Genomic DNA, 56783 nt, shown 5'->3' on the forward strand with positions numbered 1-56783 from the left:
GGGGACATCGAAGACGACGTCGAAGAAGACGGCATCACCATCGCTGTTAGTAACGATAGCGACTCCGATGAGGACTCCAACAAAGACGAGGAAGGATCGGAGACCATCATCTACGGCGGCTTCCAGACCGGGTACGACTTCCGAGGCACGCAGACGCTCTGGGCGCGACCTGTCCTCTTCTTCCCCGACAGCGGGACCGTCCTTCCCGATATGGGCGAACGGTACACACGGCGGCACTACGGGAAAGCCACGAATGCCGATCACGAACGCAGTCAGGGCCGTGTCCCGATTAGCGAGTGGTGGCGCTCTATCTACGACGACATCGACACTCGGATGATCGAGGTCGATACCGCTATTCGTCGGACACGGGCCATCGCGTACGACTTTGAGGACCTCCCTTTCTCCGTCGAAGACTGCTACACCTACTGGGGGATCGCATTCAAATACGCAGAGCGGGCCGCCGACCGAGCGATCTCGATCGCAAAGCCCTCCTCGCGACCAACTGTGTTCAACCTTCAGCTCTCCTTGCTCATCGCGGTACTACAGGAATACGAGGGATCGATGGCCTCGGATACCTATCAGGAGTACCTTGAGGTCGCTGGCGAGTTGTTCAGAAAGCCAGCGATGATGATCCAACTCGCCATGCAAGAGCACGACCGGCGGACGGACGACGACTCCCAGCATGTCCTTCCCGAGAATCAGCAGACGCTCAGTGACTCTCTCGAAGACATCGTCGATATCCCGGGCATCAGCGTCGATACAGAGGCCGACCTCTCGGATCAGCAAGCACACCGAGTGCAGGATCAGCTTCAGCGACGACTCGGTGACATCTCCTGATTCACCGTGAACGAAGTGGTCATTCAACTGTGGATTCGTGAGTTCATAATCATACGCTCAAATATTAGATGGCAGATAATTCTCTCACCGCGTGCAAGATGGAGGGCGCGAGTCTTGCATTTGTGAATACTGCTCTCTCAATCGGCGATGCCCAACAGTTCATCAACAGTAACTGCTGTTTGCCCGATGATAGTGTCCTCGCATGAGCAATGGCGAGTTGATGAGTATACCTACTTTGGTACTATTGGCTCACGTATTACAGTACGTTGTATACTCCGTATCGAATTCTCGTGGCGGCGGTTGCTGGAATTGTGAACCCATATCCTTCGATATATAGGGGTTTTCCAGCACGTTCAATAACCGTTCGAATGTGGAAAGAGTCCCAGTTTCGAGATACTCGTCCAATGCCTGTTCAACCAGGTAGTTGCGGGGAATGTACCGCGGATTGGCCTCCTGCATCAACTCCTCATCTAGGCCGACAGCAGCCAGTTTATCTCTGAGCTGTTCGAATTCTGTAGTTGCAAACGCTGGGTCATCAAACGTACCGGGCGTCTCTAATTCGAGGAACGTATTGGTATAGTCTGCGTTCGACTTGCGGAGCCACTCCAGGAATTCATCGACGAGTGCTTCCTCATCATCCGAGGTGATCCCCAGCTTCTTTCGCGTCATCGTGTAGTATTGTGCATCAAATCGATCGTCAAATTCGTCCAGTTTACTTTCGAGTTCATCATACGTGAGCGCCGTTCGTGTACACAGCGGTTGGAGCGCCTCTGCGAGACGTTCGAGATTCCACCGCAAAATGGGTCGCTGGTTGCCGAACGCATATCGCCCGTGCTTGTCGATCGAGCTGAAGACCGCATCCTCATCATAGTAATTTATGAACGCACAGGGCCCGTAATCAAATGTTTCTCCATCGATACTCATGTTGTCGGTATTCATCACGCCATGAACGAATCCGACACGCAGCCAGTCGACAACCATCTCAATCGACGACTGCATGACTGCATCAAAGAAATCGAGGTATGGACGATCCGCTGCAGTTAGCTGTGGGTAGTGTCTGTCGATAACGTAGTCAGTGAATCGCTGTAGTTCGTCGGCTGCTCGGCTTGCAACATACTGAAAGGTCCCGTATCGAATATGGCTGTTCATCACTCGGACAAGAATGGCTCCAGGTTCCTTCCGCCGTCGTCGGATCGCTTCGTCAGTTTCGAGGACAGCTAGGCTTCTCGATGTTTTGATGTGTAGATTCTGCATCGCATATGAATACAGATACTCTCTGAGCATCGAGCTGACAGTTGCGTTGCCGTCGCCTCTCCCGGAGTACGGCGTTCGACCGGAGCCTTTTAATTGGATATCGTATCTATCACCATCGCGCACATGTTCGCCGAGTATCATCGCTCTCCCATCGCCCAGGACGGTAAAGCTCCCATACTGGTGGCCTGCATATGCTTGGGCGATTGGTTCTTCCAAGAGGTCTTGGCCTGCTAGAATGGTAGTATTGAGTTCCGCTGGATCCAATCCAAGATCAGCACAGAGCCCGTCATTACGAACTACAATTTCTGGATTAGCGATACTTTTTGGCGTTACTCTCGAATAGAGGTTTGGGTCCAAATTTTTATACGTGGTATCAAATGAAAACGTCATTTTGTCTTAAGTAGTATTATTTTGCTTGTTGAATAAACTTACTTTTGAGGATATTAAGATACGGTCAGTAGAGAGATTCAAATCGGCGCGTGCTGCATAATCTTCTATCTCTTACACACGGTTCTATCAAATAATGAGTCTCTTCTCCGGTTTGAGGAATAACAAACCCCCCAATCAACGGTTGGAAGCACCACTTAGCCCACCGATACAACTTTATGTATTCCGCGGAAATTAAAATGCATGGCCAAATCAGCTCTCTCGGGTTCGCACCCGTTGGATACGATGCTGGCAGTTTCTGACGTGATCCAGAACGAACGGTTGGCACGTCTGTACGCTCGGGTACTCGAACTCGACACCCCCACTGTAGAGGAGCTCGCAAGCCGTTCTGCGAGTTCTCAAACCACGGTCTACGAGGATGTCAAGCATCTCGTGGAAATCGGTGTCCTCAAGCGCGTGACGGACTCTCAGCCGCACCGATATAGCGCTCGTCGGGTCGATATGACCATACAGACCGGGGAAGAGACGTTTCAAATCACCCCGACGCTTCTCGTTGCCCTGGCTCAACGCGACTCAAACGACAATATCGAACTTTACGTCGAACGCCACGAAGTCAGCGGTCTGGCGACGGCAATCGAATACGCTCGGGCCTACACGAAATCGGAGATGACTGCCCGGATTATGGCTCGCGAGCAGGAGATTCCCGTCCTCGAAGCCGAAACAATCCTCCAGGAACTCCAGGAAATCCTCCTTGATGTAGAAAACGAGATTTCGACGGAAATCGATATCGAGGCGTTGGACGCAGATGTCGACGAGCGAACCGGCGAGTAGTACCCGTGCCGGAACACCTCTTTCCCGATGTCGAGAGCCACCTCATTGACACGAATCTCTTCATTCGCTTCGAGCGCCACGATACGATTGGCCTGCTCAAGCGGGCAGTGACCGAACACGATATCGTTCTCTTGGTCCCGCAGCGAGTATACGACGAACTCACGCCAGAGTCCTATCCCTACGACCAACCTCCAATTGACGATGCGATAGAATCCGGCTGGGTGCAGGTCTTGGATGAAGTTGATTACTCGAACCCCGTCGTTTCAGCCACGATGGATATGGTTCGACACTATATCTCCGCCGCAACTGAGCGTCCCGAGCATACGATAGAGCAAGCCGATGCAGAAGTAGGTGGGGCGGCTGCTACGCTCTTGGAAGACGGACTCACAAACTCGATAGCGATCTACACGAACGACAGAGCCGCATTCCGTGGGATTGAGCGAGCACTCTCTCAACACAGCTACGAGAATCACGTTCAGTTAGTCAAGGCGTTCGATTTCGCGGATACCGTCGAGAACAGATATCAATTCTCTAGATAACCACTCTTTCAACAATCAGACGAATGGAGTATTGACATCCTCCTCCGCGTGAACGCGGAGGAATCCCACGGCACCGCACCGCTGGATTGGGATATTAGGGTTTGCAGTCCACCACCTCTGTCCGAGGTTGGAATCCTCGGGAGAGGTCATGAAGGTAGACTCCGGGCTGTGCCAACCAGCCGGTACTCCTATCCTCGTCCAAACTGGCCGAAGACTCAGAGTTACTTTCGCTATTGTTGATGTCGTGGCGGATGTTTTCCGCCCCGTTCACGTCAGCGTTGAACGCCGCATCACACTCCTCGCACACGTACAAGCCGCGTTCGACACGCTGACTATCGTCTTCTCTACCGCACACGCAACACGTCTTACTCGTATCGCGCTCTGACACTTCCACGACTTCGATTCCCTCGACCTTCGCCTTGTACGTGAGAATCGACGTGAAGCGGTCGAACGCCCACCCGTGCAAGTCAAGGTTGCCGTGCCGACCCCAATTCTTCGAGTCGCCGTCTTCGTCCTCGCGGACGCCTTCCAAGTCTCCGACATTTATTCGCCCAACACCCTTCTCGACGCACTGTTCAACGATGTGTCTCGCTAAGGAATGGAAGAAGTGGGTGCGGCGTTCCGACCACTTGTGATGCAGTCGAGTGGCCCGTTTGCCACCCGAGTCGTCGCACTTGGCGATTTCTTTCGGGAAGTAGTACCCGTCTTGTTTGAGGCGGTTGCCGGGGTACAGGTCGGCGTCTTCGGTGCTGTAGGCGACGGCAGCGAAGTTGCTGATGCCGAGATCGATACCCGCCGTTTCGTTGCCGGGTGCGGTGGGCGTCTCGACTTCGTCTTTGCAGACGAGATGCAGCTCCCACCGTTCATTCGACTTATCGTAGACCGCGCGAACTTGTTGTAGGTTATCGACGGTGACGCCGGGGCGCGTCTCGTACTCGACAAGGATGTACTCCCACGCTTTCGGGTGTTCCTTATGATTCGCGCCTTTCGAAAGTCGGACACAGTTGTTCTTCGTGTCGTGGCGGATGCCGTTCTGTTTCCACGTCACCGTCGAACGGGGGTGTTCTTCGTGGACGCGGTTGCCGTCGTTGTCGTAGTAGTTTTTCTTGCAGTAGCCGGGCGGATTCGCGCGATCATCGGACTGCCTCTTGCCGTACCACGAGTTAAAGGCTTCAGCGAGTTCCTCCAGAACGCGCTGACTGGACTGACTATGCAGTCCCTTGTATTTTGGATGGGTCTTCAACTCGTCTTTGAGGTCGCCGTGGTCGGGAATCTCGCCCGTTTCCTCCCACACTTCTCGGGAGTGGTAGTTAGCGACGTTCCAGAGCTTGCTGGCCGACCACCCGTGCCGGTTGAGCGGTTCCTCTACCTGCTGGTGGTTGAGGATTTTCGCTTGGTGTGTTCGGTGGACTTCCAGCATCTTGAACGCCTGTATAATCACTTATACTTGTTTCTGTTGTAAAAGTGTGGGTTGAGACTGGTGGAATATCCGGCCCTGCCATAGATGGTGGGTTGTGGAATGGGTTGTCGAATTCATCCCGCGCCTAAAGGCCTGTCTCTTACCCATAAGTTCACGGAGTCCCAAACAGACGTTTCAGACGCTGTCGAACCCAATCTGCAATCGGAAGATCGAGGCGAGGAGTGATCCGGGCGATGATCTCGGCGGTAGGGGGTTACTGAATGTGGTACACGGGATTAGCAAAATCGTTCCATAGGAGTGTTAAATCTGTAGATATCGAGGTTTCGATCGGATTTATTGACCTCGGCAACGACTCGATTTGTGGGTAAGAGACAGGCCTAAAGGCGCGGGTATTCGCCTTGCTCTTTATAATCGAGAGCCGTACCTCGTTTCCCTGTTCGGAATTCGATTCTAGACACCGACCGTTGCACGCTCTCTGACGGTGGAACGCCATTTTTGTCGCCCCCCGACAGGTGAAGGGGCTGGAAAGGCCCAGACAGAACGCCTCGACCACCAGAACTCATGTCCTCAGCATCCACCGCGAGTGGCGACACCACTCCCGAAGGCCAGGTTGTCCTCTCACACCTCGTGAACCGACTCCTCCAACGTGAAGGAGGCAACGTCCCTGTCGAGCGAGTGGCGCTACGAGTGTCCGACTACGTCGACCTCTCCGACCAGGACGCCGCCGACCTCATCGACGAGGGGGACGACGCCGGTATTTACACGCTAGATCGCTCTTCGAGCGGGAACGCCACCATCACCGGCGTTTCACCACAGGGGACGGAACCCGAGGTCATCACCGATGCCTTCGGCGAACTCCAACAAGACACCGACGTTGACTTCCGCATGATCGAAGTCGTGACCGACACGATTAATGACGCCCTCCAAGACGCCGGGTACGACGCCTTCGAGTCGCTCGCGGACGCCAACGTTGACGACATCGCCGGCCTCACCAGCACGCTCACCGAGAGCCGCGCCGAGAACCTCCTCAAAGAGGCCGCCACGCACGTCCCCGTTGGACTCCGCCTCGCGAAGAACGCCGCCACCTACTACGACCAGCGGATGGACCCCGACACCGAACGGGCTGCCGCTCGCGTCACCGACCTCTCGCTCGTCACAGATTCCGTCGGAGAACCTCTGTACCGTTCCGAGGGGTGGGAGCCCGACGACGAGCGAGGAATGTACGTTTCCGACATCGGCCGCAACGCCGGGAGTCCTGTCCCCACAGGCCTGCACATTCTTGACGATCCCGACTACCCGAGCGTCCCGAAGGCCGCGACTCACCCCGACGCAGCCTATGACGCGCTCTCGGTCGACGACAACGGCGAGGTCGTCCCACCAGCCGTCCCCATCGACCCACGCTTCCAGGTCCCCCTCGATGAACTCATCGCGAAGAAACTCGCTCGTGGCCTCGTCCCGATTCGGGTGGTCGGGCCGCGTGGGTCGGGGAAGAATTACCTTCTCAAGTATCTGTGCCACAAGACAAACCGGGGCTACCAGTCAATCGATGTCGACCGAGCGACCGAACCCGAAGACCTCTTCGGCCCGCTCGTCCCGGATGGCGATGTCATCGTTCCTCGCAACGGCGCCGTGAAACAGGGCCTTCTGAACGGCGATACGATTGTCATCAACGAGTTCCCCGTCATGCAGGCCGGCGCTGCCATCGCGTTACACCGACTCTTGAACGAGGGGACGCTCTTGGTGAAGAGTCACGGTGAACTCGTTGAGCCCCACCCGTCGGCCCGCCTCGTCATCACTATGAACCCGCCGACCCGCGAGTACCGGGATTCGGAGCCGATGAACTCGGCGACGAGAGGCCGCTTCCGCTCGTTCGAGCAGCCCTACATCCAGGATGTTGAGGAAGAAGTGGATACGCTCGATAGGCAGGTGAACAGCGGTAAACCCGTCGTGGATCGACCGACGCTCAAGAAAATTGTCCAGTTCGCCCACCAGACCCGAGAGAACGAGTCCTGGCCCACGCTCTCGACGCGGAATCTCACGATCCTCTGTGAACACATCGAAGACGGAGTGTACCCGAAGGCCGCCGTCAAGGGGGTGCTCTGGGGAGTAGCCGAACCAAACCAGTACCCCGAGGACGCCTACGAAACCCTGAATGACTACCTCTAGAGGAACCAGCGGCGCTTGTTTGTGCGCCCCCGTGACGACGAGGGGGCTGCACACTCTGTCCATTACTTGCCCGTCCCAGCCTCCGTCCTGTTCCAAAAATGTCAATTCAACATCACCAGGTCGTCGACGATCTCAAACCCAAGGCCGCTGTGAGATCACGAATTTCTCCGCAGCGGGCCGACCGTCTCCGAGAGTTCATCCTCGGTCACCTGCCAAGGGGTCTGACCGTCGACGTCGTCATTTCCTCCAGCGTCCAGACCGCTGCCGTTCTCCCCGTCGATGTCGATGCTATCGTCTCTTCAGATGCGACCGAAATCGAACGCGCTCAGGCCGAACAGTTGCTCGCCGGCGTCGACACTGATTACCTGGTGATGGTGACTGGGACCGAGGCCGACCTCACCCGCATCCCGCTCAACGACCAGCTCACCGCCGACCACGCCCACCAGTTCGGCCTTGCCTTTCACGAACTGCTCCACATACTCAAGACAGCCATCACAGCGATATCAGAACTCCTCGAGACCGAGGTCGATGTCAAATACCATGCCCAGGTTCACGACCTCATCAACATCGTCGAGGATGGCGCCATCGAGTCCGAAGCCATCCACGGCGAGAATTTCAGCGATAACGCCGGAATTCGACTTGAACTCACTCGACGGCTCCACTCGCAGACGCCCAAGGACATCCCAGACGGTGAGGAAATTCGCTACTCGTTCTGGGACGCTGTGACGAGTTGTCTGTACGACGAAGCCATCTATCCGACGGGAACGACCGATGTTCTTCTCGACGAAAACGATTCTCGCATACAATTCAAGAGTGATGCGGATCGGGATGCGTTCGAGGCGATCCACACAGAACTGTGTACGCTGTCTGACGACGTACACGCGATTCGGAGCGCCGACCGATCAGACATCACTCACAACCACGACAAGACCGCCTCGATCCGTCGAGCGCGACGAGTTATCCAGACATGGACCGACCACATTCAGCCCGTCCTCGAGGCCGACAAAGAGGACGAAGAAGAGCAGGAACAGGACGTCCAGGTCAACCAACAGGTCGGTGGTAAGAACGAAGGTGGGTATCAAGACCAGTCCAGCGGGGATGGGAGTGACGAGGCCGCAGAATTGCTGGAAATGCCATCCAACTCTGATGCAGGCGACGACAGTTCCAGTAGAAACGAAGGGCTACAGGACGCTGAAGAGGGCGCTAGTACAGATGAGGATTCACAGCGGCTGTCACAGACCCAGCCCCCGACGCAACTCCCCGAAGACTTCGATCCGACCGACGTCTCGCTATCGCGGGAAGCAACGAGTGACCCCCATCAAAACGTCTTCGAACAACCGCCGGTCACGGACGATCCCAGCCCCACCGACGTCGGCGAGATCGACAATCATGGGGAAGAGGACGAACAGAACGACGAGCAGGCCCCCAGCATTGGCGAGGGCGCACAGGGGCACCACCGCGATGGTAAAGACGGACGTGACGCAGAAGCCGACGTGGAGAGAACTGACGCCGCTCAGGACACGGGAGGCGACAGTGATGGTGAGGGAGATGTCAAAGACAAGGCGGGTGGAGAGAATGATGGACAGGCCGAGTCAGAATCCGAACCGTTGAGTCGGGCTCAAGCTATCGCGCAGGCCGCTGACCGTGCCCGACAACGCGAGCAGGAACGACAGGGTGGGAATCCAGGCCAGAGGACGAACACCGAGACAGAAGCGCCGTCGAAGTCACCATCTCCTGAGGAGGACATGGGTGACGTCCCGAGATCCGCCGCTTCGAGTTCCATCGACACTCAGCAACAGAACCAAGACCAGCTCACTCTCGGGAAATTCGGCGGCGATTCCCAGGATAATCACGAGGGTACAAATCCCGATACGAGCGAAGGCGAGACCGACGACGAGCACTCCTCGGACGGATTAGATGAGGCATGCCAGTCGGACCAAGCGGATACCCCGACGCTCGAGACGGCGAGCAGCAGCGCGGCGGGAGACATCGACACCGACGCACGTTCGGAATCGGAGTCCGGTTCAGAACCCGAAGCAGAATCAGACTCTGAATCGGGGCAAGACATCCCGGAAGGACCTGCCCATACCGAGAGTTCGACGAGGTCGCCCGACGAAGACGAAGCCACCTACGAGAATGCCCTTGCCGGAGACGAACGCGCTGCCCACCGTGAATCCGAGCGCGAAGGTATCGACGAACAGGCCCTCGAAGAAGAACTCTCCGCGCTAGCTGACCAGCTCGAACGCTCCGCCCGCCAGCAAGCACAGAACGGAAAAGATCAGAACAATGGGGAGGGTGGACAATACGGTGGGCCTGGAAGTCTCGAGGATCTCGAGATTCTCCCCATCAGCGACAATCTCGCCCTCAATCGCGAGTGGGGCGCTATCGAAGAAGGGGCTGATCGGGTCGCAGAAACTCTCGAAATGTACCTTCGACTCGACCGCCGCAAAAACGTGCGACGTGGTCTTTCTTCTGGGGCGTACGATCCGCGGGCCGGTCATCGCCTCGCTATCGGTGACCCCCGCGTGTGTAAATCCCGAACCCTTGGGGACGAAAAGCAGTACGCGCTCGTCCTCATCCTCGATCGATCTGGATCGATGCGGCGGGGGTCACCGCCGAAGATCGAGATCGCAACGCAAGCCCTTGCCCGGTTCGCACTCGCCGCCGAGAACCTCGGGATTCGCGTCGCCATCACTGACTTCTACCGTGGCGAGGCACGTCTCGTGAAGCCATTCAGCATAGAAACGCGCCACGTCCAGGCGAATCTCCTTGATACGACGTGTGGTGGCGGGACGCCCCTCGCGGATGCGGTTATCCTCGCCCGTGAACTCGTCGAAGCACAACGCGACGAGCCGCTGATAATCACTGTGACGGATGACAACCCCTCTTCGACGGACGATGTCATCGACCAGATCCGGCGGTCGCACGCACCCGTGTGTTCGCTCACTATCGCGACCGATTGCCAACCCGGGTCGCTCTCTGACAGCGCCTCCGAACTCTCCCGGTACTACGAACGCCAAGAAGCCGTTTACACACCCGATCGTCTCGACGACAGACTCGATCAGTTCGCGAGTCTGCTAGCGGGGTTGTGATAATTAGCTGAAGATTCCATACATTCTATCTTAATAACTCTGTCACTGATAAATCCAGTTTGCTGAATACACAGCGCATATCCGTCACCACCTGCGTTCCGAGAAACATGTACAATACTGAGCAGTCTACCAGCCACTGGTTAGCGATGAAATGAACCCGAAGACAGCTAGTACGTCAACAACGCCTAGCAACCCACCGATAGCCACCCATCCCATCACGAGACTGCTTGCTGCACCAGAGAACGGGCCGGAAAAGATGTCCATCGGGGCAACGCCGATAACCATCGATAAAATCAGAGTGAACAACAGGTACGCGACATTCCCGGCGATAAGTCCGATAACTAGTCCTACTGGGTCGCCCCCACCTCTACTCATAACTCCACATGAGTTGGGCCGCTGTCACAAAGCTATCGCTCAGCCACATTTGAATAGGGCAGTACTGACTACACGCTCTATATCTGCCAACGTGATTTCATTCAGTTGAGGATCTATTACGTTGAAAAGCACGAGGACTTCCACGAACCGCTATGAGATTGTCCTACGCTACGTAGACACCAGGTTTGTTATGTAGGACATCTTCCGAGCCAATTTTTCACCCCCCGCGTCGGTAGTGGGGCGTCCAGCAGACGACCGACTTCAACATTCCGCCCTTCGTCAATCATGTCCTGTCGAACCATCCACTCAGCCGACGGCAGTGTGCCTCACCTGGCGTTGCCACCAGGCGCACTCGCCCACATGGACCGTGACTACGACTACAAAGTTGATCGCGATCCACCGAACGTCGAACCCATCGAACACCAGATTCGCCTCGACTTCATGGGCGGTGGGCCTGTCCGCCGCGACCAGCTCCTCGGAGACTACAATCCCTGGTCATACAAGGCCGAGACTCCCACAACCCATCCCTGGCGGGGGGTAAAACAGAAGCCGAGGGGCCTCGATTACGCCGAAGCATCGTGTGATGTACGGATTCGCGAAGAGGAGAAGTTCTACGAACACGCCGACGATGACACTGTTCTGGTCGACGCACCTGCCTACCTTGCCGCACGTATCCGCGAAGCTAGTGAGCAATCCGACCCTCACGAAGCCGTCCGTGAGGTGCGTAAGGACCGGGAGAAGTGGTATCAGGAACTCATCCCCGGCGCGAATCTCCGCCAGATCCTCAAGGAGTCGTCCTATGGGTCGCTGATCGAGAAGTGCATCGGACCCACTCCCGACGCCAACCACCTCCTCGAGCACAACGCCTTCGTGGGGATGGTCATCGTTGACGACGACACCAACCCCGACGCAATCGCCCGAGAACATGACATCGACTCGGTGTACGTCCTCCCGGAATCTGTGCTCTCACACGCGAACACTGACGAACCAGTGGCTCTCGCTGACTACGGTATCGAACTCCCCGCACCCGTCCTTGTCGGAGAATACGACAGCGGGAGCCAGTACCCATTCATCCCGTGGGGGGACGCCCTCACCTGTTCGTGCCCGTACAAGCAATCCGCTCCCTTCCGCGTGATGTGTAAACACGAACTTCTCGCGACCATCGTCTGTGGCGACCACGACTCAATATTCATCCCTCTCACCCGGGGTATCCACGTCCCTCACCGCGCTCGTCGATTCGCTAGTCCCGAGATCGCCGTTTCTCACCAGCCGCGAACAGCGGGAGGTCACCCGTCGCCATGACGACACTCTTGGAACCCAAACACCGCGAACTCGTCACTGACTCGCTCGACGACATCAGTCAGCAGACGGGTAAATCCACCTACCGGGTCTTCTCCGATTGGATCAGTATGGCGGTCGCCAGCTTCTCCGGCGACGAAGACGCCTATCAGAAACCGCTCGACCGGTATCGAAATGATGGTCGGGACGAGGAGACGGTTCGAGAGTTCGCGACGCTGCACGCCAACGCCCTCGGGGGTCTCGTCCTTGCGATGGAGGAAACGCAAGAAGATGTCCTCGGCGGCGTCTACGAACACTACGGCCTCACCAGCGAGCACTTCGCCCAGTACTTCACGCCCGGAGCGGTGAGCCGAGCGATGGCCCAGATGAACCTCCCCGACACCGATAGCCTCCGTGAGGCCACGCCGGACGACCCTCTGGTGATCGGTGATGTCTCTGGGTGCGGGAGCGGTCGACTCATCGTCGACAGTGCCCATCGACTCCAGGACCTCGCACCAGAGACTCCAGCCGTCTATCTCGGATACGACAAAGATCCTCTCTGCGCGAAGATGGCCGTTCTCAATTTCGTTCTCAACGCTATGACCGGGTACGTCCTACTCGGTGACGCCTTGAAACTCGATGCCCGACGGGTATGGTTCATCAGCACTGCCCAGCTCATCGGGGGCGACCATCCTGTGCGAGAACTCGACACGAGCGAGCGTGACCGCGTCCTCGCCCGATTCTTCGGTGTATCCCTCGTCGACGACGACACCGACGCCGGCGCCGCACAAGAGGAACCGGACACCGAATCTGAGCTGGACGTCGACCCGGAACCAACACCCGAAGAACCAACACTCGCACCGAACCTCGATGTCACGCTCGACCCGAGTGACACCTCCCAGGCTGGTTTCGACGAGTTCGTATGACCATCTCCTGCAATCGCGACGGCTGTGATCGAACGTGGCCCCGCGATCCCGTGCTTGAGGTAGGGTGCTCATCGTGTAGCGCTCCTATCGGCACGAAGTGCAAGCGCCCGTCGGGGCACGCCGGTAATTTCGTTCATCCGCACGGAAAGCGTGACCGCCTCGCTGTCGACGAAGGCCACTACGGAACGTGTCCACTCGATATCTGCGCTGAAACACTCGAAGACATAGATCGATCGGATACGCCCACCGAGGAAGATGGAGATACTACCGAACAGGTCTCGATCGGAGCATTTTGAATCGTTCTTCCGGCGTTCAGCGTCCTACGTTACAGTACGGACGCGAGCGTAGCGTAGGACCAGTTTTGTCGCCCCCGTGCCGGTGAGGGACGTACAAACATGACCTATGAAGTCGCAGAAGACGCGCCTGAACGCACCCGTAGTGAAGTAGAACAGCTCCACGAACTCGCGGTCAACACGTTTGGCTACGCCACCGACCACGTCCTCTTCACCGCTCACGGCGACGGGACGATCTCCGGTCGAATCGCCCTCCCTACCGGCCGTCCGTACGATGACACGGACGACGATCGGGAGCGCACAACACTCCACGACCGAATCGCCCGTCGCTTTCAGAACAACAACGACACCGATCCCGACCCACCCGCCGTCTGCGCACCCATCACCCCAGACGCACCGAGCGCGAATATCCCGGACGAAGCGCAAGCCAGTGCATGACCGGTGACTCTACGCCCAATAACGTGCCTCGGTGGGAGGATATCGACCTCGATGCTATCGACTACGAGGCGCGTGATGGTCTCTCATCCGGTCACGAGCGCACGCTTCGAGCACTGCGGTCGAAAATCGGCTCTACGGAGGCGCTGCTCCGACGCTATCTTAGAGAACTCGGTGTCTCATCCGGGGGTGACCTCGCCAAAGTCAGTATCCCGACGCATCTGCAGTATCGTGACCCGTTCGCGTTCGACCGAGTTCGCCGAGCCCGGAGCTCCCAGATGACCCTCGAGAGTCAGCGAAATCGCTTTTCTCGGGTGTATGCCGACCACTGTGCCGAGAAAGCTCGCCTCCGTGAGAAAGCCGAGGCCAAAGGTGACAGTGGCACTAATGATGGGGAGGCAGTCTCCGAATGACTCAGACCTTCATTCCAACACCGGTCCCCGAACCGCTACCGCTCGCCGAATCTCTCGTCGACGACGTCCTCGATGAACTCGACGAGATGGGAACCTCGCTCGAAACAGTGAATTCCGACCAACTGCTCGAGGCTCGCTACTCGGCGCTCGACGATCTCCTCCATACTGATCGCGACCCCTTTGGAAGCGATCTCGTCGCCATCGCCTATACGCTCCAGACCCTTGCTCGGGTGTACGATCTCCACGACGTCCAAGAGCCTGCTCAATTCCCTGATTGCGCAACAACCCTTACTGAGACGTTTCGGTCTGGTCTACTGTGGCATCATCTTGAGGCAGCCGTCACCATCGAACTCCTGGACGAACCAAATAGCTGAGATTTCGACTCCGATTCAATCCGCGACAAACTGTGCATCTCGTTAACCCCGAATTGCTCGGTCGCCAAGCCACCCGACTGCCTCCGTTTGTCGCTCGCTGGAGGGTGCGCGAGATCAGAGACGATGTCCTCAGAAGCACCCGCCAGTCCCGGTCAGCGATCGCCTTCTCATGGTGAATCGCTATCGCCCGGAGTACAGGAGAGTGAGCGGTTCAAGTTCCACTACACGGTCGGGTCCGGATCATCGCGAAAAGCCATCGGGACGGCTGCACTTGCCGCCACAAATCCCGACGCACTCGATCTCGACGATCTGGAAGCGCTTCTCGCTGCTGGTGTCGACCTCAACGCCATCCCACACCCTGGATACGCGATGATATCCTACGCTCGCCGGGACAATCGCCCTTTCGAGGGGCCGAACTGGTTCATCGATTCCGGCGGGTACAGCGTTCAGAAGAAGTTCAACCATTACCCGACGAGCATTGACGACTATGTTGCCTACTTGAGCGAGTACGACGATCAAATCGAAAAGTACACGCTCCGGGATTGGGCGTGTGCCCTCGATCTTCTTCGCGACGCCGACCGGGATATCCGCACCCACCAGGAGTGGTCAATACGCGACCACGTCTACTGCCTGGAAGCTGCGGAGGAAGCCGGTCTCACCGCCGAACCCGTTGCCGTCTTGCAGGGGCACGACATCGAAGAGTATCTGTGGTCGTTCGACTACCTCAAAGAGCACGGCCTCGCCTCACCAACGCTTGGCATCGGGTCAATTCTTCGCCCGAACAAAACCAGTGAAGTTCGTGCGATCATTCAGGAGTTGCGCGACGCTATCCCCTCGAAGTATGCGCTCCACGGCTTCGGGATCTCGAAGACCGTTCTCGAGGACGCCGAGACCCTCTGGGCACTCGATTCGGCCGATACGACATCGTGGCAGTCGAAGGCCGCTCACGCTCGTGTGACTGACCCTGAGTGGGCCGACCGCGTCCCCGCCTGGATTCGCACTCTCCAAGCGTACATGGACTACGGCGATGCCGTCGACGCACTCATCGCAGCTGCCTACGCCGACGAGTCGGCAGACGCAGCAACCGAACCCGGGCGCTTGCGAGTCGTCCCCCTCAGCGCGTTCGCTGCCGGGAAGCCGGGCCGTCCTGACGTTGCCGACCCGTTGGTTGAGTGTATCTGTGGGAACCTAATCGACCCGAATCGGCATCCATACGAGGAAAATACCGCCTGGTGTCGATTCTGCGAGCAACTCCAGTTCAACCTATGGAACAGGCAGTTCTGTGTGGACGACACCGACGGCGTCGAGACAGACGAGCCATACCCTTCGAAAGAACTGTAGCCGCCACATTTGATGTGATTCAGTCTCACTTATGAGCAGACCCGTCCTACTGTACCTGTGAATATCACCTCCAAATATCCGACCCTCAGCCTCGAATCAGAGTTCGAGGCGGACTCTTTCACCATGATTACCATCATGGATGGTCCAGGGGTGAACGGCCTCGAGCGATACTTTCTCGGGTACTATGATGAGGACCTTCGCGACGATGATGGCTCATTCCTCGCCCGCCCCGTCGGGCATCACGAACTCCCTCACCCGATGACGCTCCCTGAGGTCGAAGAGTGGGCGCTCGATTATCTCAGTGTCCCAGAAGAAGCCCTCACCGAATGTGAGGCTCGACAGCTCCGAGCGAAACGAGCACGAGAAGGAGAACTGTCCGACGACGAACGCGAACAGGTGTAGAAGCGGGACCGCCCTCTATGATTACCCCTCAAGATCCGCTCTCCCAACCGAAAGCAGTCACTCCCGGCAGCACTCGACGAGTAACCCGTCGGACTGTTCTCGGCGGTATTGGGACAGTTGGCCTCGCCAGCCTCGCCGGATGTCTCGGCGTCTTCGGCGCAGAACCCGTCAACAGCGAGCAGAACGCGACTGACGAAGACGGACCCGGGAGCGGTGGTGGGCAGACTCCTGCTCGAACGTCCACGACGACGAACCAACCCGACACCAGCGACGGAACCCCCGAACCAACGTCCGAGCCTGACCCTGACGACGATAGACCTGGTGGACTGCCGAACGGTCCCGGCGTGATGCCTGGCGACCTCCCCCCTTCGTACACCAGATATCCTGAACGCTTCGACCCAATTGACCGCGTCTATGTCGGGCCGATCACCTCGCCCGCCACGAACGACTGGAATCCGCATTACGACGATCCCGAGCCTGGGAAGAAACTCGCCGACGTTGCCGTCCACAATTCGACCATCGAGGACTGGGTCGTGAGCCCGCCCCACACGATGCACCGGGTGGACGGCCTCGAGCTCACCGTCGACGGCGACGGTGCGTTCACGGCAGAGGGCGGCTTCCACTACAGAAACAAGTGCGGATACTTTGGCGTCAATCATCTCTATGTTAGGGGGCCCACCGCGACGATCTACCTCGCGTACAGCCACGACCCTGCCTGCTCCGAGAGTGAGGTTCGCGACGAAGAGGGGTATTGGTACGGGCCTGTTACGGTGACGGGGAGCCTCGATGGAGACTTCGACACGCTTCGTATCATCCTCCTCAACGGGAACGAGAACCTCGGCGAGTTTGATTCTACAGACACGATGGAATTTGGGATATAGTGGTCCGTCATGGCTAAACTCATCAATATAAATCCAAGACCGGCCTGCCCACGGCCTACTCGTTTGTCGCCCCCGGACGCGGTGCGGGGATCGCCTGCCTCATCAACCCCACTAATCCGCACGACGTGAGAATCATATCAGTCGAATCACCCGTTCTGCAGGAACTACAATCTATGAGTACTGATACCGACACCAGCGCCAGCGTACCGAACCGACACCGCTCGTTCACTGTGCATCACCAGTCTGTTTTCGTGACAACTGAACACGAAGACGAAGCTCAAGATGACCCCGAAAATACCGAGACGAAGATCATCGACGAGGCCGGTTTGCTTGCCCTCGATGACGAACCCTTCGAGACCACGCTCTTTCACCATGGAGTCAACGTTGATACCCGGGAGCGAGCCTCACGAATCGAGACCGGCGGCTCCGACGAGTTCGTCGACAACCGTTCTCTCTCCGCTATCCGTGCTCAGAACGGTGAGAAGACGGTTCCCGAGGACGCGTCCGGACGCCAGAGGACGCTGTTTGCAGATACCGCCGTCGATCAGCGCACCCTCGATGGGGACAAAGCCAGCGCTCGCTTCATGTTCGAGGCCGACCAGCGCCGCCAACAAGCGGACTCTCGCGAACAGGACGCATCTCGCGTACCCTATCAATGAACCCCCTTTTGCTTCAAGCTCGCCGCTAGTGCTTGCGCTCGTTTATATTAGAGAACAATCTATGAAGGAGGGAGGAATCCCTCCATGAACGCCGAAAGCCCTTGGGACGACGACCGGAGATTCTACAGCAAGGACGACTTCGGAGACACATCTTTTGAAGACGAGCATTACGGCCCCAATGACGCCGGCGAATTCACCGTCGACGAAGCCCCGCGGTGTACCCAGTGTGATCGCCCCGTCGATCCCGATCGGGCCCTCTGCAAGGAATGTGAGCGCGACACGGAACTCGAATCGGAGAATCCCTATGGACCTATTCACGACGACGTCTCCGTGACCTACGAGAAACGAATTGACGCACTCGCGTTCGCCGTCGTGCCGGCGAAATCTCGCTTCGAGGCGATCGTCAAGGCCACCCTTGCATTCGATGCTCGAGAGAACGCCCCCAAGAAGCCCGCCGGCTTCGACGGGATGACCTTTGAGCTCCTCCACGAAGCCGACGACCCGGATATCCGTCCTTTCAATATCGGCTGGGGCGCACTCCCTGAAGCCGTGCCCGTCGCGAGCGAACGCGGCCTCGAACTATTTAATAAAGCCCACAACCGCACCAACTGGGGTGATCACCTCTCTGAAGGCCCTGAAGTTGACTTCGAACCCGAACCTGACATCTACCTCTACGACGAGGACGGAACCGCAATCTGCCGCGCCGGGCAGTTCATAGACCTCATCGACAGCTACACCGTCCCTGATGATCCCAGCGACTACACTCAGCCCGAGTACGGCAGTACTGACGAGGAGCTATGGATCGTCCCGGCATTCACCCTGAGTGTCCATCCTACTACTGACGGTTGATTACGAGAGAGCCTGTCATAGAAAGCTCCGCGCTCTCTGTCTATCCAAGTCTTGTCAAGACTCGCGTGCAAGATACAGCGCGCGTATCGGTCACCGTGGGGTGTCGAAATCAGTGCTGCTCGAATCGGTCGATACAGGCTGAGTGCTGAACGCACGAACATCCGCGAGCGAAGCGATTGAGGAAAGCCGACGAGCAAAAGATTCCCCCGAAACACATTGGTCGACCGAGTATCCAGCGCGTTAGGGGGATGTGGCTTCAGAGAGACAGCTTACGAGAGGTCTGCTTCAGTCGGTTCGTACACCCGTATCCATCCGTCGCTCTGGACTTTCACGAGGTAGTCGGTATACTGAAACTCGACCGTCCCAACACCCTGCCGAGAATCCCCGGCTACGTCTGGCCCGAAGAATGCGTCTTCAATCGCTGGTACGTCCACGGATTCGTACAGCGGTGGCGACTTCAGTTCGCTTGGAGACACGCCCTCGGCCTCTGCGATGGCGTAGATGATTGCAGTTGTGAGTTCCACCTGTCCGTTGGGTTCGTAGTGTCGTTGTGCTACCTGTGTCTGGTGCGTATCAACGCCGTTAGTCGGGTCGTCTTCAGCCCCCTCTCTCTCGTCACTGCTCTTGCTCATCCATGTCACTCCGGGCGTGGGTTTCCTGCTTCGAGTCGAGGCTGGCACCAATCCCTTCGAGGGCGGCTAAGACCTGTTCGGCGTGGTCGGCAGTCGTAATCGTTTCGGTCGCCTCATCGAACGTAATCACACCCTCGTCAACCAACTTCGGGACGTGGGCGTGGTACAGCGAGACGTACACCTCTTCGCGCTGGTCTTCTGTGACGGCTTGTTCAGGAATGTCGTTCTCCCACGCGGCGATTTTCGTCGCCAAGTCAGTCAGCGACCATTCGGTGTCTTCGAAGAGAGTATAGCACAGGTAGCGCCGTCGGGAGTTCCCCAATGCCTCGTAGACCGTCTCCATCTCCAAAATGTCCAGCGACGGCAGTTGCGTTTCGGACGGGGCGGACGCGTCGGATGTTGCTTCCCCAGCCGGGTCAGGTTCGTTAGACATTATAGAGAAATGGGGAGAGGCTAATAAAAACATTTCTCTGAGTTGATAAAACGGGTATTTCAACACTGAATACGTTCGGTTTGGTGTTTGTACTCACCAGTTATAAACAGGTTGAATAAGTCGGTATTGCAGACGTTCTCGACTGTCGGTGACATCGAAGTGAAATCACCGGTGGTAGAGTGCTGCATAGACGCTCTGTATCTTGCAGCGGCTTCTGTATGCATATATGATTCAACATTTTCTACCGCTTGCACCGCAGTAAATCGGCTGTGAACGATTCTATGACTCCCTTCACATACGAGATCGATTTTACCCTGTTTGTGGCCCCCGAGACGGTGGAGGAGTCCAAACAAGATGGCAACCACCAGCCGCAGTACAAACCGGCGAATATACGAGGTCGTTAGATGAACTCCGAATCGGAGTTGCTTGTCTGTCCAGATTGTGGAAACGGACGGTTCTCGTGGATCATCCGTCAAGTACAGTTCGGAGCTGTGCATCGCTTTGCGAACGGACATATCGATGTCGAAGTGACAAAGAATGGCCCCATCACCGACTCCGATATCGGTGAGAACGGAGTCTTCTGTGTCGATTGCCAGGAATTCCGAACCTATGAGGAACTTGTTCCAGACGACGCCGAGGCGGTTCACCTCAGTGAAGACGAATTAGAGGGAGACCGCTGATGGGCGCTCACACGTTTTTCACCCGAGCGAACGGCGAGGACGCCAAGAGCGCGTTTAGCGACGCCGTCGAGGACGCCCAGTACCACTACGGCCAAGGTGGATACACCGGGACCATCGCGGAGAAAACCTCGTTCACCCGTATTCCCGACGACGAAGTAGGCGACACCGACCCCGCCGAGTACGCCAGCCAGCTTATCGACGAACAGGACTCTCGAATCGACAGCAAGTGGGGCCCTGCTGGATGTATTCACGTCGAAGAAGACACGTACCTGTTCTTTGGCTGGGCATCCGCCTAACGCCTCTCCTTTCCCGTGAGTACTCGTCACCACCCCTCGTCCAGAGTGATACGGCCGCTTCGCGCCGGCGACATCATCGCGTTCCCCTACCTCAACGCTATCGGGCGATGCATTGGGGGCGACTCCATCGGATCCTTCAACTGGTACGTCCCGCCAGGGGGCCCACTTAGTATCGGTCGCCTCCCCAACCAAGACGAGACCGATGCGATGATCGACTCCGGGGAGATCGTCATACTCGAGACGGAATTCGACTCCCTTGCCGCCTACCACGCCTATCGGACATACCGCGACTGTGACCCCCGTCTCGTCTCGCCCGGTGGTGCGTCGTCAACGGGGCACCTATCGCTCCGCGCTGAGCGTGGGTCCAGAGTCCGTGAGCGTGTCAACGGCTTCCTGAAGCACCCCGACGTCGCGTATCAGCACGACCCAGTGACCACGCCCTTCCGAATCGCACTCACTGCCACCTACCAGGACCGAGAGGTTGCGATGGCGGTCCTCGGACGCCCGCGGGGGCGACACAACGCCGACGGTCGGACGGTCGAACTGTATCGCTTCGCTGCCCACCCTGACCGGCCCGTGAATACCGGCTCGTGGCTCCTCTCACGCTGTTGTGCGTGGAGTCGCCTGGAAGGATACGATCGCCTGCTTACGTACGCCGGTGTCCAGAACAACAACGTGGGGACGATGTACCAGGCCGCTGGGTTCGAGCTCCTCGGGACGACGATAGCCGACCGGAGTGACTGGCACTCTCGTGAGGGCCGTGCTGGGGGTGGACGGTACCGGAAATGGCGCTACAGATACGTCCTCGCCAGTCATTCGATCGAGGCTCGACGGCCCGCCGGTCGCGTCAGTCCCGATCAGGCCCGCCTCACCGACAAGAACACACCAGCCGGACCTGCGTGTGCCTCTGCCCGCACGCTTGCTCAGGGGGAACTCGTCCAGACCCGGGAGGAGCGTCTGGCTCGTCGAGAAACCACCCTCACCCCCGACGCCCGGGCGTTCCTCGATGAGTACGACTGTGGCGAATCTGACGACACCGCACCGCTCGTCGCGTGCTTCGCCTACCGGACGCCAGAAGACTCCCTGGTTGCCGTACTCTGCCTTCGAGACCACTCCGGGGAGCAGAACACCCGGGACAACACCGAAGCCGTCACGCTGTCCACTGCGAGCGTCCAGACCGACGCCCTCGCTTACCCGGTGAACGTGCTTCGGGGACTCATCGCCGACGCCTGTGAGTGGGCTCGGCTCCACGGCTACGCGACTGTCGAGAACTGCCTCACCGGGAACGTCGCGACCGCCGCAGTCGAGGGAATCGCTGGCCTCGAGATCGACTACGACCATCTTCGTGACCCATCCATGGAGCCATCCGAACGAGCATCCTCGTCGTCGAGCTCCCCTTCTGTGTCTTCCGCGTAGGCGAGGTTTCGTCCGCCAGTTTTTGTCGGCGGCGGAGCCGTGCGCCGCCAGCTGACCATCCTGACGGCCACTTCCTATGGTGAGTTCCAATACCAGTTCAGTCGAGAGCATCGGCCACGGCCAACTCGACCTCTCCACGTACCTCTCGCCGGCGACTCTTGACACACTCGAGGACAGACACCGGGCCTCGGGAGGCGAGCATTCCGACCACCGGTCCGAGATCGAGGCCGACAGCAACACCGAACGAGAACGCGAAGAGGACGCGCTTCCTATCGAAGTCGCTCGTCGTGCCGAGTACATCGGGTTCCTTCATCGAGCCCCGTTTGCGACTGAGGCATACGCCCTCGGATTCGTTACCGGCGCTCGCGAGGACTGTCGGATTCAGGATAGCCATCTCCGCAACGTTGACGTCCCGATCCTCATGCTCGACAACGACTTCAATCGGCCCGACCTCGATCGGTATCTCACCCGCTTCCGTGAGGTTGAGCCCGAAATCGGTGTCGTTGGCGATGCCCGCACTCCTGAGGAAGCACACACGTTTGTCGACGCCGCCCGCGAACTCAAATCTGACTACCCAGACGCGACCATCATCATCGTCCCGAAGTGTCGCGAGGCCATCGATATCGTCGCCAACGCTGATATCCCCGGGGAATCGCTCGTCCTCGGATACGCGATGGGGCGTTCAAATATCAAAGCGTGGCACTTCTCGGATATCGCCAACTGGCGCGGTCACCGTGTGCATCTCCTTGGAGCCAGCCCGACGAAGCAATGGCGCGTCATCCAGGAGCTCACCCAACCGAATCTCACAGGGGACCCGCCTGCGGACATCATCGGTCTCGATTGGAACGGCCCGCAGGGTATCGCCTACAAAGGCGAATCCTGGTCACGCGACGGGTGGCAAGACGCTGACTTCCTCACCATCCGCGAGACCGTCCGTCGAAGCCTCCGTGAGATGCGAGCATTCTGGGAGGAACGTGGAGTGTGGCCCTCCGAGGGGAAGACGCCAATCGAACGCCTCGAGCCCGCCGTCAAAGAACCGGACGACCCTATCTGGGCTGCCAACGGAGGGGATCTCAGCGATCCCGATCCGCTTGGGTCACCCGATGAGTGGGCAGAACTAGTGGACTACGAGGACGAAGATGGCCCCTATCCCATCGAGCAGGCCATCATCGTCACCTACGAAGACGGGCGCACTTTCGCATATCGGACACAGACCGAGCGCAACTACGTCGAATACCACGAAGGGCTCTGGGACGAGGTCGTGGACGAGCGGCCGTAACGGTCGCCCGGTCCTACGTTACGGTGCGAACTGTCGGTGTCCGTATGTTGCGTAGGGCTCGATTTGTCCGGCCCCCGCACGGCGGAGGCCCACAGAATGCCCTCACCACCGCCGACCGACGCGAGTAGCAACAATTCGACGAACTCCACTGGAGAGGTCGTGGACAGGAGTGACGAGTTCGTCGACAACCGAAACGACGTGTGCGACCCGCCTGCTAACCCCGGCGAGCAGGCCAGCCTCGCTTCCGAGGTGATCGAGGGGCAGACGGATCTCACCGGCAGCCAGGCGACCGAGGACCCGGAATACCTCGATGGTGGAACTCGGGAGAGTGCGCTCGATGCGCTGGCCAACGGCTCATGGACCCCCTCCACGATCACTCGAGCCTTCGAAGTCACTGGAAACGTCGCCAACTCGATCAAAGAGATGGGTTCGGGTGCCAGTCACGTCCTGAAAGTCGAAGATAACACCGAGGACCTATCGGAGTGGCCGGGAATCGGGGACGCTTCGGCCAAATCGATCCGGACAACGATACCGAAATTAAAGGCCCGTGGAATCACCCGCCACGGTCTCCCCATCGACGTCAATGCCCAGGCAACCGAGGATGCCGGCGGCGACGTCGATGAGCTCGAGGGCGTCGAGAGTGTGACCGAACAGACGGTCATGGAGGGGATCGTTGACTCTCTGGACGTTCCCGAACACTGGACAATCGTCGATGAGCACGAGGACGCCGAGCAAGAGCCCTCGATCCTCGTTGAGCATCCGGACGGCTACTTGGCCGAAATGTGGCTTCGGGACGACGACGTCTCATCCGGCGCCGGTGAGTGGGACATCGAATACGTCGACCCGGTGGGGACCCGGCGGGACGGGAGCGGGCAGTTCCACGAGAGCGCCCAGGACGCGCTCGACGAACTCGTTCCGCACATCAAGGAGGTTCGGGCCGAGGAGCGCGACCGGGCCGAACAGCAGGCCGAGCAGGAAGATATCGACTGGCCTGAAACAATCGGGCGCTTTCGGCTCCGGGAGCAGACCGTGAGTGACACCCATGCCGAGTATCGGACTGACTATCTGGCGGGCTACGGTATACTGGGGACCAAGCGACGGGAGCGGTCGGAGGGCATCCGTTTCTACGACGACACCCGGAAGTACCACTTCATGGATGAGACCTACGCCCGGAAGAAGACCGCAATCGAGACAGCCGAGGAGAAGCTCACGGACCTGACGGAGACACTCGATGAGCGGGAGGACGCGGTGATCGAGCAGAACGATATCCCCGACCACGTTCTCCCCCACCGCTACCGGGGCGATCTCGACGACCAGGACAGCGGCAGTGACGATGTCCCGGATAGCAAAACCCGTCAGATGGGTGTCTCACCTGACGACACCGACCAACTCACCGTCGATATTCGCTTCGCCACCGAAGGCATTAGCGCCTCGGTCTACGCCATCTCCGAGACACCCAACCGAACCGATCTCCTCGAAGAAGCCTGGTACACCTGGACCGAGGTGGACGAACTCACCACGGATACGGAGAGTCACATCATATTCGAGATTCCCGTGCAGCACTCCCAAAACGAGAACGAGGACGCGGCGGACTAACTCGTGCTCGTTTGTCGGGCCCCCACGCGGTGGAGGCCCACTCAAAATGGAATCCACCACAGACGACAATATCGCCGGACAGCGCATCGCCGACGTTCGTGAAATGACCAGCGAAGAACTTGAACGCGAAGGCTGGCAAGCCCATGATTGGCAATCGACAGTCGTTCTCGAACTCGAGTCCGGGACGATCCTCTATCCATCTACTGATCCCGAAGGAAACGCTCCTGGCGCGATATTCGGCATCGACGCCGACGATACCGCATTCGCCCTCTACCCCTGACCAAATTCATTATGCACATGCTCATCAGAGTCGTCTCCGAAGCCTACGACGCCGAAGACGCGACCGGCATCGCCCACGGCCTCTTTGAGGGCGTTGACGCGCCGCTCTACCCGACGTTCGACTACGGCACACTCATGACCGATGGTGGTCGCTGGAGCGAGTCACTCCCTGAAATCTTCCGTGAAGAGGGCTCCGCTCGTGCCGACTCCGAGATCGGGAACGATCTTCTCGAGGGCGCCTGGGTATCAACCACTCGCGAACTCGCTCGAAGAATGGCCGTCATCCGCAAGGGATTCGAAGAGTACACCGACAAGGAACTCCTCGAAAGCCCCCGTATTAAAGCCGACGTCGAACCGTGGAACCCTCTCGGCCCAACCCGAAGCGAAGAGGAGTTCATCGACTCCTACTCAATCGACGTCCGGTATGCGATGTACTCTGTCGGTGAATACGCCGGCCCGGTCTACTACCTCTACAACGAATACGGAACCGCGATTCGGAGCCAAGCCGAATACGAACAACTTCTCGACGAGATTGCGACCGATGATACAGGGAACGACGAGACCTCGTTCTACGTGACGCCAGTCGACGTCCACTATTAATCCGGCTCCCATATCAAGCGAATCCTAGGTACAATCAGAGTCACCCGATTACTAATGACGCTGAGTGTCCCGCGGAGGTAGATTCATCCCCAGCGGGTGTCAAAATCGCACCGACTGATGCACACAGGTTCGTGGCGGGGGTGACTCACGCCGCTCCGAGACGACAGATGCCAACGAGACAGACCACAATCGAGACGATTCAGACTGACGGTGGAGGCCGTGAGGATAGTGATCGAAGTGGTCTCCTCGTTCGCCGAGCTGCCCTCGTCGGGTGTGGCGACGCGAAACACGACGGCTTGCTTCCTGCTCGCGAAAAATACCGTTCGACATACTTCGGCCTCAAGCGCGATTTCGCTGAGACACTCTGTGCTCGCTGGTGGATCCTTTCTGCGAAATTCGGACTGCTTGATCCCGACCGCGTCATCGACGATTACGATGTCGCCATCACCGACGACGATGTGGACACCGCTCAGTGGGTCGAGGACGTCCGCACGGTGCTCTCTAATGTGGAGTGGCCCGAGACGACCAAGGACGGTCGGGACATCGTCTGGGAGCTATATGCGCTTGCTGGAAGTGACTACCTCGAGGCCACCGACCAGGATGAACACTCGCTCCGTGTGCAACTCCCCGACATTACACCCGATCACGTAACGATCCGATTCCCCTTCGACGACCTCGCGGGGATCGGCTACCAAAATGGGTGGCTCGCCGCGTGTCGTGACTCCGGGCGTATCGTCGATACTGCAACCCACGGCTGAATACGAACGGGGCGTCTGTCTGAGTCACTCCAAGGCTGGTGGGGAATCATGGACTGCGACAACGTCATCAGCAAACTCCTCGACTGCAAGTGACGGTTCGGAGTGTTCAGTTGGTCCAACGGGCTCGAACTTGCAGAGAACCAAGTTGTAGGAGATGGACGCTTGGACAATCCTCCAGTAATATGGCCCGCTTTCGTCCCTGTCAGGATCAATTTCGACAATATCACCGAGGTCGAACTCGACGGGTTGTTCATAGGAGCTGCCTGCGAGTTCCGCCTGTCTCCCTTCTACGTCGGGAAGCGGGTCATGCAGAGTTTCAGCGAGAATATACCAGTCATCAACAAGCCGTCGCTGTCGAACGCCTTCTCGCAACTCTCCATCAAGTTCTACGTCGTAGACTGGTCTTGGGGTGATTGGAGATTGGTCCCAGAGTGGTGTCAGCCACGCCTCGTATCGGTCACGAATACGGCAGTGTCCGTTCTGCGTGTCAAATTCGTCCCCAGCGACAAACAGAAACTCTTCATACGGACTCTGTGTATCTCGACCGAAACGCCCGTCAACTTTGTCACCTTCTTCAATCGCCCCCGGGAGATACGACCAGCCAGCAAATTCGGGGTGATGGTACTCAACAAACGGCGCTGAAAGATAGTCGTTTGGCGTCCCAAACACATCGCTCAGACGAGTGAGTGCTTCACGCTCCGAAAGAGAGTCACTTCGACTACCGGCTGCGGACTCAAATGAATCCAACTCCGTCGGAGATGCAGACAAGTCATCAGCTGGCGGATCGCTCCAGTCATCGACCGGAGAATGGAACGAGAACTCACCAATATACAGGCAGTAGTATTCTCTGTTGTCGATTTTGTGAAGGCGAACCTCATCGACGCAGTCTCGCTCAACTAACGATTCGAGAATTGACTGTTTGAACGCATACAGTGCCTTTTTCCGAATACTGTGATGCCGCGCTCGCGCTTTAGCTCCCCCGGAGTAATTATTGCTTGCCGACTCAGCGTACTTCTTCGCTTCAACGTTGATCTGGTATAATGCCTCTAGCTGGTCGAATGAACACTTCGGACAGTGTTCCGAATCAGTTGCATCAGGCATGGCAGATTTTGAACAAGGAACTGAAGACGATCATGTCGAGTTGCCGTTTTGTGGTAGTATATCAGACCGGATGAAAGTTAAAATAACCGAGTTGCGTAATAGCTACGCAACGCTTCTTCTTGTACCAGCCTTTCAGCACGTCGAAGGGACTACACCATCGAGGCGAGTCAAAGGACGACATCCGACGGGCTCAGCAAGATGTTCACAGCCTCAGAAGTGGCCTCGTCGACGCGATCGTGCTACTCGCCATCAGCCTTCCCCGCATACCTCGAGGTCACCTTTCCTCGAAGATCCCGATAGACAGTGTAGCGATACGGACCATGTGGGCAACCATCGCATCCTGGCCCACACGGGAGCTTCCGTTTCTGAAGGTGTCCATATCGAGTTAACTCCTCGTCTGACAGTTCCTTTAGCTGTTCCGTACTCATTTCCTCAAACTCTTCTTTCGCTGCACGCCGCTTTTCGCGGGATAGGTTCTGCGGTGGCTTCTCGACTGCGACCTCACCCGCTCCGACCTTCTCATCCGGAGACACCGGTCGCTCCTTGTGCTCGATGAGTTCATCGCAGTAGTCGATGACTCGCTCTAGATCGTACACGGTCTGTACCTGCAGGGGCTCCCACACGCGCTTTGCTAGCCCTTCCGGGGGTGTAGGCATTGCTTCGCCCCGCTCTTCAGGACTGGCGGGAGCGCTAGCGTCGGGGTCAGGTTCGGGCATGTATTATCCTACGCTACCTTCGTACTAATAATGTAACGTAGGGCCGGATCACCACTCCTCGTTTGTCGTCCCCCGCTTCGGTGGAGGGATTCATTCCGATGAACACTATCACGACCGCACAGCGCATCTCCACCAGCAGCGACATCGACGCCAGTATCGCCGCCACCCGCCGTGTGCACCATCTCACCGCCGTCGCCCGAGACGCTATCGACGATCCCAGATCCCTCGATGGAGACACACTTGCGAAGGCTGTCGTCAAAGTACTCTACGACGCACACCCTCACATCCGATTCGAGGATGCCCTCGAGCTCGCTGTAATCGTCGAGACACCACCTCTCGACTCGTCGACGGTAGAAGCCATTGAATACGTCGTCGCAGACATCTGTTCCCATCTCGACGAGTGGAACCGCTTCGAGCCACCGACACTCCCAGGACAAGCATGAGTGGCGATGAATCGCTCCTCGAACAGCTCCCGCCCGAGAAACTCCTCGATACACGGAACACGCGGGTCATCACGCCCGCGATCGAGATGATGGAAGAGGTCGCGACCGTTGAACTATACCTCGAACACGAGCGGGCGAACCGTGATCGGCCGGGTATCGTCCGCCACTTCACCGAGCAAATTGACGCCATCTACGAGGAAAACGGCGAGATCCCGCCCGGAGAAAAGGACCAGGAACAGGAGTCGGAAGGCGAACACGAAGGAGACAACATGTCCACCGCCGATGCCGAGACGGTCTCACCGATGTCGCCACCGGAAGAGCTGCTTGCGTACATCCACGGCCTCGGGAATGAGTCAGACGACGAGATTGCTTCGTCGCCCGCGCCACCCACGTGGGATGAGCTCTAACTCTCGTTTGTCACCCCCGACATCCCGTGGGGATACGCACATAGAACCGCCCTATCCGGCGATTTCTCCGTATGTTCTTAACCTCATTCTGCCGGCTCTGTTGAAATCCTTAGTGAGTTACAGGTTCAGTCGATAGCTTGAGTAGATGCAGACCCTCCCAAAGTCTCGGTTGCTCCGGTTTGTCGAGGAAGCCTTTCAGTTAGCGCAACGTGCCGTATCTCGATACTCCTCGAAGTTCTCGAAGCAACACTACACGCTCCATCAGCACATCGTTCTCCTGTGTCTCAAAGTTCGAAAGGATACGACGTATCGAACACTTCTCGACGAACTCATCGAGATGCCCCGTATTCGGAACGCGATCAATCTCACTGAACTGCCTGCCCCATCGACACTGTGCAAAGCGTTCGATAGACTTGATATGGCTGTCTGGCGAGTGCTTCTCAATCTCTCTGTATCACTGCTCCCGACCAATGGCGTTGCGGGGATCGATGCTTCGGGATTCGACCGCAGTCACGCTTCCAAACACTACACGAAACGAGCCGAACTCACGATTCAGCAACTCAAAGTAACACTGCTAGTCGATTCCAAAGTGAACGCAATCCTTGATCTACACGTGACGACGACACGAAAACACGATAGCCAGATCGCTCCTTCGTTGATCAAACGCAACCCCGAGACTATCGACATCCTGCTCGGTGACAAAGGCTACGACGACCAGAAGATCAGACGGCTTGCCCGTCAACACGAGATTCGGCCACTAATCAAGCATCGTGAGTTCACATCGCTTCACAAGGCATGGAATACACGCTTAGACGCTGACCTCTACGGCCAACGGAGTCAATCAGAGACAGTTAACTCAACGCTCAAGCGGAAGTACGGCGCGTTCGTCCGTTCACGACGCTGGTGGAAGCAGTTCCGTGAACTCGCACTTGCGTGTATTGTCCACAATCTTGACCAAGCAATCTAACGACCAGTGCAAGTGATAAACCGCACACTGTGAGGCGACGGAGTGTCTGCTCCGAAGCGCTATGATTTCAGTTGAAAGAGCATGAGTTCAAAGTCTGGTGTATCTGGATCATCATGTTGAAGGGGATATGCACCGTCGTTCAGGTCTACACCATTATTATATGCCTGTTGGATGATTTCATCCAGAGATTGACGGAGTTCTTCTTTCGTTGTCGGTCCTTGTCTTCTCATTATTAACCGATTGTCGCACAGGAGGATAATATCTGGGCATTGTGCACCATGGCGGGTTTAATCCGCAGTCTTCAGCGAACGACTGTTGCAGGTAGTTTGAGAGGCCACGTATCACTCTGTATTTCCCCTTTATTCAGTCAATTTCTCATCTCCAAAATCTGGGCCTTTACGTACGATGTTGGCCTCTCTGTCCCATTCGACTAACCCAATGGCCTCTAATTGCTCCAGAGAGTGATCTTTGAGCTGGAGGCGGAGTCGGGCAACGTCCTCATCGGTAGAAACAGGGTCATTACGGTATGCATCTTCTGGAATGTTGTTCTCTGTCATGAGTTGCTATACTTCGGTTCTGAAAACGGATTAACCCCGAAGGTTTTCACACAGATTTGATGTTTGATTATCCGAGTGACAGCCAGCGATCCGCATTCAATATGCATGTGTAGTGTACAGTAGATTCACGGGAACACATGTCTAAAGAAGAGGATTTCAACAGAGCCATTCTGCCCCTATCTTTGCCTAGGTGAACGGTGAGACATGTCGACCGTCGTCACAGCGAAACATCATCAGACGACCTACAACAAAACAGAACTCAACCCCATGAAATACAACCAGGTTGACACCACAGAACCAACCGAAACCGACTCCAAATCCCCTGAAAACTGGCCGTGAAGCAACCATGTCCAGACGTTCTCACTGGCGTCACGCAGCGCGTTCAGACCGGCTACGGCAAATTCTACGTCATTATCAACGAGGACGCCGACGGCCGGCCGTTCGAACTCTTCGCGAATATCGGGAACTCCGGCGGATTCACCGCTTCCTTTACCGAGGCACTCGCGAAGACTGTCTCAACCTGGCTCCGTTCTGGTTTTGATCCCGAGGAGATCGCCAGCGAACTCCGAGGCATTCGCTCACCGAAGGTTGGGTGGGATAAAGGTGACAAGACGCAATCCATCCCGGACGCCATCGGCCTCGCGATGGCGCGCTATCTTGAGGGTGATCCCCACCTCGACTACCCCCATCAGCAGAACCTCGCGGAAGCAGTCGAAGAAGACGCCACAGCCGCACACACTGCCGACGGTGGCACGGTCGCTGATCACGATGCGAACTTGAATACGGGCGCCAACGATAACGATAGTGACCGGGAAGACGATAAGCAGGAAGATGGCACTGCTGAACTCCTCGAAGCCGGCGAATCTCCCGAGTGTCCAGAGTGTGGGTCAATATCCCTGTATTACTCGGAGGGATGCAAAACCTGCCGAGCCTGCGGCTGGTCAGAATGTTCGTAACGTAGTCAAAACAGTTCGTCTCGCTAGTCCCATACCATCTCTGGCGGGTTGCTCGTTGACCGCTTCCTATCCGACGACGGCTTCGCCGCCTTTGCATCCCTCTCGGGTTCACCGAAGAGCCGTCGGATCGGGTGGCGCAGCGCCGCCAGACGTCCGAGGTCTCCCTTTCGGTAATTCACTGCCCACGTCCGCGTGTTTCCCTTCTTGTCGCGTCGAGCGACCACGATTTTCACTGGACAGTATGGCACTTTGGCGATAGAGATCCAGCTCTCACACAACTCCGTCCCTCGGAAACTCAGCGATGCGCCACCGACCCAGTGTGCAACCTGTTGGTCTGCACTCCCCGAGTCAAACCACTCCTTTGTTTCTTCCATGAACGCTTCAAATCTCTCGGGAAACTCGCTCCCGATGTGGACGATCATGTACTCCGAATTGCCCTGCTCGGTATCCTTCTTCCACCACTCGAGAAAGATGTGGTTCGCGGGTGAGCGGAGAACGTTGACCCACGCCCGTTCGCGCCCCTTTCCGTGGAGGGAAATTGCGTCAACCTTCTTCCATCCCTCAGGTGAGACGCCCTTATTGTAGTACCCCCGAAGCGGCGGGATCACTTCGAGGGCGTGGGCCCGCAGGTACTCCATTGGGAACGGAATCTCCATCTTCACCTCAGGCTGTTCCGGCGGGTTCATCAACCGCCGCACGCTCTCTGCGTAGCCGTCGAGACCTTCGACGATTGGGACGGCATCGGGCCACGGTTTCTTCACGCGATGTTCGGCGAACTTCATGTCGTGGCCCTCGAAGTCAGACTGATACGCCCAGAACACCGAATATCCCGCTTCCAGGTAGTCCCACGAGAGCGAGCCGATCTCCTTGTCGTCGTGCTTGTGCTGAATCTCGACGATGAAGCCTTTCCCGAACGGATAGAGTTCCGCAGAAAACGTCGCGACAACATCCGCAACTCGGTCAGTCCCCGGGATGGTATACTCGTGACTGACGGTTGCTGACTCGAAAATCTCGCGGAGTTTCATCGCCGCGATCGTCTTGAATCTAGCGTGGAGGTTTGACTCGCCCGGACACTCTGACCCAGAGTGGTGGACAAAGTGTTTCGAGACGAAGCGTCCATTGTTGTAATGCGATCGGCGGAGGAACAGCGATTCTTCACACAGCGGACAGAGAATGTCGTCGTCGCCGTCGACGTCTAAGGAGAGCACCCGATCACCGTTCGGCCGCATGGCGAGGTATGGCATGAAGGGATTCTTCGCGGGGGTGTTTTCTGGTATCGCTCACGTTCTAATTCGCGCCATGCGGTAAAATAGCACTCGGGGTATCAACCCGACAACCCCCCGAAAACCCGTCCGTTCGCCGCAGTAGGCGACTGTCCTACGTAACTATCCAAACGATATAGCCGAGATTGTAACGTAGGACAAATCACCCCTCCAGCCGAACCGGCTGGTTCTACCCGCCATTTTTGTTTTCCCCCCGGAGCGTAGAGGGGCGACACTAGAGGCACCTGCCAGTCGTGTGTAGCATCTCGACGTGTCGTCGTCCCATGGAGACCGATATCCCGATGGCAACAGCAGCATCCGATTCCAACCCAGTAGAAGAATCGACACCGTCTATTGAGAACGCCGCAATCCGACGTGAGGGCCGGGCACAGACTCAAGAGATGGACGTCTCGTTGCTCCGACAGGGTGGCATCTACGAGGTTCGATCGGCGTCCGGGGGCATCTACGAGGTCGACGTACTCCAACGAACCTGTACGTGCCTCGATGAGCCACCGGAAGGTGGCTGCAAACACTACCGACGCGTTCGTACTGACATTCAAGCCGGCCTCGTCCCCAGACCTGATGGGAAGCTCCCCAATACCACTCAATCAGCGTTAACCGACGAAGAGATTCACGCGATTCGGTCAGCAGAAGCCACTATCCTCAAACAGCATCTTCTCGATGCCCTCCTCGCTCGCGAACTCGAACGCGCCCAGCTCGACCAGGAGATCCATGACCTCGAGTTCCTCGTAGAGGTCCTCCTGGAGGTCAGCATTGCAGAAGGATACGACCTCGACGAGAGTAGGATACTCTTACCAGATCTCTCTTAAATTATGCCAACAGGTTCAAAACTACGACACTTACCGGAGACGTCTGCTGCGTAGTGGCCTGTGCTCCTCCAAAAGCATCGGCCACAGGGGAACACCCTCCAAGAAGTGCCTGAGTGACGAAGCCCACTCTCATTCTAACGGGAGCGAACCTGTCACTCGTCCGCGCAGACGTTCCTGACCGGGTGTCGTAGTCCTGTCGGAGTTGAATATACTGACTCACATGGTATATCCTTTGGCCCAATCGACAGCCGATAGGCTGTTCCAGGGGAGGATCGACGAGACTCAGCTGATGATTGTGGGACTCACGTAAACAGCCTCGGGCCACCGCGCCCGAGGCTTTTCTAATTCCCTCAGTCGTGCGCTAACACTCCCTGCTCGGCAAGCGAGCGGGATGAGGTTGGGCGGCTTACACGCCCCGACCCGGACAGACGCACCAACCGAACCTGCGGTTGGGTTTTGTGAGTCCGGTAATTCGATTCGTCACCGTCGAGCTTCGCCTTCTCGCGCCACGCGATGTTCACTGAGGCATTCCGGTCGGCGTGGTCTTGCGCTACATCACACTCGTTGTTCGTACACCGAAACCGCCGTCCCTGCCGACTGCCACGTTCACCACAGCACGAACACGTCTTCGAGTTGTAGTACGCGTCTACCGTATCCGTAGGAATCTCTCGCCACGTCGCCTTGTACGAGACAAACTTCTCGAACTTGTGGAACGGCAGTTTGTGCAACCGGCGGTTCATATATGTTCCGTACTTGATTTCGTCGCGGATACCGCTCATATCCTCGAACACGATAACCGGATTCGAGAACTGCTCTGCGAGCTCCACGACAGCACGGGAAAGCCGATGCAACACCCACTCGGTGAACCGCTCCTCCTTGTCACCGAGTTTCCGATGAATACTTGTCTTGCCGTGTTCCTGACAGCGTTTCGTGATCGTGTGGTAGCGTTGGCGTTCCTGCTTAACCCATCCGTAGTCGAGGACGAGTGTTCCCTTCGTCCGCATCGTCTCGCGGTCGAAGGCGGTGAGTGCGACGTTGCGCTCGTTGATGTCCACACCGACTACCGTATCGGCGGTATCGGGTTCGGGCACGTCGAACACGCGTGTAACCGTGACGTGTAAGTAATACACGCCATCGCGGTACAGGAGTTCGGCCTGCCCAACATCCACCTCGTCCGACGTGAGGGCGTCTCGCAGTTCGTCCATTGCGTCCGGTTCGCCGCGCAGGTGTCCGTTCACGTTCTTGTAGGGTTTCGGGCTGATGCGGAACTGGACGCGGTTCGTGTCGTCGTCCACGGTGAGGCGGTAGCCTTCCGTGTGCGCCATCACAAGTGGATACGCACCAGATTTGTCCGTACTCGGCGGAGTCGGCTTCCCTCCGTCAGGGTCGTCTTGGTTCTCCCACCAGTCTTTGAGTGATTGGTAGGAGTCCCATGTTTGGAGGGCTTTGCCGACGACCGCGCACTTGTTGTTCCGTAGGAAGTCGTTGCGGTCAACCCCTTTCTGTATCTCGGTGCGATTGTACCCTTGTTGTTTGAGGCGGATGGTTTGGTTGAAGATCTCGCGTGAGGCGAGGCGGGCGTTGTGAAGCCACGATCGTTCACCAGACGCTATGTGGAGGCGCGTCCGGATCGTCTTCGTGGCTTCTTCACCCATGCTTTGACAATCGTTCTAACTCATCATAAATATAGGGATTAGAGATAGAGGAGTACCGCAGTCATGCACATTCGGTTAGTTCCTGTAAGTATCATTTTGTCTGGTGTCACAAGTACCGTCACCCGGTTCTCAACGTGGTTGAAGACGATGTGCGAGAGTTGTTTGGTGAGACTTCCGACCACTTCGGGCACAAAATTCTGGCGTTGGAGATTGCAGACGACCACGTACACCTGTTCGTCTAGTGCGACCCAAAACACAGTCCAGCCGACCTCGCTCGGCAGTTCAAGTCGTACTCGGGTAAGCACTTGCTGGAGCGGTATCCCGAGATTCGGGAGTCGTATTTCTGGGGTGGCGGATTCTGGAAGGTTGGGTACTACGTGGGAACGACAGGTGCGGTGTCGGAGGAAGTGGTTGAGCGGTATATCGAAGAGACGGAACACGCGCCGGAGTGACGCGCCCCACCCCCGCCCACGATGGGGCAGGGAACTCGCGCTGCTTTTCGTTTAGAATTCCTATCGCCACCTCTACAACCCGAGATCTCGATATCGATTCGCGAAGTCTCTAACTCACTGGCCGCCTAGTTGTTTGCGGTATCTACGGTATTAATCATACTAACGTTACTACCACTATTACCAATATGAGTGTTCACACCTATATACCGAACACATAAACAAGTGATATTATTGGCCAGGAGAGAACGCTGAGATTACTCCTCAGTGTCCATACCAAGTTCGCCACGGATGAGATTGGGATTGTCTAAGATGACCCGGAAGCAGGCCATGTAGAAGTCCCAGTTCTTGTTGAGTTCCGTGTCGTGAGATTTCTTCCATTCATACTCGATGTCATCCCAGAGGCCCTCAACGGCGTCGACGACCTCGGGTGAGAGGAATACGTTATTATTTGCATAGACATCAGCAAGCGCTCCCAGCTCCCTATCTGGGTTCGGGTATTCGTGGGTATCAGGTCCTCCAGTCGTGCGTGACTCTTGTTCAACTGCCTGCTGAGCAGCCGATGGATCATCAGAATCCACTTCGGCTATCTCCTCAGTGTCACCCGTGGTATTTTCGGACAACGATTCAGCGCCCGAACTCGAGCTTGGGTCCGAACCGGAGACTCCGAGCTTCTGCGCCCGCTCTGAAACATCGCTCATCTGTGCCTCAAAGTCGTCTTCAGAGGAATCGTCACTCATGCTTCCACCTCTTGGTCGGCCGCCGCAGCGCGAATATCTTCGACGGTCATCGCCTTTGCCGCTTCAACATCCAATCCGAGCGTCGGTGGTGATGTCTGCTTAAGAATCAATTGAAGGAGTTCGTCGTATCGTTCGACTTCGTCGTTCCGGAGCGATTCTGGGTGAGCGTAGATTGACTGCTGGCTCTTTTTGGCCCTCGCGAACGCCGCTCGATGGTCAGTAATAACGCCCTTCTCGTCGAAAGTTTCATTGAACCACTCGACCATTCGCTTGTTCTCGTTGGTCATCTTCGTCGAGTTAACCGTCATCAGGAATGCGAGATACTGAATCTCGAGATCGTGCATCATTCCAAGGACCTCATATTGGTCGAACAACAGATCTGTCGAATGCGGCATCTCCGTCTCCGGCTCCATCGGCACGACGATCTTCTCGCCGGCCGTGACCGCGTTTTTCGCGTATGGTGAGAAATCCGGTGGGCAATCACAGACAACGTAGTGATAGTCGTCTTCAAGTCGTTCTAAGAGTCGCCCCAATCGGTTCTCGCCGGCATCAGCCGAGTCTAGGGGTGTTTTATTTCCATTATAACTCTGGTTGCTGGGGATAAGATCGAACTCTTCGTGATCGGTGTGGATGAGGTCGTTCACATTATCCCAACTTTTCGGATCTAAAAGGATTTCATCTAGTGAGAGCGCGTCCAGGTCTTTGTAGAGGTCTCGCTTCCCAAGGTTTGCGGTGAGAGTGCCCTGTGGGTCAAGGTCGATGGCAAGCACGTTGAAGCCGCGAGCTGCAAGACCGCCCGCAATGTTCAACGAGGTGAATGTCTTGCCAGTGCCACCCTTCTGAAACGAGATGGCGAGTACTTCTGGGTAGGTGTCGGTCATAACTACCCTCAAATTGAATTCATACCGTTATAATTGTTCGTCAGACGATTACCGTTTAGAACGGTACTACCGTTAATAATGCTATTATTGATCTGCTTCTATTCCTCCAATTCGGCATTTTAACCTATGTAGGGCCTATTCTGATGCGACAATAATAACGGTAATACCGATTTTAACAGTATATGCGGTATTACCATTATAACTACTATGGTCAGTAGTACCGTTATCAGCGATATTACCGTTAAAAAGGCTATTGCTGTTAGTACTATTTGTTACACTATTTCCATTATTCACGGTAACTACATTTTGAACATTCAACATGTTAGCACTACTATGACAGACATTAAGATCGCTACCGACTGGGGCACAGTGGATAGATGAGTGCTACCCGTCGGAGTCCTGGTCGGGCACATCTTTCTGGCTAGGTCGCTGATTCTGAAACGCCGTCTCAGCCATCTGAGCGCGTTCACTCGCCTCGATATGTGAGTAGTGCTCGCGAACCACCTCCTCGGAGTTATCTAGGTGTCGTGCAGCCTCCGTGTACCCGAACTCCCGAACCATCACCTCGCCAGCTCCCCGACGAGCGCCGTGCGGCGCCAGATAGCCGTGTTTGTCGTCATCCAACTCGATGTCTGCGTCCTCTGTGAGTCGCTGCAAAATCCGCCGTGCGCTGTGGGTCGTCAACGCCGGAGGGTCGACATCGTACTCGACACAGAGTTCGATCATCGAGACGTCCCCATCGTTCACCCGCTCGCGATGCAGACTTTCAGCCTCTTTGCGCGTATAGTCCCGCTCAACGAGTTCGTCTTTGAACGTCTCGACAAGGGTGGGATACGACAGCGTCGTGAACACGGGCCAGTCGTCACTCGATGGGTTCAGTACTGACCGGAGGCGTTCGAGTGACGGGATCGCAGACGGTGGGACAGCCCTATCGCTCCATTCACCCTTCTTCCCGAGGACGGTGATTGTGTTGTCCTCGAGGGAAACGTCCGACCACCGGAGACCGTCGCGACCGCGCCGGGCGTCGGCGACATCGCCTAGGACTTCCGCGCCGCGGACGCCCGAGAAGCACAGGAGATAGACGAGCGCCCGGTCGCGACACGCTTTGATCGCCTCGTAGCGGTTCTCACCTACTTCGTCGATGGCTTCGTGTGCCTGTTCGTCGACGTACTTCAGGAGTGCCGTTCGCTGCTCGGGTGACCACGCCTGTTGGCGCTCGGTCTTACGTCCGTCGTCTTCTGGAAGTGGCTCTTTCGCCCGTGATTTTAACGCCGGATTCTCGTCGAGATATCCCTCGCGTACTGCCCATCCGCAGAACGCTGAAATGTGGGCGTAATAGTTCTGCTTCGTGCTTTCAGTCCAATCCTGTGTCCCGAGATGGCGAGCGTATTGGCGGATATCCCGGATAGTCAGCTCCTCGAATGTCGTAGGCGAACGCGGGCGCTCATGTTCGAGGAAAGTGAGAAAGCGGTCGAGTTCGCGTTTTGCATCCCTCCTGTACGTCCCGCTCTTTCCTTCCGCTCCTTTGCCCTTGTCCGTGAGGTAATCCTCGACGACGTCCGCGACCTCGACCGGCCGATCATCCTGGCCGTCCGTGTGGCCCTGGCCGTTGCCAGAAGAACTCATCTCACTCACCGCCTCCGTGGAACCGTGCTTCGAGGGCTATCTGGGCGGGAATACCTGGGATGTCGGGTGGAGTCATGGGATTCGCTTTGGTAGACGGCGGCCACCTGCTTGAAAGTACGTACTCTTATCGAACTAAGAGTACCTACTCGAATCTCGAAACTATGACTCGGTAAACGCACGATACAGAGCCACTAACGCAGAAATACCGTGTTTTAGGGATCCAGATTTAGTTAATAAACGGTATGCTGCTATATCGAAAATTTCTGCTTTGGAAGTTGAGACTACAGTGGGTTTAGCGGGGCTGTGATGCGTGGTTTCGGCTGAATCAGTAATCAGTAACGGCTCCAGATCGGCTCTCAATCGTCCTTTCCTGTTGTACTACCAACTATATCGTCGAATTTCAAAGACGTCTAGTAGTGTAGCCACTCAGCAACCGGGCTAACTCAGACCGAGTGCCTCTTTACCCAATTCCGGTTTCCTTCTTCAGCAGCGTGAGTGTATTATCTGCCGTCACGATCGGTGAATGTTCATATTTACCCCTTAATTCGACCTGTACGAGTAGGTCCACTGCTCGCCAAATCGAGTACAGCAGGCAGGCGAACGCGAAATAGAAGAACCGCAACCCGAAATGCTTCGACGTGGTGGCGGCCATAAACCGCTTGATAGACCTGTAGCCACTCTCGATCTCCCACCGGTACCCGTACTCGGTGAGATGTCCGCTCTCCCGATTCGTCATAAACACCGAATACTGTCGATAGTCGTCGTGCTCGGAGCCCTCTTTCCGACGGTAGATTAGCGTCGTCTCGTGCCACTCGTTCTTCCCGAGGTGGAGCTTCCGGTCGGTCTCATACCGGTCTTGATCACGGCGGAGCAACCGCTTTGCCTGCGCTTTCTCGCTGGTCTGCATCCGTTTCGGGACAACGTACGACAGCCCACGCCGGCTGATCATCTCTAGGACATGCTGGCTGTCGAATTCTCGATCCATCAGCACGTTATCGACATACACCATCTCCTCGGCAGAGTCCAAGAGGTCCTCGACGATTTCTAGACGGGACTCACCTTTCCGGACTGGCCGTGCGTCTAGAACGATCGGTACTGCATTGCCGACTAACTGGACCGTGGCCCACTGGTAGGCGTACTCGTCAGTCTGCTCCTTCGTGCCGATGATTTCGTCCTCGTGGCCTGTTCTATCACCCGTGAACGGACCGGCTTCGGTAATGTCGATGGCGACAATTCCTGCCCGGAAGAACTCCTCTGTCTCGGCGACTCTGTTCAGGAGTCTATGGATGGCTTGCCGGTACATCTCCCGTACCTGTTCAATCGAGAGATCACGAAGCTGCTTTCGGTGGCCGTGACCCAACGGCGTCCGATCTCGAGTTGATTCGTAGACGAAACTGCGAGCCCCTTCGTTAGCAGCCAGCCTCTCACGGAGCCCGAGATAGGTTTGCAAGCCCCAGTAGGCATTTTCGTGGATCTCACAGCCGTCGCCACGATCCAATGAGAACTCCGGGAAGACGACGCGGCTGACATGGTCCGTGATCGTCTCCGCCCGCTCCAAGACGCGTTGCTCGTCCGGTGTCGAATCCTCGTCGTCGCTGGTCCGATAACAGAGCTTCCGCTCAGGGTCGCGTGGGACCGAGACACCGGCATTCTGGGCTTTGATGAGGATCGTCCGAGCAGTTGTCTCCACCGTCCCGCGAAGGTCTGCGGTGAACCGTTTGTTCCAACTGCGCCACAGCGTCGACTGATCTGGAACCATCTCCAGATTCAGTCGTTCGCATACTTCTGGAGAGCTACCGAGGTATTCGACAAGGGCCGTTTCGTGGGCCCAGCCGTGGAGTTCTTTCAACACGAACACGCGAAAGAGCGTCTCCATTTCGTATCGTGTGGAATCCGCATAGCGATCGTGGGCGTCGAAAATGAAGTAGGCCAACGGGAGCGAGCAGACAAATTGCTCGACCGAATCGTGGGACTCGTGTCCGAACCACGTTTCCGAGACGGTACGAACGTCTGATTCCAGTCCATCGAGCGAGGCTCGGTCGTACAACGGTGTGGACTCGTACACCGGCCAGTCAACGTACGATCGGAATGCAATCCGTCGAAAGACATCTCGGCGAGATTCACAACTCGAAGTCACTACGAGATGTTGGATTCGATACGCTCAAGAACGCATCCACATCCGAGGGAACCCGAAAAAGAACGATATGGGTGTTCGTTCGCTGATAATATTCGAGAATTGGATCAACGATTTTCCACCCGTCTGACCGAGGCCGACGACGCCGAGTTTCATTTGGGACCACCCTACCTACCCGGTAGCATCTTGTAAAGACGGGTCCCCGGTTTCGGGTAGTGAAGCGGTGTCACCTCTTGGTCGTTCTTTTTATCTGTCGATATCTCGTGACTGTGATCCCCTCCAAGTGGCCCAGCTCCGACTCAGTGGTCAGATGTCTGATCATCGTCCCACGATTTACGCACCGTTGCAGGTAATCGATTGATACAATTGTGGCAATATCGATAGCTGATTGGATTCCGTGCGCCACAGTGACGGCAGATAACGACCCAGTCCTCTGCCTTTGAATAGCCATCCTCTGATGTGCTGGATTTGAACGCAATCGCTAGCCGAGACTGTCTACGACGCTGGAGACGGGGCCGGATGAAACCATACCAGAAGATGAGCATCACACCACCAGCAACAAGTACGGCTTTGATATCGAAGGAAACCTCGAATATCGATATCCAGCGACGGATACCACGAAGAAGCTCGACTAGTATCCCCTCTCGAAGAGGACTGTTCGGTATGACATCCTGCACTGGCAACCTAATACCCAAATCGTTCTCCGCGTGTATCACCATTGAGCACGGTTTCGGAACGCGAATCCCAGAGACTAATTAACAAGGGACAGGCACAAACGGACAGTCGGGTATCACGATACCCCAACAGTCGGTGGAAAACAGATCATAGGGACGGTTCAATTCGTCGCGCCCACCCCCTCGTCTGTAGCTCCCTTCCCCCACCCCTACCCCTTCCACTATTGAACCCGATCTTATCGGGAAAGATTGATACGACAACCGTAGTAACAACTGGATACGAACGGTGACGGGACGTCTTCGGACCGTGAAGCCAACCCCACAACCGTACATACGCAAGAAATCAACAGAGGTGGTATGGACTGTGAGCAAAGAATGGGAGCCAGAGAACGTGTTCGACGTGCTCGGGAGCGAGATTGCTCGGCAAATTCTTGCGTTAGCCAGCCTCCGGCCCCTGTCAGCAAACAAACTGGCCGAACACTGTGATGTCTCGGAGCCAACGATCTATCGACGGATTCACGCGCTCCAAGAATACGATATGCTGGACGAGCAGATGGAAATCGACGATGACGGCCACCACTACAAGCGGTTCAGAACGAATCTCAAGGAGGCACGGTTCCGGGTTGAGGACGGGCAGTTCGGTATCGATATCCAGCTCAAGAAAGACTATACTGACAAATTCACGGACTTCTGGAACGATCTGGAGAAGGGGGCAGAAGACGTTTCGAACGATGCGAACCCAGACTCTCGTCACCGTGATAGTTCGTCGTCTGATCTCAGTGGTGGGTAAAAATGGCTGAGCCGCCGGAGTTCTGGAGTTTCCTCGTAGCCAATTCACTCTTGTTCATCGCCGGAGGGGCCTTGACGGCGCTCAGCTATCGAGCCTACATTCGCGTCCAGGAAAGCAGCCTCCGTCTCGCATCAGGAGGCTTCGCACTCATCACGTTCGGTGGACTCCTCGACATCATTTATCAACTCGGTATTCGGCGGGACTACAATCTTGCCGCCCGTGAATCGCTCGCGCTTCAAACGATCGATAGCCTGCTCATTACCGCGGGACTCGTCGTTATCTTCTATGCGCTTTCTCGATACTGACTGTATATTACGAAAGCGGTCGAACGCGACGTTTCGAACCTAGTCGGTCATAATCCGCGGGGTTAGTCAGTCGCCCTAGGTGATGATGAGTTCGATGTTCGGTCATCTTCGTTTGGGGCCTCCTGTTGTGGGGCTTCTCCAAACCCGCAACTGATAATGCGGATGAGGGCATCCTCAGTGGATTCGTCGAGTTCCCTGACGTCCTCTCGCGCAAGTTCAACGACAAATCCTGTTGTGATATTCGGTGCCGTCGGAATGAATACTACAACACGGCCATCTGACGCACGATTCCCCGTCTTGAATCCGGTCATATACATCCCGGGCCACGTTTCTACCCGCACCGGCGTGCGTAGGTGGTCAGTCCCGTCAATAACCGTCTCAATCGGCTCTGTTGAAATCCTCTTCTTTAGACATATTCTCGCCTGAATTAGCCGGTCAATGAGAGCTGCGGTCTTTCCGGGGTTGTTGGAGCTATTTTGATGGCCGAAGTGTTCAGGCAGGTATCGCGGTGTGTGGTGAGTATACGGAGGTTCAAGTGGCCGTGGGTTATGGTGTCAGATAATGAACCGACGGCGGCTTCTCACAACGATTGGCGTCAGCGGGACAGCAAGTCTTACTGGCTGTATCGGTAGGCTGACGGGGAACGGAGAAGAGGAAAATGACCCTACGCTAGAGGAGTTCCAGTACTTCTTCGTCGATGAAACCGGAACACTTGGCGAACCGGCTGAAGGACAACAACCGCCGGAAGACGCAGAGGACTGGCAGATCGTAAAAAATACTTTAGAGGAATCCGACTGGCAGGAAAAACAGGAAAACGACGTCGAAAGAGCAAGAGGATATCTTGCAGGGGAAGCAACTGATGTAACAGGAAGCGGTCCTGATGGCGGAGAAGTCTTCGAGGGAACAGTCGAAGAAATCGTACAGAGAACTCAGGAAATGTATGAAAACCCTGAGGAAGAATTTGATCCCTCATCTGGAACTGAAGGTCATATACTTGAAGAGATGCAACAGGAAGACGACCCTGTCGCATTCACAAGAGCACTGATCCACGCTACAGATACAGTAACAGACGTTACCTCAAGTGGAGGAAAAGATTTCTTGGCACCAAACTTGGCTGAGTATGCGATGGAAGAACTTGGACTGGATTTCCCTGAATACGAACTTTCCACCATGATATCCACAGAACCAACAGGACTAGAAGATCAGATGATTGAAGGCTCCATGAGAGAAACAGAGGGAGGCCAGACAATCGGAACTACTGGAATGAGACACCTCTTAAGCCTTCTAACTTACGAAAATGAAGACGGCGAACTTCAGAACAAGTACGTGGAAAACATCAAAGCACACCCCACAAGTACATTCCGTTCGATGTTGAGAGATCCCGAAGACAGTGCCTACAGAGAACCAATCGAAGGAGGACGTTTCAAGATACACGAAAACACCCAGGGAGCACCAATGTGGCCAGAACACTACGCAACCGCCTTCGAACAGGAAAAACTAGAGAACATGAGGGAAATGGGTCTTGACATAGATAACCCTGGAGAGCAGTTTACGATGGCTGCATTGGCCATGGTAGATGATGGATTAAACGACATATCTAAACTCCCTAACGAGGGATACCAGATAACAGTCTCTGATGAAATAAAGGAACAGGCAGAAGATTTTGCATTGAACCCGACGAAAGATAAGAAGGAAAAAATTGAGAACTTTGGGAAGATGGCCTACAGCGTACTGGAAAAAGAGATTGGAGAAGATTTCAAAAACGATCCTATCTACGGAGCCGACAATCCGATCCGGATAGAAGGATCACTTGAAACTCCGGAGTTCTACCACGAACCAAGAGAGAAATACGTAAGCGAACAATAAATGGAAGTAGCGCGTTCTCGTAGTCTGTCGGTCTTCGCTAACTGAGTTACCTGTATTGACCGTTCAGAGTGATCGGTCTATATTATGAATGAGACAGGCGATGGTGAGTTCCCGAAACTGTTTCCACCAGCGTCGTGACCGGACAAACGAACCAAACTTCCGCTTGAGCGTAGAGTTAACTGTCTCGGATTGACTCCGCTGGCCGTAAAGATCAGCATCTAAGCGCGCGTTCCATGCCTTATGGAGCGATGTGAACTCACGATGCTTGATCAGTGGACGAACCTTGTGTTGACGGGCAAGTCGTCTGATTTTCTGGTCGTCGTAGCCTTTGTCACCGAGTAGAACATCAATATTCTCGGGGTTGCGCTTGATCAATGACGGGGCGATCTGGCTATCGTGTTTTCGTGTCGTCGTTACGTGGAGGTCGAGGATTGCGTTCACTTTCGTATCGACCAGCAGCGTCATTTTGAGCTGCTGAATCGTGAGTTCAGCTCGTTTCGTGTAGTGTTTCGAAGCGTGACTGCGGTCAAACCCTGACGCATCAACTCCAACAACTCCGCTCGTCGGAAGTAGCGTCGTTGAGAGAGTCAATATAACACGCCAGACAGCCATATCAAGTCGATTGAACGCCTTACAGAGCGTTGATGGTGCGGGAAGTTCAGCTAATCCGAGGACGCGACGAATGCGTGGCATCTCGATCAATTCGTCAAGTAGACCACGATAGGTCGTGTTTTTCCGAACTTTGAGACAGAGCAGAACAACGTGCTGCGGGAGTGTATAACGACGTTTGGAAAATTTCGAGGAGTATCGAGAGACCGCTCGGCGTGCCAGATGGATCGCCTTCTCAGTAAAACGGAGAATTTGCGACTTCGGAAGGGGTTTCATCTCGTGGAATTACAGGGCGAACCTGTAACTCTTTGAGGATTTCAACAGAGCCAGAAGTTACTATATGGCTTATTTATCGAGAAGAGATACTTTAGCAGAGCCCTGGTGAAGAGGCGTTAGAATCCCAAGCCAAACAACACGAACATAATGCCGGTCAGGCCGGTCGCAGTGGCGTAAATGACCGTCCGTATCTCCTGTTTCTTTTTGGCACCTGTTGAGTCGCGCTCCAACTCACGTACAGAGACCCACGGTCGAGCTCGGCTCATAGGGTCGCTGACGGTATAGACGGCGAAAGCGATTAAGAAGACGCCGAGGCCGACCACGACGAGCTTCATAGCCGCGGATACGACATAGTTATAATAAATGTCTTGTGTGGAAGTCCCACAGTGCCACGTAATACGCTTCGAGAATCACTCGATTTGCAATCAGAGTCTTATGGCTATTCGTCTGTAAGATCGTGAAACAAATACCGTGGCAACCCTTCTATGACACCCTGTATAGTGGTTATTCGTATTCAGGTTGTTCAGCTGTGTTCGCGCTTTCGTTGATATTTGTCACGGAGAAATTTGGAGAAGTGTTTAGCGAAAATGTTCAGTTGTTCTTCTGTGTAGTCGATCTGAACCTTTGGTGGTATAGTTTTTAGCACCTCTTCGGCGGCATATGCAGCATCTGATCTGAGATTTCGTTCCTCAATACTAAGATAACTCAAGGGGGTAATGAGCACGCTTGCATCGTCTACATCGGCAGATTCTAGCTCAATTGGGGTGTATACGCTTTCCGGGCCCTTCGGAGAGTTCGAGTACAGCCGCATTCTGGTTCCGTTAGTTAGCACGCCGTAATTTGCAGAGATCTCATTCATATAGTCAAACAGTTGCGATTGGTACTTGATGAGCGATTTATCGGGTGATTTGAACTCATACACGACCGTTTGTGAATCCCGGTAGTTGTCAGATTTCCCGCTCGTAACGAAATCGACCTTCTTCTGGCTTGGCAGGGTAAATTCACTTCGCAGGTGATTCCCAACGTGTTCAAACCCAAGTGATTGAAAGAATCCCTGATTCAAAAATATCAATTCAACCTCACGCTCCGAGTGCTCTCTCTTAATTCGTGAACCAATATCATTCAAAGTGTGAGCGAGCACATCTATTTGTTCAACTTCTGATTCGGTCATAGTTACTTACTCCGGGAATTGATGATTCTCGTCGATGTCGGTGATGTTGAGTGTAGAAGCATCTGTCTCGATTAGAGCACTTACTTGATCGTATTCTTGATCTGGCCGGGCAGCGTTGAGAATTCGTAATTCAATCCACGCCGGAGTCATCTCCGGGGTCGTCTCAACCGTCTGTTGTGACGGTTGACCACCGACGTGCACAACTGGTTCAAATTTCAGACTTGTATTGTCGCTAATCGGTCTAAACCGAGCTGTGACCCGCTTTGTCCCCGCAGGAAATGGAAGCATCTCGTGGATTGTCCGTTCATCGCCGCCATCGTATAGACACAGCAGGTGAATACGTTGCTGACGCTCTCCAAACTCCCGTCTGAGATGTACTTCAAGCCACCCATCCGAAAACTGCACAGCGTCAATATACGGGGTGCCGTCAACCGCAGGCCCCATCTGCGTTCGTGTACCTGATCGCTTCATCGCTATCCTTCCCTGAATATCACGGAATCGGTTGTAGTGACTGTTCGTTGATTACGGGTTCGCTGTGTCTCTTGGGGGGAATTACGCTGTCCCGGCGTTGATGGAGTCACGACATAGTCGCCTTCGAGGTTGTACTCGCTATGCCACACGCGATCAGTGTTGCCAGCCGTTCGGACTGGGTCATCAAACTCAATCTGTAGTCGGTAGTCGTAGTCTCCAGCAGGGAGTGGCGGGATCGAGTATTCCCACTTATAGCTGTACTGGTCGTCAAAATTCTGTTCAATCCTGGTCCACCCCTGATGGAAATCGGTCACCTCTGTGCCATCAAGGGTAAATGTATACGAAGCCGTACTGCGGACGGTTTCTAATGCGGGTTTCCCCTCGTCACCTTCTGTTGTGAATCCAAACCAATGAGTCGGCCACTCATCGGTTGCTACTCTGTGCGTTTGATCGTGTCTCACCGGAATATACGACTGTGCTGCTTTAGCAGGTGGGTCCTGGTATAGGGCCTGGGTATCGGTATTCTTGAAGGTTGACGCAGCAACTCCGACCCCGATACTTCGTAAGAAATCGCGTCGAGATGCTGTGTTTATATTAACCATCGTACTTACTGGTGGGTGATTTGGCTGTTAGTTGTCGATGTGTCGTTCGAGGGCATCTTCTAGCTCTTTGTGCGGATTCTTCCAGCTCTTAGCGCCGACAATCGCCTCGTCAATTGTCGTGAGAATTGTATCAACCACCGTGTCGAGGTCTGTACCACTCACGTGGTCGGCTGCGAGTCGGATTTCGATCCATCCGTCAGTCTCTGTCTTGCGGTCCCACGGATCCTCTCGTGTGAGCCTGCAATCTGCAACTACGTCTAACTCCTCGACAGGTCCAGTGATATCCTCGGATTCGATGTCCTGATCGTCGATTGAAAGAACAAGCAGACTGCCCTCGTTGGCACGGTTTCCAATCCGGGATCCTTCTGGCCGGACGTAGATCGGCGGGTACTCATCGTTTTTGAACTGTAGTGACGTAGACTTAGGCGAGGTATACTCGAAGTCGTGGCTCCGAGTTTCGGATGGAATACTGTTTGATGGCTCCACTTCCTCAAGCCGTCGGCGGATAGCGTCCCGAACAAATTCCGATTCGGTGCCGTATCCGGCTGATTCGTATGCTTGCTGGATCCGTTCTGCGAGTTGATCTGGTATCTTTGGCCTCATACGTACCGGCTGTGAACATATATTGTACGCAAAATGTATTAATGTTTTGGAAGTGATACCGATGGACTGCTTGTTCATCGCGCAACTGTCGCTTGAGACAAGCCCGGCCCGGCACACCTACCCAATCAGTCAGAATAGACTACTGCGTTGGCGACCGGTCGAATTCAAAGAAAAGTACAAGAGGACTTCCCGTCATTATCCCCTATGGTTACTTTTGCAGAGCAAAACACGAAAGACTCCACAAAACCCTCTGTTCGTCGGTGTGGCGTTGATTTAGCCTTTGATGATGAAGGAACTCCCCTGTCAGCAGTTGCCCGCACAGTCCTACATCAAACTCAACCACAGGTCCGCCGTGAGACACAAATCGCATTCTCAATCCACGATGGCGTCGCAAAACTAACAGGATTCGTCAAGCCAGACCAGCCGGCAGTACCACACTTCAAAACAGTCCCAACAGCCTGCGAGCAAGTTGCCAATATAACCAGCATCGATACAGTTGAACACCCGTCAAAAACACTTAACCGGGTTTTTGAAAGTGGCAGACACCTTGACCAAGGGAATAAGAACTAGAAGACAGTTGGTGGCGCCTGACTCAACAGTAGGACAGTCGATGGCTCCGGTAGCCTTTTTATGAGTATAACTTTAGTTAGACAGCCCTCTCAGCGCTCCCACGGTGACTTTCCAGACGATCTAGTTTACGGGATACCAACCCGACAGAATATCGGCTTCAATCGTTGTTATCGCTGTATGTAGGAACTGAAGAGCTTCAACCGTTTTTCCGAAGCCACATTCGACTCGCAATACTGGAGCTATGAACTTCCAAATAAGACGACCAAAGAATCTCTAAGGATTGTCTGGCTGTTCTCTCTCGGGTACGTCATCCAGTGTCGAAACGTCTGAGATTGCCTGTAGACTGCTTCTTGTATTCCAAACTAGTTCTTTTTCGTCTTTGAACTCACTGACTTTCAGATTGGACAGTCGATACCACTGGCCTCGTTCAAGAGTGGGTGGATCATCGCTTGCCCAAGAGACAAATCGTGCAGACCCGCCGTATCGGTCGCTTAGAATGCCTCTCTGGTGTTGTTTCGTGAACGGGTCGAGTAACTGCTTAACGCGCGCTGTAACAGTCATTGATTTACCAACTTCGTCAAGCGGTTCCACGTGTCCGGCATCGACGGTTTCAGTGTAGTCGTCGATTTCGTCGAGGAATCTCGACTGGTGGTCACCGCGGGTGAGGATGTCGAGTGTTCGTTTGCTTCGCGTGACTGCGACGTAAAACGCACGGCGTTCCTCTTCGATGCCGCCGACAGTTATGGGTTGAACCGGGGAGAGAAGTTCGCCTTGACGACGGTTCGATGGGAAGCCGTAGGGGCCTTCTGCGGCGTGAACGAGAATGATGTGGTCTGCTTCCCGGCCTTTGGCTTGGTACAGCGAATAGACAGCCACCCCATCTTCGTTATTGTCTGGGCCGTGGTATTGGTCGGATTTGCCGATGTACGGGATCTGCTGTGCTTGCAGTCCATCTTTGATTTCGGTGAGATGCGGGACAGCATCATCGTACCGACACAGAATCATAATATCGTCTGGTGCTGCGCCGTCTGCGAGGTACTCGGCCACGAGATCAACGGTATACTTACGGACACGACGGACGTAATCGTAGAACTGGTAGCCACGCAGTACGTGGACGCTGGGGGTCGTCTCTCGGTCAACCGCTGATCGGACCGTCTTCGTAAGCTGGGTTGAGTTGTTTTCGATCAACGCGTTCCCTGCTGTGACAGCTGTCGAAGGCGATCGGAAGTTCGTCGTGAGATCTGTCCGGATCGGGTCGTCGAAGTACTCGGCAAAGTCTGTGAAGTACTCAACGACTGCCCCTTGAAACGAGTAGATGCTCTGCCAATCATCGCCCACAGCGAACAGCTTCGCGCCGTCTGTTCCGGTTAGTTCTTGAATCAGATCGAGTTTCCCCTTCCCGATATCCTGAAACTCATCCACGAGTAGATGCTCATACCGGTCGGTGTAGGACTCCGGATCTTGTTGAATGGTATCGACGGCGTCGTGCACCATATCCTGGAAGTCAACTAATCCGTTCCGCGTGAGGTAGCGCGCATACTCCTGTAAAAGGTGAATGCCGCAGTGTCCAAAGTGGTACTGCCGCGGATTCGCTTCCGAAAGCTGGGTTTCGATCTCAGAGGGTGTAAACTCGAATCGCTTCGCGTTCTCAATGAAATTAACAAACCGGGTTTTAATCCATCCTTCGCGGTGATTGTACTCAAACGCCGAATCGACCAATTCCTCGAAATCCAACCGGTCCAGCTTGACGCCGTGGTTCGTGAGTCGATGTCGAAGACCCTGTTTGAGCCGATCGGCTTCGTGTTCGAATTCGTAGGTTCCAACCAGCGTGTAGTCGGTATCGGTGAACTGGGTCCGCGCCCACGCGATTTTCTCACGGTACTCCGCGGAACTTTGTGAGAACCACGCCGCTACCGACCCGGACTCGTCAACCCCCCAGTGTTCGATGTACAGATCATACTGTGGCAGATAGAAGTCAGGGGTATACCCAGCCTTTTCAGGATCCGAGTCAGCCCACGTCGCCCGGTCCTCATACCGGTACTCAACCTGGTGCGTATAGAGGAAATCAGCGATCAGTTTCTCAGCCCGTGACTTCACCTCAGTACCTCGCAGCGTCACGTACGTCTGCTTCTGGCGGGCGTCCACGTACTCCTCGCGGGTGTCGAAGTCCGCTTCATCGTAGTACACATCGTCAAAGTGCACGAGGAACTCGTAGTAGTGCTCTAAGAACTCCGATGAAGTGTCTTGTTTGCGGGCTTGGCTGATCTGCCGGTCAACTACGTTGCGCTGTTCGTTTGGATCAATCGACTCAACAAAGCCGTCTTGAGACTCCTGGATAAGCCCGTAGCCAAACGAGTGAATCGTCTTGACCGGCACGGCAGTGATCCCGAACTGATCTTGTAACCGTGTACGCATTTCGTCAGCCGCTTCCTTGGTATACGCAAGAACAAGGATCTCTGTGGGATCGACACTCTGGTGCTGGATGAGGTACGCAACTCGTGTTGTGAGTGTGAGTGTTTTCCCGGTGCCAGCGGCGGCGATCACTTGATTATACGTCCCGTTGCGAATCACCGCCTTCTGTTGCTCCGGTGTGAGGTCTAACTCAGTATCACCGATTGCGGAGAATAGATCTGCACACCGCTTTCGTTCTCGTTCAACGAACTCCGGATTATACTCAGATGGGCGTAGCTCCGATTGGATCGTCTGTATGCCTTGTTCAAGTGTATCAACACGCTGTATGTCAGCGTCCGCCAATAGAGAAAAGTCAACTTGTTGTCGGAGATCAGTGAGATCCCTTTTGATCAGTTCCGTCTGCGTACAAAGGCGGCTATATACAGACTCCGTTAAATACTGTCTATAATTAAGATATGGTGCAGCGTCGGTTTTCAGCGTCTGAAACGCCGCTAAACACTCATCAAATAGTTTATCGAAGGTGGTTTTCGCTTCGATGAATGCCTCAAATTCATCGAGTTGCGTCGTGTGCCTGAGTAAGGTATTAAGTCGGTGTGTCTTGATCTGGTCGCTATATACCGCTTGCTGAAAGTTCTTGATTGACTGGCGAAGCGTCTCAATCTGATCTCTAAGTTCCTGAACATCGGTCAGTTTTTTTCCGTTACTTCGAGCCGGGGTGAGTTGCTGGTGGAGTTCCGCTATGCCCTCGTCAACTGCTTCATATGTGTGCTCAAACTGCTTGCGGGCGTACTGTACCCGTGATTGTTTGAGATCCTCGTGTAATTCGGACAAGGCACGCTGTAGTGAACGGGAACGTTCAGCGACTGGATGTTGGATCTGGCTGTCAACGGAGACTTGGTGTGTTGCTGCGATCTCGTCACGTAGCTGTTTCAGTTGGGTAAGTAGGTTGTCGTCAGCCAGATATTGTTCAACTTCAAGATACGGTGTACTCTGCTGTTTTAATTCATCGTGTGACTGTTCCCAATCAGCTATCTCTTTTTCCAAAGTTGAGATGGTGGTTTGACGCTGGGATTCAAGCCGCTGATGACGCTTCTCCCCAACTTCTACGGAGTGCCGAAGTAGCGTTCGAGCAGAGCGAAGATCTGTAACCTCTTCTTCTTCGAGAGAACTGGCCTCTGGCCCGGAAAGGATGCGTTCGATTTGTGTGAGGATATTTTTTTCATCCGCGACTGCTGTCTCGATAGCTAAGATATATTCCTGTAGTGCCTTGTACTGGTCTTGTGGCTCCACTGAGGCTGGGAACTGAGACTCGGCAATCCTCGTTAATCGTTCTTCAGTAAGACGAATTGTGGTGTGGCCCGACTGGCTAGTGTGAAATGTGTTTTTATCCAGGATGTTTGACTCGATTTCTAAAACTGAGTCAATAACCGTCTCATATTCGTTCAGTGCGTATTCTCGTGGTGCTTTTTTTAAGTCCCAAATCAACTGCGAGACGGTCATTAGTAAGTTATGACACCGGCTTACGACCGGATGATCAAGTTTCCTTCCTGTCTGTGAGATAACTATGTTTAGATCCTGCTGTTGCTCTAACGGGTGCTCAACCGGCTCAGTCATCGAATCAAACTCCAACGCAATCTTCTCGAATAACTTTGTCGCGTCGCTGAGCACCTCGTTATTTCGCGGATATTCATCGAGTTGAACAAGCGACTGGCCCCGGGTTTTCAGTCGCTGGTATTTTTGTTCCCAGGATCTCACTCGATTCTTGAGCTGTGTCACCCTCTTCGCTCTTTCACGTTGCGTTTTTAACGTGTGTAGCCGTGATTCACCCAGATTCACAGAGTAACTGAGAAATCTCTGAGCTGTAGCTACGAACTCACGTTCTTCACGAGTTAAAAAAGCCGCAGTCGGCTTCAAGAGAAGTTGCTCAACGACCGAGAGTACTCTTTTTTCTCTTTCCAGAGCTGTCTCAATGATTGCGATCTGTCTGGAGACTGCCTGTTCATTTGGCTGTATATCAGCAGATGCGGGATAACAAGACTGGTCAATCTTATCAAGACACTCCCCCGAAAGTACAGACTGTCGGCCAATATTTTCAATACTGCTCTTACTCTGTAACTGATTTGTAGCTTCACGGCATAGTTCAACGATTTGATCATACTGGCTCACCACGTGGCCTCTATACTCGGATAACGTTTCGGCGTCAACACTCGTAGGAACAAAAAACTGCTTCCAGATCATATCCGGAAGCACAATCCGTCCTAGAATTGACCTTGATTCAGAGACGTAGGCCTTGATTTCGTCAAATGTACTCCAATCAGGATCCTTGACCGGGGGATCAGGAAGCGGTTTTGAAGAAGATCCGTCCGTCTGCACCGTACCACTTCCCTTTGTGTGACCGAATATATACTTTACTCTGGAACCAGTGCCACATACCGTTTGCTGGGGGTTTCAATCAGTTCCTACCGCACAGTTTTTCACCGGTATGAGAGGTGCGAGACTGTGCGGAGTCCAGCAAGATTGGCTATAATCCAGATAGCCGTATCGGTTTCCCGAGCAATTGACTCCTTGTTTTGACGACACGGATATATTACTGCTCAAATAATGTACCGAGGTGATCTCATCCTCGGAACCCTCACGTTGATGCTGCGAGGTTTGCGTATTCTACTCACTCTCTTCTCCAAACTTGCTTTTCCCCTTTTTTACCATTTCAGATGGTTTGACGACATTATCGTTGAAGAAGTACTCTTCAGCGGAACGTCCAACGGCCCAAGTTGTCCCCGCGGCTACTGTAGCTGAGACGGCTGCACCCACTCCTGGGACGAACTGAATTAATGATCGTGCAGCTGACCGCGCAGCTAGGCCTGCAACAGTCGTTCCCCCCATCGCCGTTAGGTAATCCTCAACGGTAGAAATTCTGAATTCACCTGGTACATCCTGTCGAATTCGTCTCCTCCACGGAGAATGTACTTCCCAGAGGTGTAGAGAATAATCAGCTCTCCATCTTCCTCAAACCGAAAGAAAGCAGCATTGTATTCCGGATCGAAGTTAGCCACCGGGAGCTCGGCATCTTCAACGATTTGTTCGATATCGACTTCGATCTCCAGTGTGCCCAAAGCTGCTATATTGACGACCTCCACCTCTGATTCGGTCATTTGTTAGTGGTTCTTCATAGGCTGCAACAAGACTTGAGATATTAAACACGGTGGTGGATTGCTCAGGATTGCTCTCGCTACTATTCCTTCTCAATCCGGAGGAAGTTCAGCATACATTCCTGCGGAAGGATTCCACCGTGGTAATATCTGGCGTCGGTAAGCCCGCTTTTGCTGTTGTACTGTCGAGGTTTGGCGAGCAATCGAACTGACGTTTTCAGATACTCTGTTCCGGGTGTCTGACCCGTGACTCGGACACCTGTTCCGGCGTCCTCGATGTCGTCTCCAGCGATTCGCCGATATTTGACCTCTCCATCACCGTCGTAGCTAGAAATCGATTCCATCGTAGTCCCCTTCGGGAGCAGGACGAATCCGTGATCCGTCACGACGTAGATTCGATCCCAGTTTTCGTTCTCTAGCTTCTCTGTAATCAGATCGTAGAGTTCGTCGATGTAACTGGTGAAGTGACTCTCTGGATTATCGAGTTCATTCTCACCGATGTCGTCGATGTCCTTGTCGTAGTAGGCGATTTGGTGGTGTTGCCACCCGGAATCGCGATCGTCCGGTACGTCCCATCCCTCTCGTTCAAGGACTTTCACTCGGTTTCCTTTGTTGTCGAGACGCTGGCCACCTCGTTCGACAGAGAGTTTCCCGTTCCGGAGTTTGACACGGAACCTGTGGGATCGCCCCGGTGTGAGTGCAGCCATCCCGAACTTGGTCTCCGATGGAAGCGTGCTAACTCTGGTCTCTTCGGCGATCGAATAGTCTTCTCGAAGGCGGTTAGCCAGCTCCCGAGCGAGGTCTAATCGCAGCGCATCAATCAGAAACAGGGCGACTGTTTCTCCTGTTGCGAGATCCTGCTCGTTGTCAGTCCACCACTCGTAGGCAGCGTCTTCCCCCGCCAGAGGCGATCCAGTACTGAACGAACTGACTACTGCCTCGCTCATCTCCTCAAGATAGTTCATATACCGCGTCTCTAAGAGCTCGGCGCGAATCTCAGGGAGCGATTCCGTCGCCGGGTGAGAGTTGAGCAGTCTCTCTTGCTCGGGTTCACCTGTGATCTCGAGCTCCAACACCCCATAGTCGATCTTCCAGGTTCCGTCTTCCTGATCGGCATACTGGTCGAAGGGGTCGAACGACTGGGACCGCTCTTCCCAGGCTGCAAACCGCAATTCCAACTCGGCTACCTGTTCGGCTTGTTCCCAGAGCGTCGTCCAGGGAATATCGTCCGGATACACTCCAAGAGCTTCTTGGCGTTCGTTCGCCCTTTCGACACACTCCGTGTACTTCCCCTCTTCTAATGATTCGAGCCAAGCATTCCACAGAGCGGCATCAAGAGCCCCATCAACCGGACAGGCCGCGAGCTCCCACGCATCGTCGGATGATTCGATTACGTCCCCCCAGTAGCTCTCGCTCAGATAGCGCTCTGCCAACCGCTTGCTATGTCGGGAATCGACAATCCGTTTTAGTGGATTGATGTCGCCAAGGGTGCTACCCACGTTTCCATATCCCTCGGGGAAGGCGTCGACATCCAATCCCTCAGCGACGAGCCAGCGAGCAACGGCCCACTTCCAGACAACGTCCTCGATCTCCTCTGGTGTTTCAGCATTGTCTGCGGGAGCGACGTGCCTGTCTTTAAGCGACTTTTGCACTCGGGCAATCGTTTCATCATCCTTGTCGATTTCTGGCCATCCACCTTCGAGGAGGTGTTCTAAAATCTGGCCCTCTCCCTTTGTGATTATCTCACCGATCAGGTCCCCGTAGCGTGGAATTCCACCGCTTGCGAACTGAGTTTTGATTACATTCGCCGCAGTTTCGCGGTCAGATTCCGTCCCTCGCT

The 56783-nt window shown here is 55.2% G+C and carries 56 protein-coding genes and 3 pseudogenes (1 of these 59 running past the window's edge); 33 read left to right on the plus strand and 26 right to left on the minus strand.

Annotated features, from left to right (window positions below; all coding sequences use genetic code 11):
- Positions 1 to 837: pseudogene (locus tag NO360_RS17975) on the plus strand (hypothetical protein); the annotation flags it as partial.
- Positions 838 to 1086: 249 nt separating this feature from the next.
- Here the strand turns inward: NO360_RS17975 and NO360_RS17980 are convergent.
- On the minus strand, positions 1087 to 2481 hold the full coding sequence (locus NO360_RS17980; protein ID WP_256309226.1) for a protein adenylyltransferase SelO: 1395 nt from the start codon (positions 2479 to 2481) through the stop codon (positions 1087 to 1089).
- A gap of 240 nt (positions 2482 to 2721) precedes the next feature.
- Between NO360_RS17980 and NO360_RS17985 the strand changes: the two genes are divergently transcribed.
- Both NO360_RS17985 and NO360_RS17990 read left to right on the plus strand, forming a co-directional pair.
- On the plus strand, positions 2722 to 3309 hold the full coding sequence (locus NO360_RS17985) for a helix-turn-helix domain-containing protein (RefSeq protein ID WP_251331611.1): 588 nt from the start codon (positions 2722 to 2724) through the stop codon (positions 3307 to 3309).
- A 5-nt stretch (positions 3310 to 3314) separates the two neighbouring features.
- The gene (locus NO360_RS17990) at positions 3315 to 3848 is read left to right on the plus strand and encodes a PIN domain-containing protein (RefSeq protein ID WP_251331610.1); all 534 of its coding nucleotides are present in this window, start codon (positions 3315 to 3317) and stop codon (positions 3846 to 3848) included.
- Positions 3849 to 3942: 94 nt separating this feature from the next.
- Here the strand turns inward: NO360_RS17990 and NO360_RS17995 are convergent, their stop codons facing one another.
- Positions 3943 to 5268, minus strand: a complete 1326-nt coding sequence (locus NO360_RS17995; protein ID WP_112077778.1) for an RNA-guided endonuclease InsQ/TnpB family protein — start codon at positions 5266 to 5268, stop codon at positions 3943 to 3945.
- A gap of 561 nt (positions 5269 to 5829) precedes the next feature.
- On the opposite strand from NO360_RS17995, the gene NO360_RS18000 reads away from it, so the two are divergent.
- Together NO360_RS18000 and NO360_RS18005 are read left to right on the plus strand one after the other, a co-directional pair.
- On the plus strand, positions 5830 to 7434 hold the full coding sequence (locus NO360_RS18000) for an AAA family ATPase (RefSeq protein ID WP_256309227.1): 1605 nt from the start codon (positions 5830 to 5832) through the stop codon (positions 7432 to 7434).
- 98 nt (positions 7435 to 7532) lie between these two features.
- Positions 7533 to 10526: a VWA domain-containing protein gene (locus tag NO360_RS18005; protein WP_256309228.1), complete on the plus strand. Its 2994-nt coding sequence runs from the start codon at positions 7533 to 7535 to the stop codon at positions 10524 to 10526.
- 126 nt (positions 10527 to 10652) lie between these two features.
- Here the strand turns inward: NO360_RS18005 and NO360_RS18010 are convergent, their stop codons facing one another.
- Entirely contained in the window at positions 10653 to 10901 is a 249-nt protein-coding gene (locus NO360_RS18010) for a hypothetical protein (RefSeq protein WP_114450761.1), read from the minus strand.
- 360 nt (positions 10902 to 11261) lie between these two features.
- Between NO360_RS18010 and NO360_RS18015 the strand changes: the two genes are divergently transcribed.
- From NO360_RS18015 to NO360_RS18060, 10 genes are all read left to right on the plus strand, one after another.
- Complete coding sequence (locus NO360_RS18015; protein WP_256309229.1) at positions 11262 to 12203, plus strand: hypothetical protein; 942 nt, start codon at positions 11262 to 11264, stop codon at positions 12201 to 12203.
- Positions 12200 to 13105 carry an N-6 DNA methylase gene (locus tag NO360_RS18020; protein ID WP_256309230.1) on the plus strand — a complete coding sequence of 302 codons (906 nt, stop codon included), beginning with the start codon at positions 12200 to 12202 and terminating at the stop codon, positions 13103 to 13105. Before NO360_RS18015 ends, NO360_RS18020 begins: the two co-directional genes overlap by 4 nt.
- A 395-nt stretch (positions 13106 to 13500) precedes the next feature.
- Entirely contained in the window at positions 13501 to 13836 is a 336-nt protein-coding gene (locus NO360_RS18025; protein ID WP_112077683.1) for a hypothetical protein, read from the plus strand.
- A complete protein-coding gene (locus tag NO360_RS18030; protein WP_123124683.1) occupies positions 13833 to 14246 on the plus strand; it encodes a hypothetical protein in 414 nt (137 codons plus the stop codon). The genes NO360_RS18025 and NO360_RS18030 overlap by 4 nt, the downstream gene beginning before the upstream one ends.
- Positions 14243 to 14620, plus strand: a complete 378-nt coding sequence (locus NO360_RS18035) for a hypothetical protein (protein WP_256309231.1) — start codon at positions 14243 to 14245, stop codon at positions 14618 to 14620. The genes NO360_RS18030 and NO360_RS18035 overlap by 4 nt, the downstream gene beginning before the upstream one ends.
- A gap of 123 nt (positions 14621 to 14743) precedes the next feature.
- Positions 14744 to 15961 carry a deazapurine DNA modification protein DpdA family protein gene (locus NO360_RS18040; protein ID WP_256309232.1) on the plus strand — a complete coding sequence of 406 codons (1218 nt, stop codon included), beginning with the start codon at positions 14744 to 14746 and terminating at the stop codon, positions 15959 to 15961.
- 57 nt (positions 15962 to 16018) lie between these two features.
- Positions 16019 to 16363: a hypothetical protein gene (locus NO360_RS18045; protein WP_123124687.1), complete on the plus strand. Its 345-nt coding sequence runs from the start codon at positions 16019 to 16021 to the stop codon at positions 16361 to 16363.
- A gap of 347 nt (positions 16364 to 16710) precedes the next feature.
- Entirely contained in the window at positions 16711 to 17244 is a 534-nt protein-coding gene (locus NO360_RS18050; protein ID WP_114450753.1) for a hypothetical protein, read from the plus strand.
- A 173-nt stretch (positions 17245 to 17417) separates the two neighbouring features.
- Positions 17418 to 17903, plus strand: a complete 486-nt coding sequence (locus NO360_RS18055; protein ID WP_246989826.1) for a hypothetical protein — start codon at positions 17418 to 17420, stop codon at positions 17901 to 17903.
- Positions 17904 to 17987: 84 nt separating this feature from the next.
- Complete coding sequence (locus NO360_RS18060) at positions 17988 to 18752, plus strand: hypothetical protein (RefSeq protein ID WP_256309233.1); 765 nt, start codon at positions 17988 to 17990, stop codon at positions 18750 to 18752.
- Positions 18753 to 19021: 269 nt separating this feature from the next.
- On the opposite strand, the gene NO360_RS18065 is transcribed toward NO360_RS18060, so the two are convergent.
- Together NO360_RS18065 and NO360_RS18070 are read right to left on the minus strand one after the other, a co-directional pair.
- The gene (locus NO360_RS18065) at positions 19022 to 19384 is read right to left on the minus strand and encodes a HalOD1 output domain-containing protein (protein WP_256309234.1); all 363 of its coding nucleotides are present in this window, start codon (positions 19382 to 19384) and stop codon (positions 19022 to 19024) included.
- The gene (locus NO360_RS18070) at positions 19368 to 19817 is read right to left on the minus strand and encodes a DUF7344 domain-containing protein (RefSeq protein ID WP_256309236.1); all 450 of its coding nucleotides are present in this window, start codon (positions 19815 to 19817) and stop codon (positions 19368 to 19370) included. The genes NO360_RS18065 and NO360_RS18070 overlap by 17 nt, the downstream gene beginning before the upstream one ends.
- 404 nt (positions 19818 to 20221) lie before the next feature.
- Between NO360_RS18070 and NO360_RS18075 the strand changes: the two genes are divergently transcribed.
- Genes NO360_RS18075 through NO360_RS18085 form a run of 3 tightly spaced genes read left to right on the plus strand, consistent with a single transcriptional unit; the run spans position 20222 to position 22209 of the window.
- Complete coding sequence (locus NO360_RS18075; protein ID WP_120083838.1) at positions 20222 to 20497, plus strand: hypothetical protein; 276 nt, start codon at positions 20222 to 20224, stop codon at positions 20495 to 20497.
- The gene (locus NO360_RS18080) at positions 20497 to 20793 is read left to right on the plus strand and encodes a hypothetical protein (RefSeq protein WP_114450749.1); all 297 of its coding nucleotides are present in this window, start codon (positions 20497 to 20499) and stop codon (positions 20791 to 20793) included. The genes NO360_RS18075 and NO360_RS18080 overlap by 1 nt, the downstream gene beginning before the upstream one ends.
- 45 nt (positions 20794 to 20838) lie before the next feature.
- Positions 20839 to 22209 (plus strand): XF1762 family protein, encoded by a 1371-nt coding sequence (locus tag NO360_RS18085; protein WP_256309238.1) that lies wholly within the window; start codon positions 20839 to 20841, stop codon positions 22207 to 22209.
- Between the two features lie 97 nt (positions 22210 to 22306).
- Here NO360_RS18085 and NO360_RS18090 read toward each other — a convergent pair whose 3' ends face one another.
- Positions 22307 to 22522, minus strand: coding sequence for a hypothetical protein (locus NO360_RS18090; protein WP_256309239.1), 216 nt, complete (start codon positions 22520 to 22522; stop codon positions 22307 to 22309).
- On the opposite strand from NO360_RS18090, the gene NO360_RS18095 reads away from it, so the two are divergent.
- The 5 genes from NO360_RS18095 (at position 22508) to NO360_RS18115 (ending at position 26721) form a co-directional block, all read left to right on the plus strand.
- Complete coding sequence (locus tag NO360_RS18095; protein WP_345780226.1) at positions 22508 to 23488, plus strand: DUF6610 family protein; 981 nt, start codon at positions 22508 to 22510, stop codon at positions 23486 to 23488. The genes NO360_RS18090 and NO360_RS18095 overlap by 15 nt on opposite strands.
- Positions 23489 to 23584: 96 nt before the next feature.
- Complete coding sequence (locus tag NO360_RS18100) at positions 23585 to 25084, plus strand: hypothetical protein (protein WP_256309241.1); 1500 nt, start codon at positions 23585 to 23587, stop codon at positions 25082 to 25084.
- A gap of 46 nt (positions 25085 to 25130) precedes the next feature.
- Positions 25131 to 25364 carry a hypothetical protein gene (locus NO360_RS18105; RefSeq protein ID WP_251331593.1) on the plus strand — a complete coding sequence of 78 codons (234 nt, stop codon included), beginning with the start codon at positions 25131 to 25133 and terminating at the stop codon, positions 25362 to 25364.
- A gap of 11 nt (positions 25365 to 25375) precedes the next feature.
- Positions 25376 to 25963, plus strand: a complete 588-nt coding sequence (locus tag NO360_RS18110; RefSeq protein ID WP_256309242.1) for a DUF7995 family protein — start codon at positions 25376 to 25378, stop codon at positions 25961 to 25963.
- 167 nt (positions 25964 to 26130) lie between these two features.
- Positions 26131 to 26721, plus strand: a complete 591-nt coding sequence (locus NO360_RS18115) for a DUF6884 domain-containing protein (protein ID WP_256309243.1) — start codon at positions 26131 to 26133, stop codon at positions 26719 to 26721.
- 24 nt (positions 26722 to 26745) lie between these two features.
- Here the strand turns inward: NO360_RS18115 and NO360_RS18120 are convergent, their stop codons facing one another.
- Positions 26746 to 27822 (minus strand): hypothetical protein, encoded by a 1077-nt coding sequence (locus tag NO360_RS18120; protein WP_127341295.1) that lies wholly within the window; start codon positions 27820 to 27822, stop codon positions 26746 to 26748.
- 239 nt (positions 27823 to 28061) lie between these two features.
- A complete protein-coding gene (locus NO360_RS18125) occupies positions 28062 to 28538 on the minus strand; it encodes a DUF6788 family protein (protein ID WP_256309244.1) in 477 nt (158 codons plus the stop codon).
- Positions 28539 to 28636: 98 nt separating this feature from the next.
- On the opposite strand from NO360_RS18125, the gene NO360_RS18130 reads away from it, so the two are divergent.
- From NO360_RS18130 to NO360_RS18140, 3 genes are all read left to right on the plus strand, one after another.
- Positions 28637 to 28981, plus strand: coding sequence for a hypothetical protein (locus NO360_RS18130; RefSeq protein WP_112077666.1), 345 nt, complete (start codon positions 28637 to 28639; stop codon positions 28979 to 28981).
- On the plus strand, positions 28978 to 29388 hold the full coding sequence (locus tag NO360_RS18135) for a DUF8129 domain-containing protein (RefSeq protein WP_256309245.1): 411 nt from the start codon (positions 28978 to 28980) through the stop codon (positions 29386 to 29388). The genes NO360_RS18130 and NO360_RS18135 overlap by 4 nt, the downstream gene beginning before the upstream one ends.
- A 145-nt stretch (positions 29389 to 29533) precedes the next feature.
- Positions 29534 to 30355: an IS5 family transposase gene (locus NO360_RS18140; protein ID WP_256309246.1), complete on the plus strand. Its 822-nt coding sequence runs from the start codon at positions 29534 to 29536 to the stop codon at positions 30353 to 30355.
- Positions 30356 to 30414: 59 nt separating this feature from the next.
- Here NO360_RS18140 and NO360_RS18145 read toward each other — a convergent pair whose 3' ends face one another.
- Positions 30415 to 30585, minus strand: coding sequence for a hypothetical protein (locus tag NO360_RS18145; protein ID WP_256309248.1), 171 nt, complete (start codon positions 30583 to 30585; stop codon positions 30415 to 30417).
- Between the two features lie 129 nt (positions 30586 to 30714).
- Positions 30715 to 30912: a hypothetical protein gene (locus tag NO360_RS18150; protein WP_256309249.1), complete on the minus strand. Its 198-nt coding sequence runs from the start codon at positions 30910 to 30912 to the stop codon at positions 30715 to 30717.
- A 338-nt stretch (positions 30913 to 31250) separates the two neighbouring features.
- Here NO360_RS18150 and NO360_RS18155 point away from each other — a divergent pair.
- Positions 31251 to 31868, plus strand: a pseudogene (locus NO360_RS18155) (TSCPD domain-containing protein); the annotation flags it as partial.
- A gap of 23 nt (positions 31869 to 31891) precedes the next feature.
- On the opposite strand, the gene NO360_RS18160 reads toward NO360_RS18155, so the two are convergent.
- Positions 31892 to 33112: a hypothetical protein gene (locus tag NO360_RS18160; RefSeq protein WP_256309250.1), complete on the minus strand. Its 1221-nt coding sequence runs from the start codon at positions 33110 to 33112 to the stop codon at positions 31892 to 31894.
- Positions 33113 to 33414: 302 nt separating this feature from the next.
- Here NO360_RS18160 and NO360_RS18165 point away from each other — a divergent pair, with 302 nt between their 5' ends.
- Entirely contained in the window at positions 33415 to 33960 is a 546-nt protein-coding gene (locus tag NO360_RS18165) for a hypothetical protein (protein WP_256309251.1), read from the plus strand.
- Between the two features lie 350 nt (positions 33961 to 34310).
- Here NO360_RS18165 and NO360_RS18170 read toward each other — a convergent pair whose 3' ends face one another.
- Positions 34311 to 35615 (minus strand): transposase, encoded by a 1305-nt coding sequence (locus NO360_RS18170; protein WP_256309252.1) that lies wholly within the window; start codon positions 35613 to 35615, stop codon positions 34311 to 34313.
- A gap of 44 nt (positions 35616 to 35659) precedes the next feature.
- Between NO360_RS18170 and tnpA the strand changes: the two are divergent.
- Positions 35660 to 36067 (plus strand): annotated as a pseudogene (gene tnpA / locus NO360_RS18175) (IS200/IS605 family transposase).
- A 254-nt stretch (positions 36068 to 36321) separates the two neighbouring features.
- Here the strand turns inward: tnpA and NO360_RS18180 are convergent.
- From NO360_RS18180 to NO360_RS19150, 5 genes are all read right to left on the minus strand, one after another.
- Positions 36322 to 36804 (minus strand): hypothetical protein, encoded by a 483-nt coding sequence (locus NO360_RS18180; RefSeq protein ID WP_256309253.1) that lies wholly within the window; start codon positions 36802 to 36804, stop codon positions 36322 to 36324.
- Positions 36801 to 37685 carry a ParA family protein gene (locus NO360_RS18185; RefSeq protein WP_112077660.1) on the minus strand — a complete coding sequence of 295 codons (885 nt, stop codon included), beginning with the start codon at positions 37683 to 37685 and terminating at the stop codon, positions 36801 to 36803. The genes NO360_RS18180 and NO360_RS18185 overlap by 4 nt, the downstream gene beginning before the upstream one ends.
- Positions 37686 to 38069: 384 nt before the next feature.
- Complete coding sequence (locus tag NO360_RS18190) at positions 38070 to 39311, minus strand: tyrosine-type recombinase/integrase (protein ID WP_251331585.1); 1242 nt, start codon at positions 39309 to 39311, stop codon at positions 38070 to 38072.
- Positions 39312 to 39771: 460 nt separating this feature from the next.
- The gene (locus tag NO360_RS18195; protein ID WP_345780224.1) at positions 39772 to 41448 is read right to left on the minus strand and encodes a transposase; all 1677 of its coding nucleotides are present in this window, start codon (positions 41446 to 41448) and stop codon (positions 39772 to 39774) included.
- A gap of 296 nt (positions 41449 to 41744) precedes the next feature.
- Positions 41745 to 42164, minus strand: coding sequence for a DUF7577 domain-containing protein (locus tag NO360_RS19150; protein WP_425601431.1), 420 nt, complete (start codon positions 42162 to 42164; stop codon positions 41745 to 41747).
- A gap of 319 nt (positions 42165 to 42483) precedes the next feature.
- On the opposite strand from NO360_RS19150, the gene NO360_RS18200 reads away from it, so the two are divergent.
- Positions 42484 to 42909 carry a helix-turn-helix domain-containing protein gene (locus NO360_RS18200; protein WP_256309254.1) on the plus strand — a complete coding sequence of 142 codons (426 nt, stop codon included), beginning with the start codon at positions 42484 to 42486 and terminating at the stop codon, positions 42907 to 42909.
- Between the two features lie 2 nt (positions 42910 to 42911).
- Positions 42912 to 43214 carry a DUF7521 family protein gene (locus NO360_RS18205; protein ID WP_256309255.1) on the plus strand — a complete coding sequence of 101 codons (303 nt, stop codon included), beginning with the start codon at positions 42912 to 42914 and terminating at the stop codon, positions 43212 to 43214.
- A gap of 62 nt (positions 43215 to 43276) precedes the next feature.
- On the opposite strand, the gene NO360_RS18210 is transcribed toward NO360_RS18205, so the two are convergent.
- Positions 43277 to 43714, minus strand: coding sequence for a DUF502 domain-containing protein (locus NO360_RS18210; protein ID WP_305149302.1), 438 nt, complete (start codon positions 43712 to 43714; stop codon positions 43277 to 43279).
- A gap of 61 nt (positions 43715 to 43775) precedes the next feature.
- On the opposite strand from NO360_RS18210, the gene NO360_RS18215 reads away from it, so the two are divergent.
- The gene (locus tag NO360_RS18215) at positions 43776 to 45080 is read left to right on the plus strand and encodes a hypothetical protein (RefSeq protein WP_256309256.1); all 1305 of its coding nucleotides are present in this window, start codon (positions 43776 to 43778) and stop codon (positions 45078 to 45080) included.
- A 63-nt stretch (positions 45081 to 45143) separates the two neighbouring features.
- Here NO360_RS18215 and NO360_RS18220 read toward each other — a convergent pair whose 3' ends face one another.
- The 5 genes from NO360_RS18220 to NO360_RS18240 form a co-directional block, all read right to left on the minus strand.
- Complete coding sequence (locus tag NO360_RS18220) at positions 45144 to 45965, minus strand: IS5 family transposase (protein WP_256309258.1); 822 nt, start codon at positions 45963 to 45965, stop codon at positions 45144 to 45146.
- 116 nt (positions 45966 to 46081) lie between these two features.
- Positions 46082 to 46300 (minus strand): hypothetical protein, encoded by a 219-nt coding sequence (locus NO360_RS18225; protein ID WP_256309259.1) that lies wholly within the window; start codon positions 46298 to 46300, stop codon positions 46082 to 46084.
- Between the two features lie 188 nt (positions 46301 to 46488).
- Positions 46489 to 47136 (minus strand): type I restriction enzyme HsdR N-terminal domain-containing protein, encoded by a 648-nt coding sequence (locus NO360_RS18230; protein ID WP_256309260.1) that lies wholly within the window; start codon positions 47134 to 47136, stop codon positions 46489 to 46491.
- A gap of 6 nt (positions 47137 to 47142) precedes the next feature.
- The gene (locus NO360_RS18235) at positions 47143 to 47607 is read right to left on the minus strand and encodes a hypothetical protein (protein WP_256309261.1); all 465 of its coding nucleotides are present in this window, start codon (positions 47605 to 47607) and stop codon (positions 47143 to 47145) included.
- 629 nt (positions 47608 to 48236) lie between these two features.
- Positions 48237 to 48812, minus strand: a complete 576-nt coding sequence (locus NO360_RS18240; protein ID WP_256309262.1) for a ribbon-helix-helix domain-containing protein — start codon at positions 48810 to 48812, stop codon at positions 48237 to 48239.
- A gap of 204 nt (positions 48813 to 49016) precedes the next feature.
- Between NO360_RS18240 and NO360_RS18245 the strand changes: the two genes are divergently transcribed.
- Positions 49017 to 49382, plus strand: coding sequence for a hypothetical protein (locus tag NO360_RS18245; RefSeq protein ID WP_256309263.1), 366 nt, complete (start codon positions 49017 to 49019; stop codon positions 49380 to 49382).
- 273 nt (positions 49383 to 49655) lie between these two features.
- On the opposite strand, the gene NO360_RS18250 is transcribed toward NO360_RS18245, so the two are convergent.
- The 3 genes from NO360_RS18250 to pglZ all read right to left on the minus strand — a co-directional run.
- Entirely contained in the window at positions 49656 to 54167 is a 4512-nt protein-coding gene (locus NO360_RS18250) for a UvrD-helicase domain-containing protein (protein ID WP_256309264.1), read from the minus strand.
- A gap of 515 nt (positions 54168 to 54682) precedes the next feature.
- Entirely contained in the window at positions 54683 to 54946 is a 264-nt protein-coding gene (locus tag NO360_RS18255) for a hypothetical protein (protein WP_256309265.1), read from the minus strand.
- 80 nt (positions 54947 to 55026) lie between these two features.
- Positions 55027 to 56783, minus strand: partial view of a BREX-5 system phosphatase PglZ gene (gene pglZ / locus NO360_RS18260; RefSeq protein ID WP_256309266.1) — the 3' portion only. 370 nt of this gene lie beyond the right edge of the window; 1757 of the gene's 2127 nt are visible here — the last part of the coding sequence; its start codon lies off the right edge, out of view — the gene reads right to left on this strand; its stop codon occupies positions 55027 to 55029.

The organism is Halobellus litoreus (assembly GCF_024464595.1).
GTDB lineage: Archaea > Halobacteriota > Halobacteria > Halobacteriales > Haloferacaceae > Haloquadratum > Haloquadratum litoreum.

What these genes read in the sequence shown, in the direction of transcription:
- NO360_RS17980 (WP_256309226.1), bottom strand. Translation starts at nt 2,481, where the DNA reads ATGACGTTTTCATTTGATACCACGTATAAAAATTTGGACCCAAACCTC.
- NO360_RS17985 (WP_251331611.1), top strand. Translation starts at nt 2,722, where the DNA reads ATGGCCAAATCAGCTCTCTCGGGTTCGCACCCGTTGGATACGATGCTG.
- NO360_RS17995 (WP_112077778.1), bottom strand. Translation starts at nt 5,268, where the DNA reads ATGCTGGAAGTCCACCGAACACACCAAGCGAAAATCCTCAACCACCAG.
- NO360_RS18000 (WP_256309227.1), top strand. Translation starts at nt 5,830, where the DNA reads ATGTCCTCAGCATCCACCGCGAGTGGCGACACCACTCCCGAAGGCCAG.
- NO360_RS18005 (WP_256309228.1), top strand. Translation starts at nt 7,533, where the DNA reads ATGTCAATTCAACATCACCAGGTCGTCGACGATCTCAAACCCAAGGCC.
- NO360_RS18010 (WP_114450761.1), bottom strand. Translation starts at nt 10,901, where the DNA reads ATGAGTAGAGGTGGGGGCGACCCAGTAGGACTAGTTATCGGACTTATC.
- NO360_RS18015 (WP_256309229.1), top strand. Translation starts at nt 11,262, where the DNA reads ATGGACCGTGACTACGACTACAAAGTTGATCGCGATCCACCGAACGTC.
- NO360_RS18020 (WP_256309230.1), top strand. Translation starts at nt 12,200, where the DNA reads ATGACGACACTCTTGGAACCCAAACACCGCGAACTCGTCACTGACTCG.
- NO360_RS18025 (WP_112077683.1), top strand. Translation starts at nt 13,501, where the DNA reads ATGACCTATGAAGTCGCAGAAGACGCGCCTGAACGCACCCGTAGTGAA.
- NO360_RS18030 (WP_123124683.1), top strand. Translation starts at nt 13,833, where the DNA reads ATGACCGGTGACTCTACGCCCAATAACGTGCCTCGGTGGGAGGATATC.
- NO360_RS18035 (WP_256309231.1), top strand. Translation starts at nt 14,243, where the DNA reads ATGACTCAGACCTTCATTCCAACACCGGTCCCCGAACCGCTACCGCTC.
- NO360_RS18040 (WP_256309232.1), top strand. Translation starts at nt 14,744, where the DNA reads ATGTCCTCAGAAGCACCCGCCAGTCCCGGTCAGCGATCGCCTTCTCAT.
- NO360_RS18050 (WP_114450753.1), top strand. Translation starts at nt 16,711, where the DNA reads ATGCCTGGCGACCTCCCCCCTTCGTACACCAGATATCCTGAACGCTTC.
- NO360_RS18055 (WP_246989826.1), top strand. Translation starts at nt 17,418, where the DNA reads ATGAGTACTGATACCGACACCAGCGCCAGCGTACCGAACCGACACCGC.
- NO360_RS18060 (WP_256309233.1), top strand. Translation starts at nt 17,988, where the DNA reads ATGAACGCCGAAAGCCCTTGGGACGACGACCGGAGATTCTACAGCAAG.
- NO360_RS18065 (WP_256309234.1), bottom strand. Translation starts at nt 19,384, where the DNA reads ATGAGCAAGAGCAGTGACGAGAGAGAGGGGGCTGAAGACGACCCGACT.
- NO360_RS18070 (WP_256309236.1), bottom strand. Translation starts at nt 19,817, where the DNA reads ATGTCTAACGAACCTGACCCGGCTGGGGAAGCAACATCCGACGCGTCC.
- NO360_RS18075 (WP_120083838.1), top strand. Translation starts at nt 20,222, where the DNA reads ATGAACTCCGAATCGGAGTTGCTTGTCTGTCCAGATTGTGGAAACGGA.
- NO360_RS18080 (WP_114450749.1), top strand. Translation starts at nt 20,497, where the DNA reads ATGGGCGCTCACACGTTTTTCACCCGAGCGAACGGCGAGGACGCCAAG.
- NO360_RS18090 (WP_256309239.1), bottom strand. Translation starts at nt 22,522, where the DNA reads ATGAAGGAACCCGATGTACTCGGCACGACGAGCGACTTCGATAGGAAG.
- NO360_RS18100 (WP_256309241.1), top strand. Translation starts at nt 23,585, where the DNA reads ATGCCCTCACCACCGCCGACCGACGCGAGTAGCAACAATTCGACGAAC.
- NO360_RS18105 (WP_251331593.1), top strand. Translation starts at nt 25,131, where the DNA reads ATGGAATCCACCACAGACGACAATATCGCCGGACAGCGCATCGCCGAC.
- NO360_RS18110 (WP_256309242.1), top strand. Translation starts at nt 25,376, where the DNA reads ATGCACATGCTCATCAGAGTCGTCTCCGAAGCCTACGACGCCGAAGAC.
- NO360_RS18115 (WP_256309243.1), top strand. Translation starts at nt 26,131, where the DNA reads ATGCCAACGAGACAGACCACAATCGAGACGATTCAGACTGACGGTGGA.
- NO360_RS18120 (WP_127341295.1), bottom strand. Translation starts at nt 27,822, where the DNA reads ATGCCTGATGCAACTGATTCGGAACACTGTCCGAAGTGTTCATTCGAC.
- NO360_RS18125 (WP_256309244.1), bottom strand. Translation starts at nt 28,538, where the DNA reads ATGCCCGAACCTGACCCCGACGCTAGCGCTCCCGCCAGTCCTGAAGAG.
- NO360_RS18130 (WP_112077666.1), top strand. Translation starts at nt 28,637, where the DNA reads ATGAACACTATCACGACCGCACAGCGCATCTCCACCAGCAGCGACATC.
- NO360_RS18135 (WP_256309245.1), top strand. Translation starts at nt 28,978, where the DNA reads ATGAGTGGCGATGAATCGCTCCTCGAACAGCTCCCGCCCGAGAAACTC.
- NO360_RS18140 (WP_256309246.1), top strand. Translation starts at nt 29,534, where the DNA reads ATGCAGACCCTCCCAAAGTCTCGGTTGCTCCGGTTTGTCGAGGAAGCC.
- NO360_RS18145 (WP_256309248.1), bottom strand. Translation starts at nt 30,585, where the DNA reads ATGAGAAGACAAGGACCGACAACGAAAGAAGAACTCCGTCAATCTCTG.
- NO360_RS18150 (WP_256309249.1), bottom strand. Translation starts at nt 30,912, where the DNA reads ATGACAGAGAACAACATTCCAGAAGATGCATACCGTAATGACCCTGTT.
- NO360_RS18160 (WP_256309250.1), bottom strand. Translation starts at nt 33,112, where the DNA reads ATGCCATACCTCGCCATGCGGCCGAACGGTGATCGGGTGCTCTCCTTA.
- NO360_RS18165 (WP_256309251.1), top strand. Translation starts at nt 33,415, where the DNA reads ATGGAGACCGATATCCCGATGGCAACAGCAGCATCCGATTCCAACCCA.
- NO360_RS18170 (WP_256309252.1), bottom strand. Translation starts at nt 35,615, where the DNA reads ATGGGTGAAGAAGCCACGAAGACGATCCGGACGCGCCTCCACATAGCG.
- NO360_RS18180 (WP_256309253.1), bottom strand. Translation starts at nt 36,804, where the DNA reads ATGAGTGACGATTCCTCTGAAGACGACTTTGAGGCACAGATGAGCGAT.
- NO360_RS18185 (WP_112077660.1), bottom strand. Translation starts at nt 37,685, where the DNA reads ATGACCGACACCTACCCAGAAGTACTCGCCATCTCGTTTCAGAAGGGT.
- NO360_RS18190 (WP_251331585.1), bottom strand. Translation starts at nt 39,311, where the DNA reads ATGAGTTCTTCTGGCAACGGCCAGGGCCACACGGACGGCCAGGATGAT.
- NO360_RS19150 (WP_425601431.1), bottom strand. Translation starts at nt 42,164, where the DNA reads ATGGTGATACACGCGGAGAACGATTTGGGTATTAGGTTGCCAGTGCAG.
- NO360_RS18205 (WP_256309255.1), top strand. Translation starts at nt 42,912, where the DNA reads ATGGCTGAGCCGCCGGAGTTCTGGAGTTTCCTCGTAGCCAATTCACTC.
- NO360_RS18215 (WP_256309256.1), top strand. Translation starts at nt 43,776, where the DNA reads ATGAACCGACGGCGGCTTCTCACAACGATTGGCGTCAGCGGGACAGCA.
- NO360_RS18220 (WP_256309258.1), bottom strand. Translation starts at nt 45,965, where the DNA reads ATGAAACCCCTTCCGAAGTCGCAAATTCTCCGTTTTACTGAGAAGGCG.
- NO360_RS18225 (WP_256309259.1), bottom strand. Translation starts at nt 46,300, where the DNA reads ATGAAGCTCGTCGTGGTCGGCCTCGGCGTCTTCTTAATCGCTTTCGCC.
- NO360_RS18230 (WP_256309260.1), bottom strand. Translation starts at nt 47,136, where the DNA reads ATGACCGAATCAGAAGTTGAACAAATAGATGTGCTCGCTCACACTTTG.
- NO360_RS18235 (WP_256309261.1), bottom strand. Translation starts at nt 47,607, where the DNA reads ATGAAGCGATCAGGTACACGAACGCAGATGGGGCCTGCGGTTGACGGC.
- NO360_RS18240 (WP_256309262.1), bottom strand. Translation starts at nt 48,812, where the DNA reads ATGAGGCCAAAGATACCAGATCAACTCGCAGAACGGATCCAGCAAGCA.
- NO360_RS18245 (WP_256309263.1), top strand. Translation starts at nt 49,017, where the DNA reads ATGGTTACTTTTGCAGAGCAAAACACGAAAGACTCCACAAAACCCTCT.
- NO360_RS18255 (WP_256309265.1), bottom strand. Translation starts at nt 54,946, where the DNA reads ATGACCGAATCAGAGGTGGAGGTCGTCAATATAGCAGCTTTGGGCACA.